General features: G+C 69.0%; 48 protein-coding genes and 2 pseudogenes (1 of these 50 only partly in view). 32 read left to right on the top strand and 18 right to left on the bottom strand.

Annotated features, from left to right (window positions below; all coding sequences use genetic code 11):
- The 3 genes from ACGWYJ_RS06590 to ACGWYJ_RS06580 form a co-directional block, all read right to left on the bottom strand.
- Nucleotides 1-814, bottom strand: partial view of an ABC transporter substrate-binding protein gene (locus tag ACGWYJ_RS06590; protein ID WP_395104672.1) — the 5' portion only. Its footprint begins 461 nt before the window's first position; 814 of the gene's 1,275 nt are visible here — the first part of the coding sequence; its start codon is at nt 812-814; its stop codon lies beyond the left edge, outside the window.
- Between the two features lie 34 nt (nt 815-848).
- Nucleotides 849-3,362: a substrate-binding domain-containing protein gene (locus ACGWYJ_RS06585; protein ID WP_395104671.1), complete on the bottom strand. Its 2,514-nt coding sequence runs from the start codon at nt 3,360-3,362 to the stop codon at nt 849-851.
- Between the two features lie 127 nt (nt 3,363-3,489).
- Nucleotides 3,490-4,683 carry an amidohydrolase family protein gene (locus ACGWYJ_RS06580; RefSeq protein WP_395104670.1) on the bottom strand — a complete coding sequence of 398 codons (1,194 nt, stop codon included), beginning with the start codon at nt 4,681-4,683 and terminating at the stop codon, nt 3,490-3,492.
- A 221-nt stretch (nt 4,684-4,904) separates the two neighbouring features.
- On the opposite strand from ACGWYJ_RS06580, the gene ACGWYJ_RS06575 reads away from it, so the two are divergent.
- From ACGWYJ_RS06575 to ACGWYJ_RS06545, 7 genes are all read left to right on the top strand, one after another.
- Complete coding sequence (locus ACGWYJ_RS06575; RefSeq protein ID WP_395104669.1) at nt 4,905-5,990, top strand: S-(hydroxymethyl)mycothiol dehydrogenase; 1,086 nt, start codon at nt 4,905-4,907, stop codon at nt 5,988-5,990.
- On the top strand, nt 5,990-6,673 hold the full coding sequence (locus ACGWYJ_RS06570) for an MBL fold metallo-hydrolase (protein ID WP_395104668.1): 684 nt from the start codon (nt 5,990-5,992) through the stop codon (nt 6,671-6,673). Before ACGWYJ_RS06575 ends, ACGWYJ_RS06570 begins: the two co-directional genes overlap by 1 nt.
- 139 nt (nt 6,674-6,812) lie before the next feature.
- On the top strand, nt 6,813-8,465 hold the full coding sequence (locus ACGWYJ_RS06565; protein WP_395104667.1) for a phenylacetate--CoA ligase family protein: 1,653 nt from the start codon (nt 6,813-6,815) through the stop codon (nt 8,463-8,465).
- Nucleotides 8,465-8,932, top strand: a complete 468-nt coding sequence (locus ACGWYJ_RS06560; RefSeq protein WP_395104666.1) for a DUF4188 domain-containing protein — start codon at nt 8,465-8,467, stop codon at nt 8,930-8,932. Before ACGWYJ_RS06565 ends, ACGWYJ_RS06560 begins: the two co-directional genes overlap by 1 nt.
- Complete coding sequence (locus tag ACGWYJ_RS06555; RefSeq protein ID WP_395104665.1) at nt 8,929-10,044, top strand: hypothetical protein; 1,116 nt, start codon at nt 8,929-8,931, stop codon at nt 10,042-10,044. Before ACGWYJ_RS06560 ends, ACGWYJ_RS06555 begins: the two co-directional genes overlap by 4 nt.
- A complete protein-coding gene (locus ACGWYJ_RS06550) occupies nt 10,041-11,027 on the top strand; it encodes a hypothetical protein (RefSeq protein WP_395104664.1) in 987 nt (328 codons plus the stop codon). The genes ACGWYJ_RS06555 and ACGWYJ_RS06550 overlap by 4 nt, the downstream gene beginning before the upstream one ends.
- A gap of 168 nt (nt 11,028-11,195) precedes the next feature.
- On the top strand, nt 11,196-12,086 hold the full coding sequence (locus tag ACGWYJ_RS06545) for a helix-turn-helix transcriptional regulator (RefSeq protein WP_395104663.1): 891 nt from the start codon (nt 11,196-11,198) through the stop codon (nt 12,084-12,086).
- Between the two features lie 17 nt (nt 12,087-12,103).
- On the opposite strand, the gene ACGWYJ_RS06540 is transcribed toward ACGWYJ_RS06545, so the two are convergent.
- Both ACGWYJ_RS06540 and ACGWYJ_RS06535 read right to left on the bottom strand, forming a co-directional pair.
- Nucleotides 12,104-12,556, bottom strand: a complete 453-nt coding sequence (locus tag ACGWYJ_RS06540) for a hypothetical protein (RefSeq protein WP_395104662.1) — start codon at nt 12,554-12,556, stop codon at nt 12,104-12,106.
- Nucleotides 12,553-13,716 carry a C2 family cysteine protease gene (locus ACGWYJ_RS06535; RefSeq protein WP_395104661.1) on the bottom strand — a complete coding sequence of 388 codons (1,164 nt, stop codon included), beginning with the start codon at nt 13,714-13,716 and terminating at the stop codon, nt 12,553-12,555. Before ACGWYJ_RS06535 ends, ACGWYJ_RS06540 begins: the two co-directional genes overlap by 4 nt.
- Before the next feature lie 136 nt (nt 13,717-13,852).
- Between ACGWYJ_RS06535 and ACGWYJ_RS06530 the strand changes: the two genes are divergently transcribed.
- Nucleotides 13,853-14,482: an alpha-ketoglutarate-dependent dioxygenase AlkB gene (locus ACGWYJ_RS06530; protein WP_395104660.1), complete on the top strand. Its 630-nt coding sequence runs from the start codon at nt 13,853-13,855 to the stop codon at nt 14,480-14,482.
- Between the two features lie 82 nt (nt 14,483-14,564).
- Entirely contained in the window at nt 14,565-15,230 is a 666-nt protein-coding gene (locus ACGWYJ_RS06525; RefSeq protein ID WP_395104659.1) for a siderophore-interacting protein, read from the top strand.
- Between the two features lie 51 nt (nt 15,231-15,281).
- Here the strand turns inward: ACGWYJ_RS06525 and ACGWYJ_RS06520 are convergent, their stop codons facing one another.
- Entirely contained in the window at nt 15,282-16,772 is a 1,491-nt protein-coding gene (locus tag ACGWYJ_RS06520) for an HNH endonuclease (RefSeq protein ID WP_395104658.1), read from the bottom strand.
- A 348-nt stretch (nt 16,773-17,120) separates the two neighbouring features.
- On the opposite strand from ACGWYJ_RS06520, the gene ACGWYJ_RS06515 reads away from it, so the two are divergent.
- The gene (locus ACGWYJ_RS06515) at nt 17,121-17,273 is read left to right on the top strand and encodes a DUF397 domain-containing protein (RefSeq protein ID WP_395104657.1); all 153 of its coding nucleotides are present in this window, start codon (nt 17,121-17,123) and stop codon (nt 17,271-17,273) included.
- Between the two features lie 196 nt (nt 17,274-17,469).
- Here ACGWYJ_RS06515 and ACGWYJ_RS06510 read toward each other — a convergent pair whose 3' ends face one another.
- Both ACGWYJ_RS06510 and ACGWYJ_RS06505 read right to left on the bottom strand, forming a co-directional pair.
- On the bottom strand, nt 17,470-17,823 hold the full coding sequence (locus ACGWYJ_RS06510; RefSeq protein WP_395104656.1) for a transposase: 354 nt from the start codon (nt 17,821-17,823) through the stop codon (nt 17,470-17,472).
- A 501-nt stretch (nt 17,824-18,324) separates the two neighbouring features.
- Nucleotides 18,325-19,056: an ATP-binding protein gene (locus tag ACGWYJ_RS06505; protein ID WP_395104655.1), complete on the bottom strand. Its 732-nt coding sequence runs from the start codon at nt 19,054-19,056 to the stop codon at nt 18,325-18,327.
- Nucleotides 19,057-19,535: 479 nt separating this feature from the next.
- Here ACGWYJ_RS06505 and ACGWYJ_RS06500 point away from each other — a divergent pair, with 479 nt between their 5' ends.
- The 15 genes from ACGWYJ_RS06500 to ACGWYJ_RS06430 all read left to right on the top strand — a co-directional run bounded on the left by ACGWYJ_RS06500 (nt 19,536) and on the right by ACGWYJ_RS06430 (nt 34,479).
- Nucleotides 19,536-20,405 (top strand): helix-turn-helix domain-containing protein, encoded by an 870-nt coding sequence (locus ACGWYJ_RS06500; RefSeq protein WP_395104654.1) that lies wholly within the window; start codon nt 19,536-19,538, stop codon nt 20,403-20,405.
- Complete coding sequence (locus tag ACGWYJ_RS06495; RefSeq protein ID WP_395104653.1) at nt 20,389-20,598, top strand: DUF397 domain-containing protein; 210 nt, start codon at nt 20,389-20,391, stop codon at nt 20,596-20,598. The genes ACGWYJ_RS06500 and ACGWYJ_RS06495 overlap by 17 nt, the downstream gene beginning before the upstream one ends.
- A 570-nt stretch (nt 20,599-21,168) precedes the next feature.
- Nucleotides 21,169-21,594 carry a hypothetical protein gene (locus ACGWYJ_RS06490; RefSeq protein ID WP_395104652.1) on the top strand — a complete coding sequence of 142 codons (426 nt, stop codon included), beginning with the start codon at nt 21,169-21,171 and terminating at the stop codon, nt 21,592-21,594.
- 10 nt (nt 21,595-21,604) lie between these two features.
- Nucleotides 21,605-22,105 (top strand): hypothetical protein, encoded by a 501-nt coding sequence (locus ACGWYJ_RS06485; RefSeq protein WP_395104651.1) that lies wholly within the window; start codon nt 21,605-21,607, stop codon nt 22,103-22,105.
- The gene (locus ACGWYJ_RS06480; protein WP_395104650.1) at nt 22,048-23,445 is read left to right on the top strand and encodes an IS1380 family transposase; all 1,398 of its coding nucleotides are present in this window, start codon (nt 22,048-22,050) and stop codon (nt 23,443-23,445) included. The genes ACGWYJ_RS06485 and ACGWYJ_RS06480 overlap by 58 nt, the downstream gene beginning before the upstream one ends.
- Before the next feature lie 686 nt (nt 23,446-24,131).
- A complete protein-coding gene (locus ACGWYJ_RS06475) occupies nt 24,132-24,728 on the top strand; it encodes a DUF6193 family natural product biosynthesis protein (protein WP_395104649.1) in 597 nt (198 codons plus the stop codon).
- Nucleotides 24,729-25,042: 314 nt separating this feature from the next.
- A complete protein-coding gene (locus ACGWYJ_RS06470) occupies nt 25,043-25,537 on the top strand; it encodes a DinB family protein (protein ID WP_395104648.1) in 495 nt (164 codons plus the stop codon).
- Nucleotides 25,538-25,766: 229 nt separating this feature from the next.
- On the top strand, nt 25,767-26,873 hold the full coding sequence (locus tag ACGWYJ_RS06465) for a DegT/DnrJ/EryC1/StrS family aminotransferase (protein ID WP_395104647.1): 1,107 nt from the start codon (nt 25,767-25,769) through the stop codon (nt 26,871-26,873).
- Nucleotides 26,870-27,904, top strand: coding sequence for a Gfo/Idh/MocA family protein (locus ACGWYJ_RS06460; RefSeq protein ID WP_395104646.1), 1,035 nt, complete (start codon nt 26,870-26,872; stop codon nt 27,902-27,904). Before ACGWYJ_RS06465 ends, ACGWYJ_RS06460 begins: the two co-directional genes overlap by 4 nt.
- On the top strand, nt 27,894-29,480 hold the full coding sequence (locus ACGWYJ_RS06455; protein WP_395104645.1) for a glycosyltransferase family 2 protein: 1,587 nt from the start codon (nt 27,894-27,896) through the stop codon (nt 29,478-29,480). Before ACGWYJ_RS06460 ends, ACGWYJ_RS06455 begins: the two co-directional genes overlap by 11 nt.
- Nucleotides 29,481-29,483: 3 nt before the next feature.
- Entirely contained in the window at nt 29,484-30,782 is a 1,299-nt protein-coding gene (locus ACGWYJ_RS06450) for a nucleotide sugar dehydrogenase (protein ID WP_395104644.1), read from the top strand.
- Nucleotides 30,783-30,790: 8 nt separating this feature from the next.
- Nucleotides 30,791-32,008: a glycosyltransferase family 4 protein gene (locus ACGWYJ_RS06445; protein ID WP_395104643.1), complete on the top strand. Its 1,218-nt coding sequence runs from the start codon at nt 30,791-30,793 to the stop codon at nt 32,006-32,008.
- On the top strand, nt 32,005-32,541 hold the full coding sequence (locus ACGWYJ_RS06440) for a hypothetical protein (RefSeq protein WP_395104642.1): 537 nt from the start codon (nt 32,005-32,007) through the stop codon (nt 32,539-32,541). Before ACGWYJ_RS06445 ends, ACGWYJ_RS06440 begins: the two co-directional genes overlap by 4 nt.
- A gap of 4 nt (nt 32,542-32,545) precedes the next feature.
- A complete protein-coding gene (locus ACGWYJ_RS06435) occupies nt 32,546-33,940 on the top strand; it encodes a glycosyltransferase (RefSeq protein WP_395104641.1) in 1,395 nt (464 codons plus the stop codon).
- The gene (locus ACGWYJ_RS06430; protein WP_395104640.1) at nt 33,937-34,479 is read left to right on the top strand and encodes a hypothetical protein; all 543 of its coding nucleotides are present in this window, start codon (nt 33,937-33,939) and stop codon (nt 34,477-34,479) included. Before ACGWYJ_RS06435 ends, ACGWYJ_RS06430 begins: the two co-directional genes overlap by 4 nt.
- Here the strand turns inward: ACGWYJ_RS06430 and wecB are convergent.
- The 7 genes and pseudogenes from wecB to ACGWYJ_RS06395 all read right to left on the bottom strand — a co-directional run bounded on the left by wecB (nt 34,476) and on the right by ACGWYJ_RS06395 (nt 43,552).
- Nucleotides 34,476-35,570 carry a non-hydrolyzing UDP-N-acetylglucosamine 2-epimerase gene (wecB, locus tag ACGWYJ_RS06425; protein ID WP_395104639.1) on the bottom strand — a complete coding sequence of 365 codons (1,095 nt, stop codon included), beginning with the start codon at nt 35,568-35,570 and terminating at the stop codon, nt 34,476-34,478. The two genes, ACGWYJ_RS06430 and wecB, sit on opposite strands and share 4 nt — an antisense overlap.
- Nucleotides 35,567-36,184 (bottom strand): DapH/DapD/GlmU-related protein, encoded by a 618-nt coding sequence (locus tag ACGWYJ_RS06420; RefSeq protein WP_395104638.1) that lies wholly within the window; start codon nt 36,182-36,184, stop codon nt 35,567-35,569. Before ACGWYJ_RS06420 ends, wecB begins: the two co-directional genes overlap by 4 nt.
- The gene (locus ACGWYJ_RS06415; protein WP_395104637.1) at nt 36,181-38,181 is read right to left on the bottom strand and encodes a glycosyltransferase family 2 protein; all 2,001 of its coding nucleotides are present in this window, start codon (nt 38,179-38,181) and stop codon (nt 36,181-36,183) included. Before ACGWYJ_RS06415 ends, ACGWYJ_RS06420 begins: the two co-directional genes overlap by 4 nt.
- 13 nt (nt 38,182-38,194) lie before the next feature.
- Nucleotides 38,195-39,997 (bottom strand): CDP-glycerol glycerophosphotransferase family protein, encoded by a 1,803-nt coding sequence (locus ACGWYJ_RS06410; protein WP_395104636.1) that lies wholly within the window; start codon nt 39,995-39,997, stop codon nt 38,195-38,197.
- Nucleotides 39,998-40,074: 77 nt separating this feature from the next.
- Nucleotides 40,075-41,496, bottom strand: coding sequence for an SDR family NAD(P)-dependent oxidoreductase (locus ACGWYJ_RS06405; RefSeq protein ID WP_395104635.1), 1,422 nt, complete (start codon nt 41,494-41,496; stop codon nt 40,075-40,077).
- A gap of 241 nt (nt 41,497-41,737) precedes the next feature.
- Complete coding sequence (locus ACGWYJ_RS06400) at nt 41,738-42,826, bottom strand: acyltransferase family protein (protein ID WP_395104634.1); 1,089 nt, start codon at nt 42,824-42,826, stop codon at nt 41,738-41,740.
- 295 nt (nt 42,827-43,121) lie between these two features.
- Nucleotides 43,122-43,552, bottom strand: a pseudogene (locus tag ACGWYJ_RS06395) (2-oxo acid dehydrogenase subunit E2).
- Between ACGWYJ_RS06395 and ACGWYJ_RS06390 the strand changes: the two are divergent.
- Nucleotides 43,481-43,978, top strand: coding sequence for a MarR family winged helix-turn-helix transcriptional regulator (locus ACGWYJ_RS06390; protein WP_395104633.1), 498 nt, complete (start codon nt 43,481-43,483; stop codon nt 43,976-43,978). The pseudogene ACGWYJ_RS06395 and the gene ACGWYJ_RS06390 overlap by 72 nt on opposite strands.
- A gap of 20 nt (nt 43,979-43,998) precedes the next feature.
- Here ACGWYJ_RS06390 and ACGWYJ_RS06385 read toward each other — a convergent pair whose 3' ends face one another.
- From ACGWYJ_RS06385 to ACGWYJ_RS06375, 3 genes are read right to left on the bottom strand one after another with little or no spacing between them, the layout of a single operon-like run.
- On the bottom strand, nt 43,999-44,436 hold the full coding sequence (locus tag ACGWYJ_RS06385; protein ID WP_395104632.1) for a nitroreductase/quinone reductase family protein: 438 nt from the start codon (nt 44,434-44,436) through the stop codon (nt 43,999-44,001).
- 59 nt (nt 44,437-44,495) lie between these two features.
- On the bottom strand, nt 44,496-45,260 hold the full coding sequence (locus tag ACGWYJ_RS06380) for an SDR family NAD(P)-dependent oxidoreductase (RefSeq protein WP_395104631.1): 765 nt from the start codon (nt 45,258-45,260) through the stop codon (nt 44,496-44,498).
- A gap of 29 nt (nt 45,261-45,289) precedes the next feature.
- Nucleotides 45,290-46,408 (bottom strand): alkene reductase, encoded by a 1,119-nt coding sequence (locus tag ACGWYJ_RS06375; RefSeq protein ID WP_395104630.1) that lies wholly within the window; start codon nt 46,406-46,408, stop codon nt 45,290-45,292.
- A 1,499-nt stretch (nt 46,409-47,907) separates the two neighbouring features.
- On the opposite strand from ACGWYJ_RS06375, the pseudogene ACGWYJ_RS06370 reads away from it, so the two are divergent.
- The 6 genes and pseudogenes from ACGWYJ_RS06370 to ACGWYJ_RS06345 form a co-directional block, all read left to right on the top strand.
- A pseudogene (locus tag ACGWYJ_RS06370) lies at nt 47,908-48,090 on the top strand (helix-turn-helix domain-containing protein); the annotation flags it as partial.
- A 252-nt stretch (nt 48,091-48,342) separates the two neighbouring features.
- On the top strand, nt 48,343-49,167 hold the full coding sequence (locus ACGWYJ_RS06365) for a hypothetical protein (protein WP_395104825.1): 825 nt from the start codon (nt 48,343-48,345) through the stop codon (nt 49,165-49,167).
- 58 nt (nt 49,168-49,225) lie between these two features.
- The gene (locus ACGWYJ_RS06360) at nt 49,226-50,470 is read left to right on the top strand and encodes a hypothetical protein (protein WP_395104629.1); all 1,245 of its coding nucleotides are present in this window, start codon (nt 49,226-49,228) and stop codon (nt 50,468-50,470) included.
- Complete coding sequence (locus ACGWYJ_RS06355; RefSeq protein WP_395104628.1) at nt 50,467-53,796, top strand: hypothetical protein; 3,330 nt, start codon at nt 50,467-50,469, stop codon at nt 53,794-53,796. Before ACGWYJ_RS06360 ends, ACGWYJ_RS06355 begins: the two co-directional genes overlap by 4 nt.
- 27 nt (nt 53,797-53,823) lie before the next feature.
- Nucleotides 53,824-56,646 (top strand): RNaseH domain-containing protein, encoded by a 2,823-nt coding sequence (locus ACGWYJ_RS06350; RefSeq protein WP_395104627.1) that lies wholly within the window; start codon nt 53,824-53,826, stop codon nt 56,644-56,646.
- 312 nt (nt 56,647-56,958) lie between these two features.
- The coding region (locus ACGWYJ_RS06345) for a type I restriction-modification system subunit M N-terminal domain-containing protein (RefSeq protein ID WP_395104626.1) at nt 56,959-57,207 on the top strand (249 nt) is incomplete at its 3' end.

Here is a 57,207-nt window from a genome sequence, read left to right as displayed (position 1 = left end):
CACGGCCGTCCTGGAACTCGCTGCGGGTGCCCTCCTCGTTGAAGTCGGTGGTCTTCGCGGGGATCCAGCCTTCCCGCACGCCCTGGACGAGCCGTCCGAAGCCGCGGGCGATGCCCTCACGGGATCCGGTGACCTCGCCGTCCGCACCCAGGATGGTGCCGCCCGTGTCCCAGATCGACTCCATGACGTTGACGGTGAAGCCTTCGTACCGGTCGAGCTGCGTGACGTACCCCTGCAGATTGTGGGCGGGCGCGATGGTGCGGGCCTGGTTTCTCAGCTGCTCCCAGGTCCTGGGGACGGGCGCGGTGCCGAGGGCGTCCTTGCGGTAGTAGAGGAGGCCCACGTCCGCGCGCAGCGGCACGGCGTACAGCCTGCCGCCGTAGCGGCCGCTGTCGATCGGCTTGCGCAGGAACGCGTCGTGGTCGACGTCGTCCTCGTCCAGGGGCAGGATGTGACCCCAGCGCGCGAACTCGGCCGTCCACACCACATCGACCGTGATGACGTCGTAGCAGACCGGGCCGAGGGCGGCGGAGGCGTCCACCGAGGCGGCGTCCTGCGCGTGCGTCATCATCTGCGCGCGCACGTCGGTGGTGGACTCGGCGAGCTCGACGTGCTCGACCCGTTCACCGGGATGGCGGCGGTTCCACTCCTCGACCAGGCGCCTGATCTGGGAGCCGCGGCTGGTGTCGTGGCCGTCGGCGAAGTAGATCGGGCCGGTGCCGTCCATCGGGACGTCCGCGCCGAGCGAGCACGCGGCGACCGGCGCCGCCACGAGCGCGGCGATCAGCGCGGCGAGCCAGGGTGGTCGGGGCATGTGCGGTCCTCGTGGTGCCGGGATGGGTCGGGGATCAGGGCGGGGTGCCCCAGAGGCCGGCGGCGATGCCGTCCAGGGCGCGGCGCATCGTGGTCATGCCGTCGATCTCGTAGCAGGCGCCGCCGGCGGCCTGGGTGACCTGGTCGAGCCCCGCCGCGCAGCTCTCGGGGTGGAACGCGATCACGTACAGCCGGACCGGGGTGCCGGTGGACAGGTCGTCGGCGAGCGCCGCGGCCTCGGAGGCGTCGCCGCCGGCGTCGGCGCCGTGGGCGAGGACGATGACGGCACGGGTGGTCTCGTCCGGGGCCGTGCCGCCGCGGGAACGCATCTCCCGTACGGCGGCGCGGATGGCCGCGTACAGGTCGGGCTCGCCCTCGGACGGGCGCAGGCCCTCCAGCCGCCTGGTCAGGTCGGCGATGCGCCCGGAGTCGGGAGGGCCGACCGGGACGAGGGAACGCCGGTCCACGTCCTCCGCGAACCGCCAGAGTCCGATCTGGTCGCGGGCGCCCATGAGCCGGCGCGCCAGCCCGATCGCGTCGGCGGCGGCCGCCACGCGGGTGCCCTTGATGTACGGGAACGGCGCGGCCATCCGCTCGGAGACGTCGACGGCGAACAGCACCTGCGCCGACTTGCGGGCCTTGTTCCAGGCGTCCAGCAGCGGCCCGTCATGGTACCGGCCGGCCAGGTTCACGGCGCCGACCACGGACGGGATGGCGTCCCAGCGGGTGGTCGTGTTGCCCGTGTCGTCCCGGTAGCCCTGCTCCTTGAAGCGCTCGCGCGCCTCGGGACGCAGCAGGTACGCCTGGAAGGCGTCGATGATCCGGCGGCGGGACGGGGCCGGCGGCGGGGTCCGCGTGATCACGACGAAGGGGTGGTCGAGTTCGGGCATGCCGTCCTCGGCGTAGAACGGGAGCAGCTCGGGCTGCCGGGACGGGTCACCGCAAGCGCCTCCGGCCTCGCCGCCGCCCAGCGGCGCGCCGAAGTGGTAGTCGATGAGCGACTTCTCCGACACGAATAACGCGGTGCGCCGCAGATCGCCCGCCGTTCGCGCGTCCTGCCGCGGGGCGGTGCCGATCTGCGGCACGCCGGTCTGCGGCGCGCCCGTCTCCGGCGCCCCGGTCTGTGGAGCTCCGGCCGGCGGCGGGATGGTGCCTTGGGCGTCGCTTTGGGACGATCCACGCATCGCGCACAGGAGTTTGCCCGGCTCGTCCTCCTCACGGGCGATCGACTGCTCCACCGCGTGCAGCCGCCCGGCCGCGTCCCCCCGCGTCAGCGCGGCCTCGTTCAGCACCTTCTGGCCGAGCGCGGCCTGGTAGAGCGCCACGGTCGCCGCGAGCCCGGTGCTGGACGAGCGCGGCGCCGCGCGGCCGAACGCGTACCCCCTGCCCGGCCAGGTGAGCGCGTCCTTCCAGGTGGTGGTGGAGCCGCTGAGCGACAGCTCGCGGGCCATCCGCGCGGGCACCGCCAGCACCAGCCGGGACGTGGTGATCGACCGTTCGGCCTCCAGCCGCACGGTGCCGATCCGGTTCTCCCGCAGCGCCTCGCGGACCTGCTCGACCTCCAGCGACGAGTCGGGCAGCCAGACGTCCGCCTCGTCCAGCATCTCGCGCGGGTCGCGGGTCAGCCAGCCCTGCCGCAGCGCCTCCCGCGCGCCGCCCGGGTACGAGCCGGCGACCACGTTCACGTCGGCCATGCGGCAGCCGTCCGCGTCGCGGGTGTCGTCCTCGAACCGCAGGGCGAGATCGCGGATCAGCGCCTCCTTCTCCGCGGACACTCGCACCCGGATCTGGACGGGTGGGTTGTCGCAGGTCGCGGGCGTGTTCTCGCCCGGGGCCACGGCCAGCGGGACGGCCACCGCCGCCAGCGCCGCCGCGGCCCGCACCGGCCGCGGCGGCGTGGCGGGCCACCACGGCAGGGACGGGACGGCCCGCCTGACGGCCGTCGCCTCGGCGTGCGTGAAGAACCGGACGAGCGCCTCGCCCTCCCCGGCGTCCCGCACCGACACGGCCAGCCGGCGGTACCTCTCCGGCTCGTAGCGCGGATCCTGCCGGATGACGCTGCGGTGGAACCATTCCGAGGTGATGACGCCGAGGCTGGAGTCCGACTCGTCGAAGAGGGCCTTGAACTCGGGCGCGTCCAGGAGCCGGGCGGTGTAGTCCATGGCGTTGCCGCTGACGCCGTGCGTGTCGAAGTGCACCTCGCCCGCGTGCAGCGCGACGCGCAGCTTGATGGTGGTGCCCTCGGTCGCGTTCTTGTTGTAGGCGTCGAGCGCGCTCGCCAGGTGGGGAAGGGCGTCCACCAGGCGGCTCTTCGGGAGGGACGGCCACAGCAGCCAGAACGCGCCGTCCCCGCGGTCCTCCTGGTGGCGGTGGAAGCGGTTGTTGAAATTATGGAACGGCAACCGGGCACGGCGGAACGCCCGGCGCACCGACCCGTACATGGCCGCGCGGACGTCCTGCCGGTCGATGTCGGAGCGGCGCGGGTCGCTCGAATGGGCGATGTCCACCCAGAAGATCGAGCGGTGTTGCGGTTCCGTGCTGGGGGGCATGGGTCTCGGCTTGGGTGGGCGCAGGGGACGACCCCATGGAGGGCGAGCGGGGTTCGCCGCGGCGGGTCGGCGGCACCGCGGCCATCGCCTTCTGCATCGTAGTGCGCACGGGCGAGTCGCGGTGGCGTCAGTCGAGGGGGACGCCGGACCGGACGACCAGGCGGGGCGCCGACTCGTCCCAGAGCACGTCCGGGCTCTCCAGCGGGTTGCGGGGAAGGATCAGCAGGTCGGCGGCGGCGCCGATCTCGACGCGGCCCAGGTCGGCGCGGTTGAGAAGGCTGGCGTTCACCGAGGTCGCCGAGCGCAGGCAGGCCAGCGTCCCGGATGCCTCGGCCTGGAGGCGCAGCCCCGCCAGTTGCTCGTCCTCCAGGTCGCCCATCAGGTCGGTGCCGAAGCCGACGGGGACGCCCGCCTTGTGGGCCAGCTCGACGGCGCGCTTGCCGGCGTGCAGCACCTCCTCGTTCTTGACGCGTCCCACCGGCGGCAGGCCCACCTCGTCGGCGCGGCGGCTCATCGCGTCGTAGGTGACCAGGGTCGGGACGAGGTAGGCGTTGTGCTGGGCCATCAGCCGGGCGGTGGCCTCGTCGAGCAGGTTGCCGTGCTCGATGGAACGGACGCCGTTGACCAGCGAGTGCCTGATCGCCTCGGGTGAGTAGGCGTGCGCGGCCACATAGCTGTCGCGGCGAGCGGCCTCGCCGGTCACGGCCTGGATCTCCTCGGGCGAGTACTGCGGTGACCGGATCGGATCGGTCGGCGACACCACCCCGCCCGAGGACATGATCTTGATGGCGTGGGCGCCGCGGCGGAACCGGTCCCGGACCGCGACGCGCAGCGCGTCCACCCCGTCCACGACCTCGTTCATGTGCCGGCCGTGCAGGCAGACGTCCAGGTCGGCGGGGCGGCCGTCGCCGTGCCCCCCGGTCTGGCTGAGCGCGGGCCCGGTGTAGAGGTAGCGGGGCGAGGCGATCAGCCCGGTCGTGACGGCCTTGGCGAGCCCGGGGTCGCCGCCCGCCACGTCCCGCACGGTCGTGAAGCCGCGGCGCAGCGCCCTGCCCAGCCGCCGGGCGCCCCGCAGCGCGACGTAGCTCAGCGGCGCGGCGTCGAACTCGAAGGCGTGCAGCGAGATCCCGTACGCGTGGAAGTGCGCGTCGATCAGTCCGGGCAGCACCGTCCGGCCGCGCGCCTCGATCACCCGTTCCGCCCTGGTCACCCGGTCGCCGATCTCGGTGACGACACCGTCGCGGACGTACAGCGACGCCTCGGTGAGCTCGGCCGACCAGCCGTCGAAGATCAGGGCGTCGGTGATGGTCAGCTCGCTCATACGGTGCCTCCTCGGCCGAACGGGTCCGTGCGCGGGAACGGCGCGGCGGAACCGCGATCGCCGCGCCGTCACGCCGACATCATGGCGCAGACCTGCGACAGGGTGCCCGAGGCTGCACCGGTGACCAGGGGCTTTCCGCAGGGTGGAGGTTGATGAGCGGGCGTGGTACGACGCTCTCTATGGTGGTCCCCGGCGACGACCGACGACGAGGAGAGGCGTCCATGACTCACGAAGTGCGCGGAGTGGTGGCCAGGGCCGAGAACGAGCCGGTGTCGGTGGAGACCGTGCTGGTCCCCGACCCGGGGCCCGGCGAGGCGCTGGTGAAGGTGCAGGCGTGCGGCGTGTGCCACACCGACCTCCACTATCGTCAGGGCGGCATCAGCGACGACTTCCCGTTCCTGCTGGGGCATGAGGCCGCCGGAGTGGTCGAGGCCGTGGGGGACGGCGTCACCGACGTGGCGCCCGGCGACTTCGTGATCCTCAACTGGCGGGCGGTGTGCGGGCAGTGCCGGGCCTGCCTGCGCGGGCGCCCGTGGTACTGCTTCGACACCCACAACGCGACGCAGAAGATGACCCTCGCGGACGGCACGGAACTGTCGCCCGCGCTGGGCATCGGCGCGTTCGTGGAGAAGACGCTGGTCGCGGCCGGGCAGTGCACCAAGGTGGACCCGGAGGCCAGCCCCGCGGCGGCCGGGCTGCTGGGCTGCGGGGTGATGGCGGGACTGGGCGCCGCGATCAACACCGGCGGGGTGACCAGGGGCGACAGCGTCGCGGTGATCGGCTGCGGCGGGGTCGGCGACGCGGCGATCGCCGGTGCCCGGCTGGCCGGCGCGGCGAAGATCATCGCGGTGGACGTGGACGACCGCAAGCTGGAGTGGGCCAAGGGCTTCGGCGCCACCCACACGATCAACTCCTCGGGCACCGACCCGGTCGCCGCGATCCAGGAGCTGACCGGCGGCAACGGCGCGGACGTCGTGATCGAGGCGGTGGGCCGCCCGGAGACCTACAAGCAGGCGTTCTACGCCCGCGACCTGGCCGGGACCGTGGTGCTGGTCGGCGTCCCGACCCCGGAGATGACGCTGGAGCTGCCGCTGCTGGACGTGTTCGGCCGCGGCGGGGCGCTCAAGTCGTCCTGGTACGGGGACTGCCTGCCGTCCCGGGACTTCCCGATGCTGATCGACCTGTATCGGCAGGGCCGGCTCGACCTGGACGCCTTCGTGTCCGAGCGGATCGCGCTGGACGAGGTCGAGTCCGCGTTCACCAAGATGCACCACGGCGACGTGCTGCGTTCGGTGGTGATCTTCTAGTGGCTCCGGCTCGGATCGACCACACCGTCACCTCCGGCACGTTCTCCCTGGACGGCCAGACGTTCGACGTCGACAACAACGTGTGGGTGCTGGGCGACGACGCCGAGTGCGTGGTGTTCGACGCCCCGCACGACGTCGCCGCGATCCGCCGGGTGGTGGGCGACCGCCGCCTGGTGGCGATCCTGGCCACGCACGGCCACGACGACCATGTCAGGGTGGCGCCCGACCTGGCCGACGCCACCGGCGCGAAGATCTACCTGCATCCGGCCGACCTGCCGCTGTGGCGGCTCACCCACGCCGAGCGGCGGCCCAGCGAGGAACTGGCGGACGGCCAGGTCATCGAGGTCGCGGGCACCCGGATCGAGGTGATCCACACGCCCGGTCACGCGCCGGGGGCGTGCTGCTTCTATGTCGCTCCTGAGGGCGGTCCCCCAGACCCCCCGAACGCTTCGCGTGGCGGCATGCGCGACCAGGCGGTGCTGTTCAGCGGGGACACCCTGTTCCAGGGCGGCCCCGGGGCGACGGGGCGCTCGTTCTCCGACTTCAACCTGATCATCGCCTCGATCCGGGACAGGCTGCTGACGCTGCCGCCCGAGACGGTCGTGCACACCGGGCACGGGCCGTCCACCACGATCGGCGCCGAGGCGCCGCACCTCCAGGAATGGATCGACCGCGGTCACTGAGCCCGTCTGAGTACTCCGCCGGTCGCGTCTGAGTAGGACGGCGGATGCCCCCTGCCCGCCCGTCTCGGTTCAATCACCACTAATGGTGACGAGACGGGCACCGCCCGAGCGTGTGCCGGGCGGGCGGCAGGGAGCACTGATGGTCGCGATCACTGAGCGGAGAACAGAGCCAGGAGCGGAGCCGGGCGCGTCGGCGCCTGAGCCATGGCAGCGGACGGCGCCGCGCCTGGGGCCTCTCACGCTGCGCGAGCGGTGGCGGCGCGCGCGGCTTCAGGCGTACTCGTGGCTGCTGACCGGCGTCTACCGCGGCGCGTCGCTCCACCCCGCGGTGTGGCGGTTCGTGGCGCGCTGCTACCACCCGGCGTTCGACCGGCTCGCGGCCGGGCATGCCCGCGTGGCCTGCGAGTTCGCCGCCGTGGACGTGCCCGCGTACCGCGACTTCCTGCGGCGCCGGCTGGGCGGGACGCGGCCACGGCGCCTGGCCGACTTCCCGGAGATGACCAAGCGCGGTTACGTCGGCGTGTACGACGAGGCCAGCCGGTGCCAGGAGGGCAGGCTGCACCGGGCCGGGGTCGTGGTGGACGAGTCGTCCGGCTCGACCGGCCGGCCGTACAACTGGGTGCGCGGCCCGCGCGAGCTCAAGGGCATCTACCGGAACGCGGCCGGCTACATCCGGCTCGTCTTCCCCGGCGACCGGCTCTTCGTGATCAACGGCTACTCGATGGGCGCGTGGGCGACCGGCACCACCACCGGCACCGCGATGGCGCGGATCGCGATGGTGAAGAACACCGGCCCCGACCTGGAGAAGATCGTCGACACGCTGCGGCACTTCGGGCCGGGCCACGACTACGTGATCACCGCGTACCCGCCGTTCCTCAAGCACCTCCAGGACCGCCTGGACGCGATCGGCTTCCCCTGGGAGCGGTACCGGATCCGGGGAATGGCCGGCGGCGAGGCCATGACCGAGGCGCTGCGCGCGTACCTGGAACGGCGGTTCGAGGAGGTCAGGTCGGCGTACGGGGCGAGCGACCTCACGATCGGGATGGGCGCGGAGACCGGCTTCACCGTGTGGCTGCGACGGCGGCTGGCCACCGACGCCGAGCTGCGGCGCGAGCTGCTCGGCGAGGACGAGCAACGGCTGCCGATGATCTTCCACTACAACCCCCTGGAGACCTACCTGGAGGTCAACGAGCGCGGCGAGCTGCTGTGCACCATCAACAGCAAGACCTGCCTGCAACCCAAGCTGCGCTACAACGTGGGCGACGAGGCGCTGCTGCACTCGTACGCGAAGGTCAAGGAGCTCGTCCGGCGGGACCCGGAGCGCTGGGCGGAGTGCCGCCGGGCCATGGCGGGCGAGCGGATGTCGCTCCCGCTGCTGTTCCTGTTCGGGCGGGCCGACAGCACGGTCTCGTACATGGGCGCCAACCTCTACCCGCAGGACGTCGAGTACGGCCTGTACGAGGGCAACCCCTACGCCGCCCACATCGCGCGGTTCTGCATGTCGCTGGAGGAACAGCCCGACCTGGAGGCCCGGCCGGTCGTCAACATCGAGCTGCGGGACGGCGCCCGTCTCGACGAAGCGGCCGTGCGGCTGCTGGCGGACACCTGCCGGCGCGGCGTGCTCGACCACCTCGCCTCGGTGTCGCGCGACTTCGCCGCCGCGCTCAAGGAGGACCCGTCCGCCGGCGACCTGCGCGTACGCGTGTACGCCGCGGGCGAGGGCCCGTTCGCCGCGCTCGCGGGCGGCAGCCGGATCAAGAACACCTACCTGGTGAAGGGGCGGGCCGCCTGATGCGGACGACCGATTTCAGCAAGGCGCCCCCGCAGGGGCAGGCCACCGCGATGTTCGTGGGCGCGACGCGCTACAGCGGCCCCCTCGCGCTGGTCAGGCTCAGCGTGAACTACCTGCGCATGGTGCGCGACATGAAGCGCATGAAGGGCTACCTCTGGCACAAGGTGTACTGGCAGTTCCCGTTGACGCTGGGCGCGGTGGCCTTCTTCACCGACCGGGACGCCCTTCTCCGGTTCGCCCGCAGCCGCCACCACCGCAAGCTGATGCTGTGGCTCACGGACGGCAGAAGGAACGCGAAAGGCGGGTTCATCCGTCTTTATGACGCGAACCCGTATGGGTACAGCAACGGCATCTGGCGGGCCGAGGGCGATGAGATGGCGCCCATCTCCGAGTTCACGCCTCTGAGCTCCGAGGAACACGGGCCACCGGTCGTCCGCCGACGCCCGCTCCGGAAGGCGCGCACATGATGCGGTACTCGTTCACGCCGGTGGAAAGCCGCCGGGACCTCCGGGAATTCATCGCCTTCCCGCGATGGGTGTACCGGAAAGGGCATGGCGAGCGGCATCACGTGCCGGCACTCGTCCAGCAGATCCGGGACTGGCACCGCGGCCAAGTCCCCGGCGTGCGGCTCTACCTTCTCCGGGACGCCGAGGGGCGCGTGGCCGGGCGCACGACCCTGCACACCGACCCCGATTTCGACACCAAGCAGGGCAGACCGCTCCAGCTCTTCGGCCTCACCGAATTCGTGGACGATCCCGCCGCGTCCGCGGCGCTCTTCGACGGCATCTGCTCGGCCGGGCGGTCGTCCGGCAAGGCGGCGGCGTTCGGCCCGGTGGCGTTGCTGCCCAACCAGTCCGGAGGGGTCATCACCAGCGGATTCGAGGAACGGGGGTTCATCGACAGCGCCTGGAACCACCCCTACTACCCGCGAGCGTACGAGGCGTACGGCTTCGCGCGGCGGTTCGAGTCCGACACCTGGATCTGCCCCACGACCGGCGATCCCGAGGAGGTCTTCCCGTTCGACGAGGCGCGGGCCGAGGCCGAGGACCTGGTGGTGCATCGCGGCGACCGCAGGCGCCTCCGTGAGCAGCTTCCGATCCTGCGCGGAATGCTGAACGCGAGCTTCGCCCAGCTCGGCTACTACACCGAGATCTCCGCACCCCAACTCGACCGGCAGACCGACGGCCTCGCCCATCTCATCGACGAGTCGCTGCTGCTTCATCTCACGAGAAAGGGGGAGCCGGTCGCGTTCGTCCTCTGCGTACCGGACATTTCCGAGTACGTCATGAAGGCCGGTGGTGACCTGACTCTTTTCCGGCAGATCCTGCTTCTCCTCACCCGGAAGCGTTACCGCCGGGACGCCGTGCTCATCATCAAGGGCACGGTTCCCGAGGCCCAAGGGCAGGGCTATATGCGGCTGTTGTCCCGGGAACTGCTCCGCAATCTGCGATCAGGAGGTTACGACTTCCTCCGGAGTACGTATGTCGAGCACGCCAACGCGGCGTCGGCGGCACAATACGTGGCCATGGGCGGCCGCCCCCTGCACGGATACACCTTCTACGAGAAAGAGCTGCGGTGAACCCAGACGCCCTGGATGCCCTGCGCGCGCTCGAACCGGACTTCTGGCGAGCGCCGAGCGCCCACAACACCCAGCCCTGGGAGCTGCGCTACCGCGAACACGACGTGGAGATCGGCTGGGATCCGTCCCGTACGCTCCCGGCGGGCGACCCGACCGGGCGGGACCTGCGGCTCGCGCTGGGCGCCTTCGCCGAGACCTGCCTGATCGTCTGCGCGGACGCCGGGCTGGACGTCGCCTTCCGCCCGGATTACGACGAGACCGCCCACCGCGTCGGTCACCTGGTCGCCGCGGACGGCCCGTACACCACGCCGTTCACCACGCAGGACGTCCGCGACCGCCGCACCGCCCGCGGCGCCTACCAGCCGGGACGGCTGGACGGGCATCTGGCCGCGCGGCTTGAGGACCTGGCCGCGGAGGAGAAGGCGGAGCTCCGGCGGATGCGCGCCCGCGAGCTGATCGGGCTGCTGCACGAGGCCGACCACCACCTGTTCTCCACCCCGCCCGCCGCCCGCGAACTGCGCGCATGGCTCCGGCTCGACCCGGAGGACCCCCGGTACCGCCAGGACGGCCTCACCGACCGCGCGCTCGGGCTGTCCCGCTGGCAGGCACGGGGCCTGCGGTTCGCCCTGTCGCCGCGCGCCTACCCGCTGCTGCGCCGCGCCGGGGTCGCCAGGCTGCTGTCGAAGGCGTCCCTCAGCGCCGTGGACTACGACGGCGAGGTGCTCGTCCTGGTGGCGCGTCCCGGATGCAGCGAGAGCGAGCAGGTCGCGCTGGGACGGGTGCTGATGCGGCAGTGGCTCACGCTCTCCACGTTCGGCTACGCGACGCACCCGTTCAGCCAGATCGTCGACGCCGAGGTCACCAAGCAGCGGCTCGCCCGGCTCCTCGACGTCGACGACCCGTCCCGGCTGGTCGGCGTGGTCCGGGTGGGCCGTCCCCTGGCGTCTCCGCCGTCGTCGGCCCGGCTGCGCAGCTACATCTGACCGTCCGGGTCCGGGCGCCTCAGCGCCACCATCGCGAACAAAGGGAACGGCTCCGTTCGGCCGCGTTCGGCGCTGAGTTCATCACCGTCACGCACATAGTGGCGCCAAAACCTGCCGCTATAGTGGAAATCCACGGTGCACTGATCGTCGTTCCTCCAAGGAGCCGTTGTGGTCTCCGATACGACAACGAAGAGTGCGCCCGGTGGCAGGGGTTCCACGCGCGTCCAAGGCGATCCTCTGGTCCCGCGGCTGCTGCTGGGCAGGCGCCTGCGCGACCTGCGCGAGGCCCGCGGCATGACCCGAGCGGACGCGGCCGGGGCCGCCCACGTCTCGATATCGAAGCTCACACGCATCGAGCACGGCCGCACGGGAGTGCGGCAACGCGACCTGGCCGGGCTCCTCGCCGCGTACGGCATCGGCGACGAAGCGGAGCGCTCCACCCTCGCCGCCCTGGCCGAACAGACCAACGCCCGGCCCTGGTGGCACCCGCGCCGCGACGCCGTCCCGCCGGGGATGGGCGGCTACCTCAGCGCCGAGACGGCGGCCAGGCTGGTGCGGCGGTTCGAGGACCGGTACGTACCGGAACTGCTGCGCACGGACGCTTACGCGCGAGCGGTCCTGCGCGACGAGGCCCCTGAAGCGGTGGAGGCGCGGCTCGACCTTCTCTCGCGCCGGCGACGCCTGCTCCGCCGCCGTCCGCGTCCGTTGAACCTGTGGGCCGTGCTGGACGAGGCGGTGCTGCGGAACCGGGTGGGCGACGCGGTCACCATGCGCGGGCAGCTCCGGCACCTCATCGAGATGTGCTGGCGGCCGAACGTCACCGTCCAGATCCTCCCGAGCGCCCTGCGGCACGATGCGGACGGCCCGCTGACGCTGGTGCGCTTCCCGCAGGCGAGCCTGCCCGACCTGGTGTACCTCGACCCTCCGCGCGGCCCGTCCTACCCGAGCGGGCAGGGCGACATCGAGCAGTACTGGCACGTGTTCAACACGCTCGTCACCAGGGCGGCCCCGCCCGAACGGACCCCGCGGATCATCGAGAGCGTCCTGTCCGGAGCCTGAACGCCGTCGCCGTGGCGTCATGCGGGCGGTGTCACCGTGACCGTCACCGACCCGCCGCCGGACCCGGCCCCTTCCTGCCCGGTGCTCCGCGCGTCCTCGACCGCGTCGATCGCGAGGGTGTAGCCGTTCCCCAGCCGCTGGCTGTGGCCGGCCTGCCCCCGTACCGTCCAAAGAGCGCCCTCCGGTGGGACGCCTTCGCCTTGCAGCACGACGACCGTCCCGACGCCGCCCTTGGCGCCACCGACGCCGAGGCGCAGCCCGGCGACCCATCCGGTGGTTCCGACCTGGATGCTCCGTGTCTCCCGGCCGGTGGCGAACGGGCTCACCCGCGCCGTCGGAACGCCCTGGGGGGACTCCCGCCCCGGCACCCCGCTCTGGTCCATCCCCCCGCAGCCACCGGCGCCCACCAGGGCGAACACCCCGACGAGCAGCATCGGCGCAAGGCGGACCATCGCTCGATTCTCCCTCATCGGACGGGGCTCATATCGACGTCCTCGACATGACGGCGGAACTCCTCGAAGGTGACGGTCGCGTGGTCCCGACCCCACGGGTTGTAGAGCCTCAACCGGCCACGCCCGTCGATCCGTTCGACCACATAGACGTGGTCGGTGCGCAGGCGCGCGGTCCGGCCCTCGAAGATCGCCTCGCCTCGTCCGTCGTCGGGGGTGAGCACCGTGACGGCACCCTGCCGCACGGCCGCCGCCAGCTCCTCTTCGCCGACCAGGCGCGGCGGCTTCGACCTCCCGGTGCGCCCCGTCAGCAGTTCCATGGCGTCCCCGCCGTCACCCTGGGCCAGGCGCCCGTAGCCGCCCCACCTCTCCGCGAGCGCCTTCTCCAGCACCAGCGGCCAGATCGCCGGCGCCCGTCCCTCCGGGGAGGCGAACGCCAGCCTTCCCTCCTCGTCGATCGGGAAGTACGGCGTCACGGTGACCTTCTCCCCGTCCGGGAACGCGACCGTGTACGTCCCATTCGGGTTGGGCCTGACCATCTCCTTCAGGACGGTCCGTCCCTCCTGCGAGTTGGCCAGTGCGCCCATACCGGCGAGCCACCAGCAATCCGCGATGCCACCCTGCCTGACGTGCTGGAGGGACGGTTCTCCGTCCGCTCCGAACAACCGTCCACCGCGGACGGCACCCCACGCGGTGGCCGGATCGGACGGCTTCTTCGTGTAGCTCGGCACGTTCGTGAAATCCGGCTCGATGGACCGGGGCGCCAACCGTTCGAGGTGGTGCAGCAGCGACACATCGGCGCGCACCTTGAGAACGTCCACCACCCCATCGCGCCGCAGCAGCCGCCGCACCTCATCACGGCCGAACTCGCCGAACAACGCGTTGATCTCGCCGGGTGAGAGCCGTCCGACGATCTCCCGCACACTGCGCCGCCGGTCGCACAGGATCTCGTACCAGGCGCAGTCACCCTCAAGCGCGTCGCGGACCTCCCCGGCGGCCACCACCCCGACCGCCTTCTCCTCCCCGCTGGGAGGCGGCGGCGCCTGCGTAGGATCGGCGGCCCTGCGACCCCACTCCACCTCGCTGACCGGCGCGGTGCTCACGGATGCGCGCACGCCGCACCCGGACAACGCCAGCGCCCCCAGGACTCCGGCGATGATCACAGCGGTACGCGCGTTCACGCCCCCACGCCTCCTGCAACGAGCGATAGGCACCACTCAAACAGCCGCCGATGACGGCAAGGCAGGCATCCGGCCTCAATCAGGACTCGATCCGGGCGCTCGAACACATGTTTGACTCGCGGGGTAGCATGAGGCCATGACCAGTGCTCTTCAAGGGTCGCTGCTCGACTCCTGGGACGAGGCGGGCCCGCGTGAACTCGGCCACTCCGTCCAGCGCACCCAGCTCACCGACGGAGCCTGGATCGACCTCCGCCCCAACTGGATCGCCGGCGCCGACGCCCTCTTCGAGCGCCTCCTGGACGTCGTCCCCTGGCGTGCCGAAAGCCGCCGCATGTACGACCGGGTCGTGGACGTCCCCCGCCTCCTGGCCTTCTACGACGAGGAGGCGACTCTCCCCGACCCCCTCTTGGACCAGGCCAAACAAGCCCTCAACGCCCACTACTCCGCCGAGCTGGGCGAGCCCTTCCGCACCGTCGGCCTCTGCCTCTACCGCGACGGCCGCGACAGCGTCGCCTGGCACGGCGACACCCTCGGCCGCGGCGCCAAGGAGGACACGATGGTCGCCATCATCTCGGTCGGCGCACCCCGTCCCCTCCTCCTACGCCCCCGTTCCGGCGGCCCCACCCTCCGCTACGACCTGGGCCACGGCGACCTCATCGTCATGGGCGGCAGCTGCCAGCGAACCTGGGAACACAGCATCCCCAAATCCACCAAGGCCACCGGCCCCAGAATCAGCATCCAGTACCGCCCCCTCAACGTCCGCTAACCCCGCACGGGCCTTCCTCGCACCAAAGACGCGATGTATCGTGTTTGGGCCAACGCGACATATCTCGTCTTGGAGGTCGCCCATGCGCCTGCGTGACCTGCTCTTCGTCACGGGCACCATCGAGTCCACGGACCAGCTCACCAAGCGCATGCGCCGTATCCGCATCTCCTGCCCACCCCAGCAGTGGGCACCGGGCCAGCACATCCGCCTGAGCGTCGACGGCCTTCTGACCCGCCGCACCTACTCGATCTGGGACGGGGATGACGACGGCCTGCAACTGTGCGTCCTCGACCACGGCGAAGGCCCCGGCTCCCGCTGGGCCCGCAACGCCACCCCAGGTCAGCACGTCGTCTTCACCAAGCCCGAAGGCAAACTCACCCCACGCGAAGCCCCGTACCACCTCTTCGCAGGCGAAGAAACCGCCGCCGTAGCCTTCGCCCCCATGCTCCGCTTCCTGAACGGAGCCGCCGTCCACGCGATCCTGGAAGTGGACACCCCAGAAGACCGCCTCCCCATAGAAGGCGTCACCTGGCAATACCGCGAAGGCAGACCGGCGGCCTCCTCCAAGACCCTCCTCAACGCCGTCCAGTCCCTGGACCTCCCCGCCGAGCCAGGCATCGCCTACCTGGCCGGCGAAGCCCAAACCATCCAATCCCTCAAACGCCACCTGCTGACCGACCGCTCCTGGCCCCGCCGCAACATCCTGACCAAACCCTTCTGGACCCCCACCAAAAAGGGCCTGGAGTAGGCGTCCGTAATAGGTCTTACAACAGGACTGCTAGCCGGATCCGCCGTCCACCTACTCCTCCAGCAGCTTTCTCAGTTCCTCAGGTGAGGGCCACGTGCCGGTTCCCTCAAGACGCCGATGGCTCATCCGATGACAATTGGCGCAGAGGAGTGCCAAGTCATCGAGCCTTGTCTCGGTAATGCCGGTCTCGTGTAGAGGCGTGGTGTGATGTACTTCGATGTAGCCCTCTCCATGTTTGCCGAAGCGCTCGGAGAAATCGAACCCGCACACCTCGCATCTGAGAGCCCCACCATTGCGTACAACCATTGCGATCTTTCGTTGCCTTAGGCTCGGGTTACGTTCTCGAAAGCGATGTATGCGTTCAAGTAGACGTCCTTCCATCGCGGTTTCCTCCATCTCGTCTGGATCTGGAGTCGCGATACGATGCTTGAGGCTCGGGTCTGTGGACGCGAGGGCGGCGGCGATGCCTTCGGCCGCGGCCAGCATGCGCGCAGGATCCCTGATGAAGGCGTTGACCACGTCCCTGGTCAGCTTGCCGCCCTTGGTCTGCTTCTTTGGGTAGCTCGGATGTGCGGTAGCGATGTCGGCGGTCTTTCGCTGGACGCTGTTCGCGCTGCGGAAGTTTGCGCCACGCATTTCCGGCGGATGGATGGGCATGATTTGCAGGAGCTCCGAAAGCTCGATCGCTCGCGCGTCGTACTGCTTTATCTCGCGCCAGTCATTCTTGTAGACCGCCGCGCATACGAGTACGAGTTCATCCCAGACCCAGTCGGGCGGTCTGATGGCGCTGGTTTGCTGGCGTTGTGGATTATCGGTAGGTGAGGCTTCCTTGGGTGCGGGGTCGGTGTAACGACCAATATTCAGCCACGTCCGCCAGGCTGTTGGCGCGAAGCGGTTGGCCTGCTCGCTGGTGAGCGTGGGATCCCGTCGTGCGTCAATCCATTGCCAATCCAGCTGGCCGCCATCGGATGACAGGTCGAGAAGTTGAATATGGAAAAGGAAGTTGGGAAATTCCGCGTTCGTCTGCGGATCTCTCTGCCTGACCTCTTCGAAGCGGGCCACAACACCCAGTCCGCAAAATTCCAAATATCCTTTTGGTGAGTTGTTTCGCTCGACGGACTTGAAAATCAGGAGTGGCGTCGCCGTGGCGCGGACGTGTGCGTCCGAAGCCCCATGCGCTTTCGCGGCCGCCAGCAGTTCGGCGTTGCCCCGGGTCCTCGCGGGCTCGCCAGGGCTGTCACTTCGGTGGTCGCCGTAGTACTGCAAGCGGCCCTTCTCGAGGTCGAGGACGTCATGCCATGGCGTCTTCGCTGTGCCAGCTTGCAGGGGGTTGCTGCGGATCAGTATGGCGGCACGGCGCTCACCGTCAGGGGCTGACGTCCATGCTGGATGGCTGATGCCACGGTTCATGGTGAGCCGCCGAGCACCTGGGACCGCTGTCAGATTGAAGAAGTTCCGGTACCCGTTGAGCTCCTCGGGTTCGAGTACAGGCGGGTCGGGGTAGCGGACAACCTGACCGACTTTCAGGATCTTGGACGCCATAGGGATATTTTGCACTCAAGGGTGATATTCGGTGCCTTGTTGCTAATGTCGGGCGGCGAGCCGCGCGTTCCAGCGCGGTGAGGCGCGACAGTACCGCGGGTGTCGATGTCCGCCGTGAGGCTCAGAGACACTGGCGCAGAGCCGCACCACTATCAGCTGAAGCCACCATGCTGGACTGGTGCCGGCGCGCTGTGGCACCTGGCCCTTGGAACGGACGTCGGTCTACCTGGAGGGACGGGTGCTGAAGTCTATTCTGAAGACGTCGGCCGGGGCGGCGGCGACAGATTCTTCTTGACCGATCGCTGATGTCGCCAGGGAGTACCCGCAAGCCCATGAACAGCCCTCGACTTGTCGCGTCCACGTTGGCGCAAGGCCGCGCGGAGTAGCGGTTCAGGTACTGACTGCGTTGAGGTTGCCAGTGTTGGCGACATGATCGCCGTGCGTGATCCCAAGGACCCTGCCGGGCCCAGGCCTCTTGGTGGAGCGCAGGGCTTGGCGTGAGTTGGCTCGCGCGGCGGCGGGGGCACTCGACCTTTGAGTGCGGCCCAGCGGATCATGGCTTCGCTGGTGGCGGGGTGGCGTTCGTAGTCGCGGGCCAGCCGCCGGTGCGCGGTCGGCCAGGCCAGCGTCCGCTCGACCAGCCACCTGCGGGGCAGCACAGCGAACCCCTTCTGGTCTGCGGGTTTACCGACGATGCTCACCGTGGTGCGCATCGTGTCGGCGGCCCGGCCCAGCAGCCGCCCGGTGAACCCGGCGTCGGCGAACACGAACCGGCATGTGGGCGAGGTGAGATACAAGCCCGGCAGGGCGTCCTTGGCGCCGTCGCGGTCGGGACGCTGGCCGCGCACACCGTCACGGTGATGAGCAGGCCGAGGGTATCGGTGATGATGAAGCGCTTGCGCCCGGACACCTTCCTGCCCGCGTCGTAGCCTCGCGTGTCACGGCCAGCGGTGTCGGCTGCCTCGACGTTCTGGGAGTCGATGACACTCGCGCTGGACTCGCCATCGCGGCCTTCGCTTTGGCGGGCCTGCTGCCGCAGCGCGTCCAGCATCCGCAGAGTGACCCGTTGCTGCTCCCACCGCACGAAGTATCAGTAGACCGTCTGCCAGGGCGGGAAGTCGGCGGGCAGAGGGCTGGCGAGGCCCAGCAGGATGCTCATGGGATGCTCGTCTGACCCAGAGGGTGGTGCGCCCCTCCCCGCTTCACGGACGACGGTAGCAGGTCAGCTTGCCCCGCTCGACCCAGCGAATCGCTCGTGTCTGTGAGCACGGTCTTCTGGGTCGGCATTGCCTCACACCAGCCCTGCGATCAGTCTCACTATGCCTGACCGGGTCAGGCCCGTCCGTGGTGGTTTTGGATCGCCGTCGCGTGCTGCCGCTTACCCCGAGGCCGCAGCAGTGACGACCGTAATCGGACAACGAGCCAGGACGGCTCATGTCATGTTCACGGTGCCCGCCGCTTGTTGTGTGGCTTCCTCCGTGTCGCTCGGCCCGGGAGTCTTGACCGTGTACGCGGTGCATGTACATGCGGGCGGCACGTCCCTGATGCCTGCCTACCTAAGGCTGGGGCTTGCGTCGACTCGGCTGATGATGGCTTCGACGGTTTCGTGGAGGTCGACCAGTGGACGGTGGGTGAAGTCGTGCCCTTCTCGCCAGAAGTACGACTTGGCATCCACCCAGACGGTGAGCTTGCCCGCGGTGATGGCGATGAGGCCAGTGTGGTCTCGGTGGCGGTCCGAGTTGATCCCACGAGTACGGAGTGCGACCAGGAGGCGGGTCGCGGCGATGGCTTCAGGTATGGGGTGCTCGGCCGCTGGCCAAGAGGCCGGGAGGGCTTGTGTGAACCAGACGGACTTGCCCGGGACGGGCGTCCCGGACAGGCGGGATCGGGTGAAGTGTGAGTTGGTGTCGGACGCCAACGCCGTGACGATGCCTAGGCCATTGCCGTGCTCGGCCAGCATGCTCGGGTGTTGTATCGAGGGGTTAGGGAGACGGGTACGGGAGGCGTCGAAGACGGAGAAGGCGAGCTCTGGAGCGGGGTGGGTGCGGGCCCAGATCCAGATTTCTGGCGGAACGGCGGGTCTGTCGCCGACGTGGAGGTACGCATTCGTCCCCAGCTCTGAGACGGAGAGCTCGGCAGCGTCGATGTGGTCGGTTGGCAAGTTGAGCGTACGCATCGTCCTGGTCACGAAGGCGCGTGCTGCCTTTGGGCCAAGGGGACCAAGCGGCAGTTGGATAGCGCAGGCTCCGCCGGAGGGGATGTCCTGGGGGTCGCCGGTTCTCATCGGGGTCCTCCCGTCCGACCGTCAGGGCCACGGTGAACGAGGGCGCGCCTGGCGCGGTTGGAGAGGTCGGCGTGCGGTTCAGGGTGATGACCGCTGCGCGTCTGGGATGGGCGGTCGTGATAAGTGGGGATCGAGGCTGGGCGCGGCTGGATGACTTCGCGGCAGGCGATGGAACTCGTCGCCGGTCGGGCCGCCGTTGCTCGCAAGAAGTTCGTACGATCGTGCATGGTCGGACCTCCAGCGTCCGATCAAAGGTCCCGGCCGGTGCGCTACCACCGGCCGGGACCGCCTGACCCTCACACGCGATGACCTGCGAAGTGACGGTCTCCGCCCTACAGGCGATCACTGTTCGTGAGGCTACTGTCACAATGCATCATGGCCCGAGCGGGCGAACATGTCCATGAACTTGTTCGATTTTGCCCAGGAGATTTTCGTGATTCTCCGTGATGTGATCATTGCCGAGTGTCACAATGCCCGCTATGGCACCCGAACAGAGTCCGACCGCGCGGCATCGCCGTCTCGCGCGCCAGCTGCGGGAGGCTCGCAAGCGTTCCGGGATGACGATGGAGGCCGCGGCCGCCGCGCTCGGCTGGAGCCGTCCCAAACTGGTCCGGTTCGAGACCGCGAAGACTCGGCCGAAGGCGACCGACGTCGAGGCGATGCTGGATCTCTATGGTGGCGGCGAGGCGATCAAGCTGGCACTCGTCCAACTCGCCAAGGACATCCGCAAGCGGGGTTGGTGGTCGGCGTTCGACGACGTTCTCACCGGTTCCTTCGCCGAGTTGGAGGACGACGCCGTAAAGATCCGCACCTGGCAGGTCCAGTTCATCCCAGGATTGCTGCAGATCAGCGACTATGCGTCGGCGCTCATCCGTGTGAACCGTCCAGAAGACAGCGAGGAGGCACGCCTGCGCCGTATCCAGGCACGCATGGCACGGCGAACGGTCCTGGAGCGGAAGGAACAATTCTCGCTGGCCGTCGTACTCGATGAGGCGGTTCTTCGGCGTCCGGTGGGAGGTCCGGAGGTGATGTCGCGACAACTGGAAGCGCTCCTGAACGAGAGCAACAAGCCCAACGTCAGCCTGCGGGTTCTTCCGTGCGCTTCGGGAGAGCATGCGGGAATGGACGGCCCCTTCGTCATCCTTAGTTTTGAGGGCGCCCTGGAGCCCGACGTCATCTACCTCGAGGGCATGGGTGGCGAGATCTACCTTGAAGATGTGGAGCAGATCAACCGCTGTACTCTGAGGTTTGACCGGATATCTGATCAGGCGTTGTCCGAGGAGGACTCGACTCGGCTGATCGCTGACATCGCTAAGGAGTACCAGCAATCCCATGCACCTCCCCATTGACCTCGCGCGCGCACGTTGGCGCAAGGCCGCGCGTAGCAGCGCCTCTGGCAGTGACTGTGTAGAGATCGCCGGCCTGGAAGCCTGGATCGCCGTACGTGACTCCAAGGATCCGGATGGTCCGTTCCTGCTGCTCGAACGTACAGCTTGGCAGAAGGTCGCTCGTGCTATCGCTGAGGGTAGGGCTGATCTCTGAGAGGTAAGTGTCGGCGTTAGGTGTCCGACGCAGGCACGGTCGGACGGGTTGATCGCCGTTCGTCATCCCAAGGATCCTTCCAAGCCTAAGCTCCTGGTGGAGCGGGGCTTGGCGTGAGTTGGCTCGCGCGGTGGCGGCGGGGGCACTTGACCTCTGAGGGGGGTGGGCTACCTCAGGGCTCATTGGTCACGTTGAGCTCTCCACCTCAGGTGGGTGCGGAGCGACAATCGGCTGGGCCCTGTAGGGCGTGCTGATCGCTCCGGTGGCATCGATGTAGCTCTTGCCGGTGTAGGAGACCGACCGCCCTGGTTGGTGGGTGATGCAGCGGGCGGCGGTCAGGCGATCTGTGGGGCTGTGGGGATTTTTTGGTTTTTGGGTGGCGGGTTCTGTTGATGCTGTGACACTGGACTCCGAAGAGCGATCGAGGGGAGACCGTGCGTGTCCGGTGTTGGGAAGGCGTCCTGGGTCAGGGTTCCTAGGTGGAGTGTGCTCGTCGCGGTGTCTCTTGCTTCGCTGGTTACGGCGTGTGGTTCGTCCGGGACGCAGACCAGCTGTGAGGCGACTGGGAAGGTGTACGCGCAGAAGGTCCTTGTCAATCGCGGGGGGAAGAAGGACTTCGACTGGATCACGTTGTTCCTCGTGTGCAGGCCCAACCACCGGGTGGCGATCGTGGACTCGGATGGCAAGTCGTACGAGAGCCTGGACGACTTCCGTGCCAACAACGAGCTGCTCGATGACGACGACAAGATCAGCATTCCGCGGGATTTCCCCTCGGTCGAACAAGGGCGAAAGCTTGAGCTCATGACCGTCTCCGGCCACACCAGTACTCCTTGGGGGTGGTACGTGGGCGGCGGGGTGGCTCTCGTGGTCCTGGCCGGGGGCGGGGTCTGGTTTTACAGGCGCTGGCGGGTCGGTCGCGAGTGGCCCGATGAGGCTCCTCCGGTTGAGCAGGCCCCGGATGGCCCAGTTCAGGAAGATCTGGGCGGCGCTGGCTAGCATCGCGCCCATGACCACCATGGCGCAGTTGCGTAAGGCTGCTCTCGCCCTCCCTGAGGTCGAGGAGGGGACTCACTTCGGTATGGCGGCGTTCTCGGTGCGCGGCAAGGGATTTGTGTCGGTCACGAAAGACGGGGACGTGCAGCTTCAACTCCCGGAGGCTGAGATCGAGGCTGCGGAGTCCGCGCATCCGACCGGGGAGCGGATACTGCGGGGTGATAAGGCCATCGGTTTCCGGGTTCCGCTGGCCGATGTGAACGGCAAGGACCTCAGCGCCTTGGTACGGGCAGCGTGGTTCTGCCGTGCTCCCAAGAAGTTGGCGGCAGAGCTTAGCCTCGATCCACCGGGTGATTGCTGTTCAGGTTGCGGAAACGACAAAAGGGATGCCCCGTGGCCTGCGATGATGGGCTTGTCTAGGGTCCAACAGCGCAGAAACAACGAGGCATCCGGTAAGTGCAATCCTCTCATGTCTGTTCGGCGGTGGCTGCCGCGTTCGACGAGCCGAACCTGATCGCCGATGCCGGGCTGGTGCCGGTGGTCCGGCTGGCCGAGCGGGCGGGGTTGCCCGAGCTGGCGGCCGGGGCGCTGCGCATCGACGGTGCGCGCAACAGCGCCGGCGCCGCCCCGGCCGCGAAGGTGATGTCGCTGGTGGCGGCGATGTGCGCCGGAGCCGACAGCATCGATGACACCGACCGGTTGCGGCACGGGGCGATGCCGACCGCGTTCGACGGGGTCCGGGCGCCCTCAACGCTGGGCACGTTCCTGCGGTCGTTCACCCACGGCCACGCCCTGCAACTGCACGCGGTGCACCGCCGGCTGCTGGCCGAGCTGGCCCGGCGGGCGCCGCTGCTGCCCGGCGCCGACCAGGTCGCCTTCATCGACGTCGACTCCACCCACCGGCGGGTGTTCGGCCGCGCCGAACAGGGCGCGCAGATCGGACGGTTCAAAGGGGTGCGGACCCTGCATCCGCTGCTGGCCACGATCTGCACCCCGATCGCCCGCCCGGTCATCGCCGGGGTGCGGCTGCGCCGGGGCAAGGCCGCCGACGCCCGCGGCGCGCAGCGGTTCGTCGCCGAAGCCTTGGCCACCGCACCGCAGGCCGGCGCCACCGGCCTGCGGGTGCTGCGCGCCGATTCGCAGTTCTACAACGCCGATGTGGTGACCGCCTGCCGCCGCGCCGACACCCGCTTTTCGATCACGACCGGATCCAACCCGTCCATCAAGCGGGCCATCGCCGCCATCGATGAGAATGCGTGGCGGCAGATCCGCTATCCCACCGGCGTCCTGGACCCCGACACCGGCGAGCTGATCTATGACGCCCAGGTCGCCGAGATCAGCGCCTACACCGCCTTCACCGGACGGCCCAAGGCCGAGCAGGTCACCGCCCGGCTGATCGTCCGGCGTGTCCGCGACCTGGCCAAACCCGCCACCGAAGGTGAGCAGGGCGAACTGTTCCCCGCCTGGCGTTACCACCCGTTCTTCACCGACAGTCCGTTCGAGACCCTGCAGGCCGAGCGGCAGCACCGCCACCACGCCGTCATCGAGCAGGTCATCGCCGACGGCAAGGCCGGACCGCTGGCCCACCTGCCCTCCGGAAACTTCAACGCCAACGCCGCCTGGCTGACCCTGTGGGCGATGTCGTTCAACCTGCTACGCGCCGCAGGCGCGCTGGCCTCGGCCTTCCACGCCCGCGCGACCACCGCCACCATCCGCACCCACCTGGTCAACGTCCCGGCCCGGCTGGCCCGCTCAGCCCGCCGCCTGCTGCTGCACTTGCCCCGTCACTGGCCCTGGGCTGATGCGTGGATGCACCTGTTCACCACCGTCCACGCCCCACCCGACAGCGTTTGACCTGCCATTATCCACCCGCCCAAGCGGGCAAACCGGAGCCGAACACGTGGAAAAGCTGGGCAGACCAGCCGATCAGCCCTGCCCGCAAGGCGCCGCCAACTCGACAAACCTCACCGAAACGGCCGAGAGATCAACCTCGAACCACCATCGGTGGATCGAGGCTTAGCGCTGCCGGGACGAAGCGGGTGGATTCAGACCTGCCTGCCTCCATTGGCAGGCCGGCCACGAGGGCCCTTCTTGGCGCTGGGTTGGCCACGCTCGAACAGGTCGCGACCCGTTCAGAGGCCGATTTGCTGGCCCTTCACGGGGTCGGCCCGAAGGCTGTGCGCATCCTCGCCGAGGCCCTGGCCGAGAAGGGGATGTCTTTGCGCTAGTCTCAGGCTCCGAGGTGTCATGGCGACCTTTCGATGTCGGCTTCGCTTCTGACAAGGACGGCTTTGAGAGGTGGTCAGGGAACCTGGCGGGCAGGTAACTGGTATTGGGCTCCATACAATTTCGGAAGCCGGGTCCGGGTGGATCCTAGGCCATTCTTGTTTGAGGACGTTCCCTAGTGCTCATGCGGTTGACGGAAAGGAGTGATGGGGTCAATGAATCCGGATGGAGTCGGGCGAAAAGCGTACGGAAGAGTGGATGTGAGTCACTATCGGGATCTCGTCGCACACGGTGGTCTCGTAAACGCGCTCCGGGTGACGGCAGAAGAGGATCGCGTCGACGGTATGTCGATCGATGCCCCTTACCGCGGAGACGACGTTGGTTACACTGCTGCCAAAATCGACACGTGCCGAGGTAGAATCTTGGTGCATCTCGGAGCAGAGGAACGCTGCTTTCTCCTCAACGTTCACGACGAGAACCTCTGGATCGCGGGAGGCGGGACGGCTGACCTATCCAGCGTTCTGGCTGTTGCTGTGGCCTGGCGGGACGGAATCTCGCTTGAATCGTTGGAATCCCGGTTCCCTTTCATGCGGGTCAGCGATCTCGCCAGGGTGCTGGCGAGCCCGGACCCAATTTCCGCGCAGTGGAATTATTTGCGTGAAGCCCCCGTTTTTCATGGCGACTGGTACCTGGTCAACGCTGCCTTTGAGAATCCCGTACTCCGCTCCTTCTTTCCGGATCTCAGTCATGGAGCGCTTTTTTTGTCCCGTTCATGGGGTGATCGACGTGACGCGGTAAAGATTACTCCTCGTTCGGACGGAGGATATTCCGTGAGCCGACCTAGCCGGTTCGAGTCGCTTGACGAGGCCATCATCGCTGCGGCCACCCTTGTGGTGCAGATTCCTGAATAGTGTCTCCTGGGGTGCTTTGTGGGCTAAGGCACTCGGGCCCCATGGAAGATCTCGGCATGAAATAAATGCCCGGGCGAGAAGGTTTGTGCGAGCAGCTTCGTCTTCTTGATTGTGGGCCTTTTCTTGCTGACGGTGCCGGCCGTGCAAACGATCCGGGACGGCTTTTCTAGTTCGGCCATGGCGGCGTTCATTATCCGCGCGGTGCGAGATGCCAGTCGTTTGATCTACGCGACGGCGATGGTTGAGCGACTCTGAAGGTTGGGGGGCGGGACGTTGGGGTGGTGCCGGCTGGAGGAGTCGCTATCGTCGCGGGTATGAGTGGTCAGCCGTCGATGGTGGCCGGGGTCTTCCACGCGGGGCTTCGGGAACAGTTCGAGGTGTTTCTCGATGAGCATCGGGCCGCGTTGAACGGCTGTCTGGACGGGTTGACCGAGGAGCAGGCGCGCAGGTCGCTGGTCGCGTCCAAGACGACGCTGCTGGGTCTGGTCAAGCATGGCGCGTTCGTGGAGAGGGTCTGGTTCGACGAGGCGGTCACGGGGCGGTCGCGGGATGAGATCGGCATTCCCGGTACGCCCGATGAGTCGTTTGTGCTGGGGGAGGGTGACACGATCGCCTCCGTGCGGCGGGACCATCTGGAGGCTTGCGAGGCGTCCCGCCGGGCTACCGCGGGGCTGACGTTGGACGATGTGGTACGGGGCAACCGCCGGGGGCCGCTGCCGCTGCGCTGGGTCTACCTTCACGTGCTGCGGGAGCTGGCCCAGCACTGCGGTCACGCGGACATCCTGCGGGAGCAGATCCTCGCCTCCTGACCTGCGCAGACTATGTGCTCTATTGCTCCCTGGCGTGAGGAGTGATGGGGACGTTCCGGGAAGCTTCGGGGATGGGCCTTCTCTGAGGGTCGTCCTCGCCATCGTTGGGTTTGGCTAGAATCCGACCGTTAGGTGTGACCTTCCGCGTATTGTGCGCTGATCATTGCGCTCCGTTTCCCCCGTTGAGGAAGTCGCCCGCTTACGCAGTCTTGCCATGAGGAGCGTGTGCATGCCCGAGGAAGAGGAGCGGCCGATCCCCGCGGCGCGTCCCGTGATAGGGGATGCGGAGATCGAGGCCGCGGTACGGGTACTTCGCACCGGACGGGTCGTCCAGGGCCCCGAGGTCGCCGCCTTCGAGGAGGAGTTCTCCGCCCTGGTGGCGGGACGGCATTGCGTCGCGGTCAACTCCGGTACGTCGGCGCTCCACCTGGCCCTGATGGCGCTCGGCATCGGGCAAGGGGACGAGGTGATCGTGCCCTCGTTCACGTTCGCCGCCACTGCCAACGCGGTGAGGTTGGTGGGGGCCGAGCCCGTGTTCGTCGACATCGAGCCGGGGTCGTTCTGCGTGGACGTCGACGCGGTCGCGGCGGCCGTCGGGCCGCGGACGGCGGCGGTCATGCCCGTCCATCTGTACGGGCATCCGGCGGCGATGGATCGGATCGGGGAACTGGCGGAGCGGCATTCGCTGGCTGTGGTGGAGGACGCGGCGCAGGCGCATGCCGCGGAGTTGAACGGCTCGCCTGCGGGCGCCATGGGGACGGCCGGGTGCTTCTCCTTCTACCCGACCAAGAACATGCACACCCTTGAGGGCGGCATGATCACCACGGCGGACGCGGAGACGGCGCGCATGCTGCGGTTGCTGCGTAACCAGGGCATGGAGCAGCGCTACGCCAACGAGGTCGTGGGCGCGAACGTGCGGCTCACCGATGTCGCGGCGGCCGTGGGGCGTGAGCAGCTCAAGCGGCTTCCGGAGTGGACGGAACGGCGAAGGGCCAACGCCGCGTTCCTGGACGCGAAGATCACCCGGGCCGTCACCCCGCCCGTGGCGCCGGGTGCGCGGCACGTCTACCACCAGTACACCGTTCGCGTGCCGGACGGCCGCCGGGACGCGGTGCAGAAGCACCTGGAGTCGCGGCGGATCGGGAGTGCCGTCTACTACCCGACGCCCGTCCACCGGCTTCTGCCGTTCCTGAAGGACGGGAAGCCGGATCCGCGCTGGGACCTGCCGGAGACCGAGCGGGCGGCCGCGGAGGTGCTGTCCCTGCCGGTGCATCCGTCGCTCACCGAGGACGAGCTGGCGCGCGTCGCCGACGCCGTGAACGAGGCGGTCGAGTGAGCGCCCCGCTGCGCGCCGGCCTGGTCGGGCTCGGCGTGATGGGACGTAACCACGCGCGGGTCCTGTCGCAGATGGACGGCGTCGAGCTGGTCGGTGTCGTCGACCCGGCGGGCAAGCCGGAGGGCACGCCGCACGGGGTGCCGTTGCTGGACGAGCTGGACGAGCTGATGAAGCTCGGCATCGACTACGCGGTGGTGGCGTGCCCGACCGCGCTGCACGAGAAGATCGGGCTCGCGCTGGCCGAGGCCGGTGTGGGGGCGCTGATCGAGAAGCCGCTGGCGGAGTCGGTGGAGGCGGCCGAGCGGCTGGTGAAGGCGTTCGAGTCGCGTGGCCTGGTCGCGGGCGTCGGGCACATCGAGCGCTACAACCCGGCGTTGCAGAGCATGCGGAAGCGGTTGGAGGCCGGTGAGCTGGGCGAGGTGTTCCAGGTGGTCACCCGCCGCCAGGGGCCGTTCCCGCACCGGATCTCGGACGTCGGCGTCGTCAAGGACCTCGCCACCCACGACATCGACCTGACCGCGTGGGTGACCGGCCAGGACTACGTGTCGGTCTGCGCGCACACCGTGGCGCGCAGTGGACGCCCGCACGAGGACATGGTGTCCGCGGTGGGGCGCCTGTCCGACGGCTCCATGGTCAACCACCTGGTGAACTGGCTGAGCCCTCTCAAGGAGCGGACGACGGTGGTCACCGGGGAGCGCGGGTGCTTCGTCGCCGACACGCTCACCGCCGACCTGACCTTCTACGCCAACGGGGAGCTGAGCACGGAATGGGAGGCGCTGCGGACGTTCCGCGGCGTGTCCGAGGGCGACATGATCCGGTACGCGATCCCCAAGCGGGAGCCGCTGCTGGTCGAGCATGAGCGGTTCCGGGACGCGGTGCTCACGGGCGCCGCCGGCGGCGAGCCTCCCGCCGACATCGTGACCCTGCGGCAGGCGCTGCGGACGGTCGAGGTGTCGGCGGCCCTTCTGGAGTCGGCGAGGCTCGGCCAGACGGTCGCGCTTCCGGCCTCGGGGGTGACCGGTGCCGTCTGACCGGGCCGACGTCAGCGTCGTCGTCGCCGTCTACAACACCATGCCGTACCTGACGGCGTGCCTGAGCTCGCTGGTGGAGCAGAGCATCGGGCATGACCGGATGGAGGTCATCGCGGTCGACGACGGCTCCACCGACGGCAGCGGCGAGGAACTCGACCGGTTCGCCGAGAAGCACCCGGACCTGTTCACGGTGCTGCGGCAGCCGAACTCCGGTGGCCCCGCCCGTCCCAGCAACCGCGCCCTGGACGTGGCGTCCGGCCGTTACGTGTACTTCGTGGGCGCCGACGACTACCTCGGGCCCGAGGCGCTGGAACGGATGGTGGCGGCGGCCGACGAGTGGGGGTCGGACGTCCTGGTCGGGAAGATGGAGGGCGTCAACGGGCGCTCCATCCACCAGGGGTTGTTCGACGGGAACCGGCCCGACCTCGACCTGTACGACTCGCCCCTGAAGTGGCTGCTGTCGAACTGCAAGCTGTTCCGCCGCGACCTGGTGGAGACGCACAAGCTGCGGTTCCCCGAGGACATGCGGATCGGCAGCGACCAGCCGTTCACCATCGAGGCGCTCGTCCGCGCCAAGAGGATCTCGGTCCTGGCGGACTACACCTGCTACTACGCGGTGACGCGCGAGGACGGCGGCAACATCACCCAGGGCGAGGTCGAAATCTACACCCGGCTGGAATGCGCCGAACGCCTGTTCCCGTTCATCGCCGGATTACTCGAACCCGGCCCGCGACGGGACGCGATCCTGCACCGGCACACCATGTGGGAGCTGACCAAGCCGCTGCGGGAGAACCTCCTCGAACTCGACGAGGACGGCCGCAAGGACGTGTGCGCGCGGGTCGCGAGCATCGTCGACCGTTACGTGACCGATGACGTGATGGCCCTGCTGCCCATCTGGCGCCGCGTCCGGTTGCGCATGGCGCAGCGCGGCGACCTGGAACGCCTGTACGAGGCGATCCGGGCCGACGCCGCCAAGACCGCGTACCCGATCACGCTCAAGAAGGGCCGCGTGTACCTGCGCTACGTGGGCTTCGAGGATCCCGCCGCGGGCCTGCCCGACGACCTGTTCGAGATCACCAAGGGGCTGCGCAGGCGCCTGAAGGAGCAGGTCAGGACGGTTGAGGCGAAGCGCGTCGGAAACGACGTCGAAGTGACCGTGCGCACCCCGTTGACCGGACCCGACGCGGACGACCCCGCGACGGTCGGCCTCGCTCTCGCCCCGCGGGGCGTCAAGGGACGGACGCCCGTGGAGGGCACGACCCTCACCCCCGACCCTGGCGGGCAGGGCGTGACGCTGACCGCGCGGATCCCCCTGGCCCCATTGATCGCGTCGGGCAGGGGCAAGCACACGCTGAGACTGATCGTCCGGACGTCCGCGGAGGACTACGATGTGGCGGTCCCGGCCGGTATGACCGCCGTCAAGGGGATCATGTGGCACCGGGCCATGCCGTACCTGCTGACGGTGCACGGGGACGCGCGTGGCACCACCGCGATCCTCACGCACAGGATCGGTCCCCGTACCGTCGCCGGACGGGTCCGGCGCGCGACGTCCAAGCTCCGAGGCGGAGGTAACTAGCACATGCGGATCTGCGTGGTCGCGCTCGGCAAGATCGGTCTCCCGCTGGCGGTGCAGTTCGCCCGCAAGGGACACCGGGTGATCGGCGCCGACGTGGACGAACGGGTCGTCGCCGAGGTGAACGCCGCCCGCGAGCCCTTCCCCGGCGAGGCCGATCTCGGCAGGTACCTCGCCGAGACGGTCGGGGCCGGGCTGCTGACGGCGACCACCGACACGACCGCGGCCGTCGCCGAGTCCGAGGCGGTCGTCGTGGTCGTGCCGCTGTTCGTGGACGAGACGGGCACGCCCGACTTCGGCTGGATGGACGCGGCGACCCGTTCGATCGCGGCGGGCCTCAAGCCCGGCACGCTGGTCAGCTACGAGACGACGCTGCCGGTGGGCACCACCAGGAACCGCTGGGCGCCGATGCTCGAAGAGGGCTCGGGGCTGACCGCGGGAACCGGCTTCCACCTGGTGTTCAGCCCGGAGCGGGTGCTCACCGGACGGGTGTTCGCCGACCTGCGCCGCTACCCGAAGCTGGTCGGCGGGATCGACGCGGCCTCGGCGCGGCACGGCGTCGAGTTCTACGAGCGAGTGCTCGACTTCGACGAGCGCCCCGACCTGCCGCGTCCCAACGGCGTGTGGGACCTGGGCTCCGCCGAGGCGTCCGAGCTGGCCAAGCTCGCCGAGACCACGTACCGGGACGTCAACATCGGTCTCGCCAACCAGTTCGCGCGCTACGCCGACACCGTCGGGGTGGACGTCACCAAGGTGATCGAGGCGTGCAACACCCAGCCGTACAGCCACATCCACCAGCCGGGCATCGCCGTCGGCGGCCACTGCATCCCCGTCTACCCGCGGATGTACCTGTGGAACGACCCGTCCGCGACCGTGGTGCGGGCCGCCCGTGAGGCCAACGCCGCGATGCCCGAGTACGCCGTGGGCCTCCTCGCCGACGCCTACGGCGACCTCACCGGAGCCGGGGTCCTGGTGCTGGGCGCGTCGTACCGGGGCGGGGTGAAGGAGACCGCGTTCTCCGGCGTCTTCCCGACGGTCGCCGCGCTGAGGGAACGCGGGGCCGTCCCGTACGTGTCCGACCCGATGTACACCGACGCCGAGCTTGAGGCGCTGGGCCTGCCGCCGCACCGGGGCGAGCCGGTGTCCGCCGCGATCGTCCAGGCCGACCACGCCGCCTACCGCGACCTGGGCCCGGACGACCTGCCGGGCGTCAAGGCCCTGGTGGACGGCCGCCGCGTCACCGACCCCGCGAAGTGGGCCGGCGTGGAACGCATCGTCATCGGCGGCCCGGCCGAGGCCAGGTGAGCGAGGGCATGGCCGGCGACAGGGACGTGGCGATCGTCAGCCCCTGGTATCCCCTCCCCCAGACGCCGTTCGCCGGTGCCTTCGTCCAGGCGATGGTCGAGGCGACGGCACCCGGGGTCGGCGAGGTCACCGTCTACCACACCGATGCGTGGCCCGCGAAGCTCAAACCGGAGGAAGCAGCCGCAGCGGCCGAGGCACACCGCCGTCTGCTGCCGGTCGCGCTGCGCCGCACGCCGACCGTCGCGGGCGCCGAGCTGCTCCGCGTCCCGGTCCTGATCCCGCCGAAGTGCAGCTACGCCGAGCTGGCCCGGCACCACGCCTCGTGGCTGCGGGAGGCGCTGGGCGGCGAGCCGATCCCGGCACCGGTCGTCCACGCGCATGTGGGCCTGCGGGGCGGCTGGCCGGCACTGGAGAACGCCCGGCCGGACGCGCGGGTGTTCGTCACCGAGCACGCCTCCTACATCGACCGTGTGCTCGACCAGCCCGACTCGCTCGAGATGTACGGGGAGATCCTGGAGCGCTGCACCGGCTTCTTCGCGGTGACCGAGGCTCTGCGGGACAAGCTGGTCGCGGCGTTCCCGTCGCTCGCCCACAAGATCGAGCTGATCTCCAACCCGATCTCCTTCGAGGAGCGCCGTCCCGAGCCCGTCACCGAGCTGCGCCGCTGGCTGTACGTGGGCACCCTGATCGAGCGCAAGGGCGTCGGCTGGCTGCTGGAGGCGTTCGCCAAATGCCACGCCGAGGACCCGAAGCTGACGCTGACGATCGCCGGGTCCGGGACGCTGGCCGACGAGCTGGCGCGGCGGGCCGGTGAGCTCCAGGTCGACCAGGCCGTGACCATGCTCGGCGCGGTCCCGCCGGACGAGGCGACCCGGCTGATGCGCGAGCACGACCTGCTCGTGCATCCAGCGCGCTGGGAGACGTTCGGGGTGTCCATCATCGAGGCGGTCGCCGCGGGAATGCCGGTGCTGGTGACCCGGTGCGGCGGCCCGGAACACACCCTCGCGGGGATCGAGGACGCGGCCGGGCAGATGGTCGACGTCGAGGAGAGCGCCGACTCCCTCGTCGAGGGGTACCACCGGCTGCGCGAGCGCTTCCCGCAGGACTTGGACCTGGAACGGGCGCGCCGCACGCTGGACGACCGGTTCGGCTACCGGACGGTCGCCGAGGCGCACTACGAGCACTGGTTCCCCAAGGACACGGCCGGGGGAGGTGACGAGGGATGAATGTTCTGTTCCTGGCCCTGGGCGGCACCCGCAGGCCCGCGGTCGCCGCCGAGGCGAGACGGGTCGTCGCCGACGGCGGCACCGCGACCGTGCTGGTCCGCAAGGCCGCCTCATGGGAGAAGGACCCGCTGCCCAGCGGTGTCAAGCTGGTCGAACTGGGCACGTACCAGCGCGATCGTCCCTGGTGGGTGCGGTTGCCGCTGTACCGGTTGCCCCGGCTGCTTCTGCGCGTCTGCCTGCCCGGTCCGCTGGGCGGGACGCGTGAGCGGGTGGACAACGCCTACCGGCGCCGTGTCGCCCGTCCCATCGACCGCCGGCTGGCCCGCTTCTACCGCCGCGACCCCGGCATGATCCGCCGCCGGGCCCTCGACCGCGCGTTGCTGAGCGCCGGGCCGGTCGATCTCATTGTCGTCGGGGACGCGCAGTCGCTCGTGGGCGCCTCCGAACTGGCGGAGAAGGTCAACGACGCGAGCGTGCGACTCGTCTACACCCTTGCACAGGAAATGCTGCCGACCGGCCAGGCAAGAGGATGACTACATGCCCCAACGTCGACCCAGACTCCTCTACCTTGCCTTCTACTTCCCGCCGTCCCGAGCCAGCGGTGTCTACCGCGCCCGCGCGACCGCGAACCGCCTCACCGAGGAGGGATGGGATGTCACGGTCTTCGCGGCGCCGCTGCCGTTCCTGTACGAGACGGTCGGGTCGGTGGACGAGAAACTGTCGGAAACCGTCGACCCACGGATCAGCGTCGTCCGGCCCAAGCTGAACCGCTACACGTGGCAGACCGAGCTCCGAGACTTCAGCCGCTTCCGGCGCACGTTCCCGCACCTGGCCCACTCGATGTACGAGTGGGGGCAGCGGCACGTCTTCCCTGAACGCTACGTGTCCTGGGCGCGCGCCTCGGTCATCCGGGCGCTGCGGATGCACGCGCGGCGCAGGTTCGACGTGGTGCTGGCCACCGGGAACCCGTTCGCCTCGTTCGGCGCCGCCTGGGCGTTCCACCGACTGACCCGCACCCCCTACATCATCGACTACCGGGACTCCTGGACGCTCGACCTGTTCAGCGAGGAACCCGCGTTCGATGAGGGGCACCCGGCCTGGACCTGGGAACGGCGAATAATCAAGTCGGCGGCCGCCACCGTGTTCGTCAACGACGCGCTGCGGACCTGGCACGCCGGACGCTACCCCGACCAGGCCGAACGGATGCTGGTGGTGCCGAACGGCTGGGACGCCGATACCCTCCCGGCCACCGTCAAGCCGCCTCCGGTCGCCAGGTCCAGGGAGAAGACGGCGCCCCGCTTCTCCTACCTCGGCACGCTCACCGGCAAGCAGCCGATCGAGCCGATGCTGGAGGCGTTCGGCCAGGCCCGCGAACACCCCGACATGGCGGGCGCCGAACTCGGTCTGCACGGCTACCTCGGGTTCTTCAAGGGCTCGGGCAGGGGACTCAACCGGCGGCTCGCCGAGGCGTTCGCCGATGCGGAAGGGGACGGGCAGGGCCCGACGTCGTGGTTGCGGTACCACGGGCCCGTCTCCAAGATCGAGGTCGCCGAGGTGTACCGGACGTCCGACGTGCTGGTGTTCCTGGCGGGCGGCGCCCGCTACGTCACCTCCGGGAAGATCTTCGAGTACATGGCGGCGGGACGTCCGATCGTGTCCGTCCACGCGCCCGGCTCGGCGGCCGAGGAGGTCCTGCGGGGCTATCCGCTGTGGTTCAACCCCGGCGGGCTCGACCCGGCCGACATCGCCGCCTCCCTGATCGAGGCGGCCAAGACCGCGGCGGGACTCGACGACCGGCAGGTGGCCGAGGCCCGCGCGTACGCCGAGCGGTACGAACGGAACGTCTCGCTGGAGCCGCTCGTGCGGCGGCTGGCCGAACTGGCCACCGCCCGCGGCCACGCCCCGGCTGGAGACGGGAGGGCGACCGAATGAACGACGCACGGCCGCCGCGCGTCCTGCTTCTGGCCATGGCCCCCGGCAGCAAGCGCAAGCAGGTCATCCGCCTGGCCGCCTTCTACCTGGACGAGGGCGCGCAGGTGGACCTGGTGACCGCCGAACGGCGCGAGTGGGCCAACCTGGACGAGCGGACGCGGGTGCACCGATTGGACGCGGCCGAGGCACGGCACCCGCTGCCCTGGCTGGAGAACACGCTGGTCACGCGGGCGCCCCGGTTGCTGCTGCGTCCCGTCGCGCGGCTCGGCCGTCCCGGCGCGGCACTGGAACGGGCACGGGGCCGCGTCAGCAACGCCATCCACCGCAGGTTGTTCCTGCCGTTCTACAAGCACGTCCGGCCGTGGCTGCTGGTGCGGCTCGCCCGGCGGTGTGCCCTCCGCGACCTCGACATGACGCAGGTGGTCCGGATCGTCGTGGCCGATCGGGCCGCGGTGCCGCTCGGCTGGAAGCTCGCCCGCGCGAACCCGGGCCTCACCGTGACGACCGCGCTGGAAGAATCCCTGGAGCCCCGCCCCTAGCGGGAGTGCTCCACCAGGGCCCGTACGGCGGCCTCGGCGGCGCGGCCGTCCCCGTACGGGGTGCCACGGGGAGTGTCAGGCGCCGACCGGGTAGCGATGGCCGTCCAGCGGGCCTGGCCCAGCGCGGCCGGGTTGGGGACCAGCTCGTTCCAGCCGCCCTCAAGGGTCTCGGGCCACTCGGTCTCGGTCCGCAACGTCGTGCAGGGGCGGCCGAGCAGGAACGCCTCCTTCTGCAAGCCACCGGAGTCGGTGACCACGCCCCGCGAGCCGAGCACGGCCGCGACCAACCCGGCATAGGGCAACGGCCGGCCCACGCAGACCGCGCCGCGCCCCAGCTTGATGCCGTGCTGGTCGGCACGGGCCAACAGGCGTGGGTGAGCGAGCAGGGCCACCTGCGTGGGCAGGTTGGCGAGCGCCTCGCCAAGAAGCGCCAGACGTTCGGGCTCGTCGGTGTTCTCCGCGCGGTGCAACGTGGCCACAAGGTAGGGCTGGGCCGGGTCGATCCCCTCGGGCAGGGCGGGCTCGGCGGCTCCGCCGCCGAGGACCGCGTCCCGCACGCGCAGGCACACGTCGACCATCACGTCACCGGTGAGGACGGCCCGCCCCCCCAGGCCCTCGGCGGCCAGGTGCCGGATGGCCTCCTTGGTGGGAGCCAGCAGCAGGTCGGCGGCGTGGTCGGTGAGGACCCGGTTATGCTCCTCAGGCATGCGCCGGTTGAATGAGCGCAGGCCCGCCTCCAGATGCGCCACGGGGAGGTGCTGCTTGACCGCCGACACGGCCCCGGCCAAAGTCGAGTTCGTGTCCCCGTAGACCAGTACCCAGTCGGGACGCTCGGCCTCCAGGACCGGATCCAGCGCGGCCATCACGGCGCCCGTCTGAACGCCGTGGCTGCCCGACCCCACCCCGAGATGCACGTCGGGGTCGGGGATGCCGAGCCCGGTGAAGAAGACGTCGGACAGGTCGGCGTCGTAGTGCTGGCCCGTGTGCACGATCACGTGGCGGTGGCCTTCCGCCGCCAGCGCCGAGGCGATCGGCGCAAGCTTCACCAGTTGCGGGCGCGCCCCGACGACGCTGAGGACCGTGAGACTCATCGTGTCTTCTCCACCAGCACCACCGTTTCCTGATCGTCCCCTGCGGGGGCCTCCACGTAGAGCTCGCCGGTACGCGGGCATTCCCACGTACCGTCCGGGCGCTGGGTGAGGCGAGCCCCGGCCCTGCCGACCCAGCCGATGCTGCGCGCCGGAACCCCGGCGACCAGCGCGAAGTCGGGGACATCACGGGTCACGACCGCGCCGGCCGCGACCATCGCCCAGCGGCCGACGCGCACCGGCGCGACGCACACGCTGCGGGCGCCGAGCGACGCCCCCTCGGCGACGTGCACGCCGACAGCCTCCCAGTCGCCGCCGCGCTTGAGCTTCCCGTCCGGGTCCACCGACCGCGGCTCCCGGTCGTTGGTGAGGACGACCGCCGGGCCGACGAAGACGCCGTCCTCCAGGACGGCGGGCTCGTACACCAGCGCGTGGTTCTGCAGCTTGACGTTGTCGCCGATGCGCACACCGGCGCCGACGTACGCGCCGCGTCCCACGATGCAGTTCGCGCCCAGCCGGGCGTTCTCGCGAACCTGCGCGAGATCCCAGATCGTGGTGCCGTCACCGAGCTCGGCGCTCGGGTCGACCTGCGCGCTCGGCGTGATCCGATAGGTCATGCCCTGTCTTCCTTGGCGTGCCGAGAAGGGGTCTTCGCCGCGTCGAAGGCGTGGGTCAGGCATCGCACGGCCCGCCGCAGCCGCGCCTCCGCCAAGAACGTGACGTCCACGGTCATCGGATTGAGCCGGACCCGTGCGCGGCGCGGCGGCATCACGGACGCCGTCACCGGCCCGAAGTCCTCGCCGTCCGGGACGCGGAGCCTGACCGGGTGCCCCACCCCGTCGACCTGGAACGACAGCGTCCACCGGCCGCGACGCAGACCGGCTGGCGGGACCTCGGCGATGCTCTGCTCCGGGCGGTCCGGGTCGGGCGACAGCGGCGCCCGGACCGCGGTGCCGCTGTCCCCCGGGCGTTCCAGTAACAGGCGGAAAGCGGGCGGCGGGCCGAACGGCAGCACGGGCGGCGGCTCGCCCGCCACGCGCAGGCGACCCGATGCCCAGGTGACCTTGATGTTCTTCAGGTCGTAGGAGGTCAGGGCGCCGCCCACTTCGATCGCGAGGGGGCCCCGGGATCGCCCCGACACCGGCCGCGGCCGGACGAGACGGTAGCCGCCGTCCGCCGGGACGAGCACGGCACGCGGAACCTTCAGGCCACGCGGCTTGGTCAGCGGCAGGGTGAGGACGTGCCCTTTGAGGGCTGCCTCGACGTTCAGCGTCCAGACGCCGTCCGCCCAAGACGGGGACGGGGGCTGGAGCGTCGCCGTGAACGGCGTCACCAGCCCGGCGTGGGACGGTTCGCCCGGCCTGGTCGTGCAGGCCACCCGGTGGCGGGCGCCGTCGGCGTGCTCCACGACCAGGTGGACCTCCGGGCTCGCCTCGTGCACGCCGCGGATGACGACCGTCCCGCCGACCACGAGGGCGGAACGTTCCCAGGCGACCTTGGTCAGGGTCGACCGCAGCTCGAGAGAGGTCGCGAAGCACGCGTCGGGGATGCCGAGGGCCGCGCCCCGGAAGTACGGGTACCGGACGAAGGCGCGCCCCTCCTCCACGAGGACGCCGGGATGGGTCTCGCTCCGGTGAAAGCGCAGGATCTCCTCGACCTCGGCGTCCAAACCGTGCAGCAGGCAGTGGGCGATCACCCGGCGCATCGCGTTGTAGCGGGTCAGCAGCCGCGGGGTGGACCAGGCGCTCAGCAGGTCCCGGCAGCCGGTCAGCATGGTCTTCTGCTCGTGCGGCGCGGAGGTCAGGTAGAGCTGTTCGAGCCGGCCGAAGACCTCCAGCAGCAGGTACCGGTAGTGCAGCCGCTCCCGCAGCTCGCCCGGCCCGACACGCTCGGCGATCATGTCCATGGCCTGGCGGGCGATGGCGTGGACCTCGGCGCTGCGCGCGCCGCCGAGCTGGGTGCTGCTCGTCCCGTCCATCCTGGCGGCCCAGTAGTAGCACTCGTAGTCGGCCAGGACGGACACGCCGCTCGCGTTCAGGTAGGCCCCGGCGGTGAAGAGCTGGTCCTCGTGGGACAGCACCCCCTCGGTGAAGCGCAGCCCGGCGTCCTCGATCAGCGAGCGGCGGAACAGCTGCAGCGCCGCCATCGAGATCTTGGGGAACAGGTCGCAGTCCGGGTCGAGCACGTGGGTGCGCTCGATGGTGCGTTCGAACACCCGCGGCACCTTGCGCCCGCCCGTCCCCACCTGCTTGCCGAGGACGATGTCGGTGCCGTTGCGCTCGGCCATCGCCGTCATCCGCGCCAGCGCCTCGGGGCCCAGCCGGTCGTCGGCGTCCAGGAAGAACACGAAGGTCCCGGACGCCAGGTCCAGACCCTTGTTGCGCGGCGCGCCGGCGCCCCCGGAGTTCGGCTGGTGAACGACGGTCAACCGGTCGTGGGCGCGGGCCATCTCGTCCAGGAGCTCGGCGCTGCCGTCGGTCGAGCCGTCGTCCACGGCGATCACCTCGACCCGGTCGGGCGGCAGGGTCTGCGTGAGCGCCGACTCCAGCGCCGACTCCACCGTGTCCCGGCAGTTGTAGACCGGGACGATCACGCTGACCAGGGGTTCCGTCATGGTGACTGACACTCTAGGCGGGTTCCAGCGTGCCGGAGGGGGCGGGGAGACCGTACAGGGTGGAACGAGGGCCCGCCTCGGCCAGGGCGTCGACGGCGGCGGCGAACCGGGTCATGGCGTCCGGGCTCTCGGGGCCCAGGAGGTAGTCCCTGAGCTCGCGCCGCTTCCCGGCCAGGGCGTCCTGGTCGGGGGCCGCCAGCACGCCGGGGATGACGCCCAGCTCTGCGCAGTCCGGGTTCAGCAGGTACGCGGCCGACGCGGACGGGAACGCGGTGCGGAACTCGGCCTCGTCCAGGCCGTTGGGGTTGGACACCATGTACGGCTTCAGGCTCGGCATGTAGTCGGAGATCACGCTGGAGATGTCGGTGATCAGCATGTCCGACCGGTTGAAGCAGTCGTGCAGCGACGCCTCGGCGCCGGTGACCACGCTGTGCGCGCCGCCCGCCCGGTTCGCCCGCTCGATCAGCTCGATGACGCGCTCGTGCGCGGCGCGGGCGGCGGCCATCCGCGTCCCCGTGTACGGGTGCGGCCGGTAGATGACCCGCAGCGACGGGCCCTGCGCCAGCAGCGTCGTGATGATCTTCTCGCCCATGGTGAGCAGGGAGCAGTAGCTGTGCTCGCTGTCCCAGCCCTCCCAGGTCGGCGCGTACAGGACGGTGGGCACCTCGTTGCCGGACGGGCCGGTCTCGATGCCCGTGAGCTGCGGGCGGCCCACCTCGACGATGGCCTCGTCCCGCACCCCGGCGTCGGAGTTGCGGTAGCGGTCGCGCCCGGCCGGGCCCGCCACCCAGACCTGGTCGAAGACCTTGCTCACCGGGTTGGAGCTGGAGTCCTTGTCGCTGTCGCCGTGGCCGACGAACACGTGCTTGATGTGGGGCTCGCGCAGCAGGTGGAGGTTCTTGCCGGTGTTGCCGGTGTAGAGCGCGACCCGGACGCTGGACCAGTCGAAGTTCATGACGTCCTCGGCGCGCGTGACGCACACGATCGGCAGCGGCGTGGGGGCCAGCGCCCTCGCCAGCGCCGGCGTGCGGACCAGCACCATCGCCTTGCGGTCCAGCCGCTCCAGCGTCTCCAGCCACATGTTGGCCTGGTAGGCGTTCGAGGTCAGGCCGGTGAAGTACAGCACGACCTCCGGCTGGTAGGCGGTGACGCGGCGCTGCACGTCCTTGCCCACGCGGGCGCCGTTCAGCAGGTAGCGGAGCCGGCGCAGGCGCGGGAGCTGCCCGACGCAGACGGCCAGCGCGGCGGTCGTCGTCACCCCCAGCCCGGCGAGCAGCGTCGGCAGCGGGGCGCCAGCCAGCAGGCCGGTGGCGCCGAACACGAGGGGAAGGGCGTCGCCGTGCCGTTCGAGCAGGCCGACCAGCCGCGGCTGCCAGGCGGGCGCCGGTGCGGGGAACGTCGGCTCGCCCTTGCCCAGGTTTCGGGTGGCGTACGGGATCCTGGTCACCCGTTCGAGCGAGGCCGAGCCGGCCAGCGCCATCGCCCGCGTCCAGTCCAGGACGAACAGGCCCGCCACCGCCGTCACGACCGTCGCGTCCGACACGTCACCGGCGCGGACGAGCAGCAGCACGAGCGCGGCCTGCCGGGCCATCAGCCGCGCGCCCGCGGCCATCCCGCCCCAGCGCAGCGGCCGGTCCGCCTCCGGAGCCAGCCGCTCGACGAGCAGCTCGGCCATGTGGCACAGGACCGCCGCGCCCAGGAACCAGCCGGGTGACCCGACCACGGCGGCCACGAGCAGCAGCGCCAGCGTTCCGGGCAGGGTCAGCACGGGTGAACCCCGCAGAAGGATCCTGTACAGGGAGACGAGTCGCCGCACGGCGTACCTCCGACTATCAGCGCGGCCTCTGGGGGGGAGGCGGAGGATGGGGGAAGGGGGTTGGTCGGGTATCGGCGTCAGCCGGAACGGCCGCCGTTGAGCAACGGGTCCTCGCGGCGCACGTCGATGACCTGACCGGTGAGGTCGGACAGCAGGACGTTCAGCGACGTCCGGGCCACCTGGTCGGCGCTGAGCAGGGTGTGGGGCGGCTCCTGCCCGAACGCCGCCGTCCGCATCGGGGTGCTGGTCCGTTCCGGGTTGATGCAGTTGATCCGGACCCCGTCGGCCGACCACTCGTCCGCCAGCGCCTGCGTCAGGTTCACCGTGGCCGCCTTCGCGGACGAGTACAGGCTGTAGTCGGCGCGCCCGCGGGTGTACGAGCTGGAGGTGTAGAGGAGCAACTGCCCCTTGGTCTTGGCCAGGTACGGGAAGGACGCGCGGGCGATGTGGATCGGCGCCAGGTAGTTCACCCGCAGCGCCTCCTCGATCGCCTCCGGCGAGATCGTGTCGAGCCGCCCGATGCGCAGCACGCCCGCCGTGTTGACGACGAAGTCGACGCGCCCGGTCGCCGAGTACGCCTGGGCGAGGGCGGCGGCCACGTCGTCGGGCCGTTCCACGTGGGTGCGGGTGGCGCCCCTGCTGTACCCGAACACGCGGGCGCCGGACCGCTGGGCGAGCTCGCGGACGGCGGCGCCGATGCCCTGGCTCGCCCCGAACACGATCATGGTCTTGCCGGCCAGCGCCTCGGCGTACTGCTCCTCGGTCAGGTCCGGGGCGTCCGACGAGGCGAGCTGGAACAGCTTGTCCGCGACGAACATGTCCACCGGCTCGGTGACCTTCATGTTGTGCTCGTCGCCCCGGACCACGTAGATCGGCGTGCCGGGCAGGTAGCGCAGCACCACCGTGCAGTCGTCGGTCGCCTCGAAGTCCTCGTCCCGCCACGCCTTCTCGTACGCGGCGCGGATGGTGGCGAGCCGGAAACCCTGCGGGGTCTGCCCGCGCCGCAGGCTCGCCCGGCGCGGCACGTCGACGATCACGTCCTCGTCGACCTGGATGATCGTGTCGGCCGAGGGGATGGCCACGTCCACGGCCAGGTGCTCGCGCAGGGCGGCGACGCAGTCGCGGATGATGCGCTGCGACAGCAGGGGACGCACCGCGTCGTGGAAGAGCACGTTGGTCGACTCGGCGGGATGGTCCGCCAAGGCGTCGAGCGCGAGCTGGGTCGTGGCGTTGCGGGACGTCCCACCGGGCAGGACCGCCGTGACCTTGGTGCAGCCGGCCTTCTTCACGCACTCCGCCGCGTCCTGGAGGAACCCGGGGTTCATCAGGACGAGGATCTCGTCGATGTCCGGGGCGTCCTCGAAGACGCGCAGCGTGTGCTCCAGGATCGTCCTGCCCGCGATCTTGAGGAGCTGTTTGGGGGTGCTGAGCCCCATCCGCTGCCCGCTGCCACCCGCCAGGATGACGGCAACGGTACGACGCTCACCCTGCGGTGCCATGACCAATACGTCCGTCCCTTTCCTCGAAGGCAGCGCTGACCGACCGCCGGCGTCGCTGTTGACCGGGTGGGGATCCCGAAGGGGGGCGGGCGGGCGCCGTGGTATCGCGGGGCCTGCGGATCCGCACATGGAAACTAAGGGTTAACTTTACCTGGCCAGCGGAGGTGTGTGGGGATTTCGGGCATTCCGAAGGGGTTCGTGATCTCCGTGTGACTGGCCGGGATCACCGTGACGTGGGCGGTCACTTCCGGGTGAACAACGCCCGCAGATCGGGTTCGACCGCCCACCGGGTCACCTTGCGGACGGGGGCGGTGCACAGCACGGTCACGAGCACGAAGCACACCGCCACCACGAGCAGGACCCCCGGGACGCTCTCGATCCAGGACAGCTTGTTCCAGCCCTGGAACGCGAAGAACCGGGTGAAGAACCCGTGCAGCAGGTAGCCGTACAGGGTCGCGGTGCCGAGGTCGGTGTACCAGGTGCGGCGAGACGGCGTGACGGCGAGGAAGGCCATGAGCAGCACGGTCGCCGTCAGCAGCAGCCCGATCCGCATCATCGTGCCGGTCAGCTCGTCCACGCCCATGTCGGCGTTGGAGGTGTTCCAGAACAGCCAGCGGTTGTTCATCCGGTCGTAGGTCAGGTAGGCGACGCCGAACCCGGCGACCAGCGTCACGGCCCCCGCGATCCGTACCGGCGGCCGCCGGAGGAACTGCAGCACCTCCGGCCCGAGGCGCAGGCCCAGTACGTAGAACGGCAGCAGCCCCAGGATCCGGTAGATGTCCAGCGTGCTGCCCATGTCGCCCATGTACGCGAGCAGGCAGACCAGCACCGCCGTCGCCAGCGGGTACTTGAGCCGCCGCCACATCGGGGTGAGCAGCCGCCACACGAACAGCGCCAGCAGGAACCAGGTCACGTAGTACGGGTCGAGCAGGTCGAACTGGAACTTCCGCCCGCCCGCCGCCCAGGCGAACAGCGCGTAGCCGCTCTGGAAGATCAGGTACGGGGCCAGGGTGGACCCGACCAGCCCGATCACCCGCTCGTCGGTGAAGCTGAACCGCTTCGACAGATAGCCGCTGATCACCAGGAACACCGGCATATGGAACATGTAGCAGAAGGTCCAGATCACCGCGCCGAGCCGGACGTCCTTCATCCCCGCCAGGCCGTGCGCGGCGGCGACGAGCAGGATCGCCAGGAACTTGACGTTGTCCAGATGCGGGTCGCGCGGCTTGCGCGCGGCACCGCCCGGCGCCCGCCGCGCCTCCTGCGTACGTTCCGCGGAAAGCTCAGCGGTCCCCCGGCCCACGACGGACGCCTCAGATGTCTGTGTCATAGAGAACCCTGAATCCTGAGAGGGCTCGGAGAGCATACCGGAAACACCCGCCCCAGCCTCCCCTGACAACGCGCCGACCAGCTACATCAAGCCTCAAGGACCGGCTCGGACCACCCACCACTCGCGGATGCCGGCAACCCGAACGCGCCGGGCGAGACCGGCCAACCGGAGAGATCGCCTGACGCTCCGACCCTGCTTCATATCCCCGTCCGCTCAGCGGAGCAGCGTGACCGCAGGGCCAGAGGCCACTGGTCATGGTGCGGTGCCATCCACCGTAAGGCAGGGCACCGCGCTGTCAGGCGTAAAGAAGCGCTTCCGCGGGACATTGGACGATCCGAGCCACGCCCGCGAGGAAACGCGACCCCAGCTCGCCGTCGATGATGCGGTGGTCGATGGACAGGGACAGGGACAGGACCGAGACCGGGCGGATCCGGCCACCCGCGGCATCCTCCGGACGGCGCCGGGCGCGACGATGGCGGCCTCTCCGGGGTTCAGGATCGGGGTGGCGCCTTCCACCCCGAAGACACCGACGTCTGCGATGGTGAGCGTCCCCAGGGCCATGTCCGCCGCCGTGCTCCGCCCGTTGCGGGCGGTGGTGACCAGGTCGTCCAGCGCCACGGCGAGTTCCTTGAGGGGCTCGGTATCCTCGGTGCCGTGGCGGAAACACCGGGTGGGGAGGACACGCCGTCGGAGCGTTCGGTCGCCGACCTGGGCCCGATCAGCCACGCGATCTTCCGCGTCGCCCGGCTGCACAAGGCGTTCGCGGGCCAGTTGCTCCGCGACGTCGGCCTGTACCCCGGTCAGGAACTGCTGATGATCCAGTTGTGGGACCGCGGGCCGCAGCGCCAGGTCGATCTCGTCCGGACGCTGGAGACCGACGCGCCGTCGGTGGCCCGCTCCGTCCGCCGCCTGGAGGCGGCGGGCTTCGTCCGGCGCACCCCCAGCCCCACCGACAAGCGGGCCACGATCGTCGAGGCCACCCGTGCCAGCCTCGCGCTGAAGCGGAGCGTCGAGCGGATCTGGGCCGAGTTGGAAGCGCTCACCGTCGGCGACATGGACGCCGCCGAGAAGGAGCGAGCGCTGCAGGTGCTGCACGTCCTGGAGGAAAACCTGCTCGCCGCCGAAGCGCGGGAGCCGGACCCGCCGGTCTGACGGCGGGCCCGGCTCCCGATTCAGCGGACGTCCGCGCCTTGTTCCGGCGCGCGACGGGTGAAGCGGATCACGGGCAGCGGGCGCGGCGCCTTGGCCTGGTAGGCCGCGAAGGCGGGCGCCATGTCGACGAAGCGCGCGAACGCGGCCTCGCGCTCCCGGCCGGTCAGCTCGACGGCGCGCACCGGAACGGTGGCGACGTCGCCGCCGATCACGGCCTCGATCTCGGTGTCGGGGTGAGCCCGCAGGTTGACCGTCCAGGCCGGGTCGCGCGGCGCGCCCTTCGCCGAACCCACGACCAGCCAGTCGTCGCCGTCGCGCAGGGACATCGCGGGGTTCACCCGCTCGGTCCCGGTGCGCACCCCATAGTGATGGATCAGGACCAGGTTGGACCCCCAGGCGCCGACGCTGCCGCGGTTGGCCCGGAACTCCGCGATGACGCGGTCGTTGAACTCGGTCATAGTCGGTTCGCTCCTTCCGCCGGGCCGCGCACCGGTTCCCCGGGCGCGGCCCGGTGCCGTCAGTTCATGAACATGCCGCCGTCGACGTTCAGGGTCTGGCCGGTGACGAAGTCGGCGTCCGGGGACGCCAGGAAGAAGATCGGCCCGACGAGGTCGTCGGCGTGCTGGTCGCGCTTGAGCGCGCGGCCCTCGCGCTGGGCGGCGATCAGTTCGGGCGGGAAGTTCTCCAGGACGGGCCCGGTGAGGGTCAGGCCGGGCGTCAGCAGGTTGACGGTGATGCCCTCCGTGCCGACCTCCCGTGCCAGGCTGCGGGTGAAGCCGACCAGCCCGGCCTTCGCGGTGACGTAGTGCACCTGCCCGGGGACGCCCGGGTACATCGACGCCGACCCGACGTTGACGATGCGGCCCCAGCCGCGGCCCTTCATCAGGGGCAGCAGGGCGCGGGTCACCAGGAAGTAGCCGGTCAGGTTGACGTCGATCACCGTCCGCCAGCGGTCGGGACTGGTGTCCTCGAACATGTCGAACGGGAAGAACCCGGCGGCATTGAGGAGCACGTCGGCCCCTCCCAGCCGGCGAGCGGCGTCGGCGATCGCCTGCACGTCGTCCTCGTCGGCGATGCTGCCGGCGACGGTCACCAGCGACTCGGCCGCGTCCGCGTCCAGGTTCGCGCGGAGCTTGCCGAGGGCGTCCGCGGACAGGTCGGTCGCGATCACCCGATCGCCGTTGCGCAGGAATCGGCCGACGAGCGCGGCCCCGACTCCCCCGGCCGCGCCGGTGATGACGACGACCCGCGCGGTGCTGTGGTCAGTGGGCGTGGTGGTCATGGCGATGTCTCCTTCGTTGGAAGCGGGCGTCAGGCAGAGGTCCCGCCCGCCGACGCCGGCCGCAGGGCCGGGTAGTCGGTGTAGCCCGCCGCGTCGCCGCCGTAGGCCTTGGACAGGTCCGGCTCGCTGAGCGGCTCGCCCGCCGCCAGCCGGTGCGGCAGGTCGGGGTTGGCGATGAAGAGGCGGCCGAAGGACAGCAGATCGGTGGCGCCCTCCTGGATGAGCGAGAGGTGCTCCGGGCCGGTCTTCGACTCGGGGGTGGCCGGATTCAGCATGAACACGCCGGACCACCGCGCCCGCAGGTCGGGGGTGAGCCCGGGGTCCGTGGTCTCCAGCACGTGCAGGTAGGCCAGGCCGAGCCGGTCCAGCTCGTCGACGAGCAGCCGGTACGTCTCGGCGTGGTCCCGCTCCTCGATGTCGTTCACCGGGTTGGCCGGGGAGATCCGCAGCGCGGTGCGCTCGGCGCCGATAACCCGCGCGACCGCGCGGACGGCCTCCAGCGTCAGGCGGATCCGGTTGCGCGCCGGCCCGCCCCACTCGTCCTCGCGCCGGTTGGCATTGGTGGAGAGGAACTGGTGGAGCAGGTAGCCGTTGGCGCCGTGCAGCTCGACGCCGTCGAAACCGGCCGCGACCGCGTTGCGGGCGGCCGCCGCGAAGTCCGCGATCGTCTCCTCGATCTGCTCGCCCGTGAGCGGCACCGGCTCGACGAAGTCCTGCGGCCCGCGAGCGGTGAAGATCTGGCCCTCGGCGCGGACCGCCGACGGACCGACCGGGGTGGTGGGCTCGGAATAGTTGTCCGGATGACTGATCCGGCCTGTGTGCATCAGCTGCGCGACGATCTTCCCGCCGTTGTCGTGCACGGCGCCGGTGACCTCACGCCACGCCCGGACCTGCGCCTCACTGTGGAGCCCGGGCGTGTCGGGGTAGCCCTGGCCGATCCGGCTGGGCTGGATGCCCTCGGTGACGATGAATCCGGCACTCGCGCGCTGCGCGTAGTACTCGGCCATCAGCGGAGTGGGGCTCGCGTCCGGCCCGTACGCGCGGCTGCGCGTCATCGGTGCCATCACGACCCGGTTCCGGAGCGCCCCGAACCCGACCTCGAACGGCTCGAACGGGCTCACCCGAGCCTGGTCGACGGAAGCTGTCATACCACTGTCCTTGTCCCGCTAGACGACTGAACAGTTAGCCGAACAACTATCCATCGGGCCCCATTCCCGCCCGCCGACGAAAAATCTCGCCGTGCCACAGGCGGGGCGCGTGAGCCGGAGCCGCCCTCCAGGATCGGCTTCGGTTGTGTCAGTGGGACGTGGACAGTGCTGGTCTTGTTCTCCGTCCGGATCTGGAGGGGGCGCAGGCGGGCTGGTCGAGGGAGTACCCGCCTGGGAAAACCAGCCACGTGCCGGAGTCCGCACTCAGGTGCGGGGCAGGCCGGGATGTGCAGTTCGGTCGCCCAGTCGGGGGCGTGATGTCCCCACGTTATGGAGACGCGGTTCGCCCAGGATGGCGGTACGGTCAGGGTCGCCTCCCGTCCCGCGTGGACGCGTCGCCGCCTGCTACACCGACCGCACCGTGTTCCGAGCTACTGGACTACTGTCCGGTCGGAACTGTCGATCTCGGGTGCTGCCTGAGCCGACCCTGCGGCGGCTGCTGGACGCCTTCGCTGTCCGGGTGCGTCACGACATGGAGCACAACCGGGTCGAGGTCACCATCGCGCCCGAAATGACAGATACGCAGCTCAAAGCCGCAAATGCGGCGATCGTAGGGGGTGCAAATGGTGATCGTGCAGCCGTGCGTCTGGTACCCCCTAGGGGGTACACAGCAGAAGGGTGCGGGCCCCGTCACCCCGGTGGCGGGCCAACAGCTGGTGATCAGCTGCTCGTTCGAACTGAGGGCCTAGTGATTGTCGCCGTCCGGAGCATGGCCCGCTTTGCTGATCAAATCCCGCCCCTCCCCCGGCCGGGCCATATCTCGTGGCGCAGGTTTGAACCTCTGGCGGGGCGCACGCTGCATCTACGTCGTCACGACCAGGACGCCCACAGGAGCGACTGGTCGTGGAGACGCGGACCCGCTTGCAATGATGAGCTGAGAGAACCGAAGGACATGCGCGTGACCTCTACCGTGTCAAGGTAGTCCGCGATCACAACTGACCAGCGGTCTTTCGGGATACCGCAGGTCAGCGGCGTTCGTTGACGCTCGTTGATGTCCGTTCAGGACGGTTCGGGAACCCTGCGTGCTCCCGGTCGCTGTCGGCCCGGGGCGGGAGCAACGGGAGCACGCATGGGGGGAGTGGTCGTGCGCGGGCTCTCGAGCGAACATGGCCGCCCCTGGCGCCTGCCCCATGTGGTGATCACGGTTGCTATGCGTGTCGTGTCCAGTGCTGCGGCAGGTAGCGGCCACGTCCGAAACGATCCTTATCCGCAGTACCGTGGCGGCGATCTATGGTCGAGTTGGTCAGCCGGGCGCACGTAAAGACCCGCGGAACGGATGAACAGGGCGACGCCATTGTCGCGGTCCGGTGGCTGATGGGCGCGGAGCGTAGTGGGGTATGGGGCCCTGTGTGACCTATGACCGCTCGATCAGCCTGCCGAAGCCTCCACAGGTGGCAGCGTGACTTGAACTGAAGTCTTCATTCACTTTGTATGAGGTTATGCCTCTTCCACTGCGCAGGATCGAGCCATCGCGTTTGGTGGCCCGGCGCGTGGAGAGGGGGCTCACCCGCGAGGCGTTGGCTGCCACAGTCGGCGTTTCACCCAGAATGATCTTTTTCTACGAGGAAGGCAGACACACACCCACACCGCCGCGTCTGGAGCAACTGGCCGCAGCCCTCGGTTGCGATGTGGCGGGACTGACGGGGGTTCCTCGGGGGCAGGAGACGTTGGTTGATCTGAGATACGCAGCGGGGCTGACCTTGGAACGGGTCGTTGAGCTTCTGCGAGCTTCGCCGATAGGTCGGGAACTGGCTGTCTCAGCGCCCAAGCTCTCAGCGTTGGAGAACGGCCGACTGGTCCGTGGACGTGGCTGGCAGAAGCCCGAAGCGATGGGGCGGCTTCTCACCCCTCTCGCTAAGGCATACAGGGTTCCGGTGCGCATGGTGATGGACGCGTGGATGCGTACGCGGCCAGACGATCCCTCCCCAGTGTTGGCCAGCAAGCGGAGCCACGCGCCCTCCAAGACGGCGATGGCGACGTGGAACTCTTTGAACGAGCGGCAACAAGTCTATCTAGGCGAGATCATGCGGGACGATCGCATGACGGAGACCGAGATGTGGATGCGCCGGGTCCAGAGGCTGCCCGTTCCTCGGGCCGTGGAGTGGCGCAGGCTGCCGTTGGCTCTGAAGGCAGCACCCGCGGTGGTGGGATACACCCGGTTGCAAGAGCGGCTCCGTCGAAGAGGCGTCCATGACCCTGGTGCCGGACAAACGGTGCACGCGTTGCAACGACGGGGCCTGCTGATCATCACCGAGGACTCCGTCGAACATCCCGCGGTCGGGGAGGTCGGGCGGGTTCTCGTTCAGCTCAGCCGACGTGGCCGTGCGGCCGCCCATGCAGGGCTGGACGAGCCGCGTGAGCCGGACCCGCCGACCCATTTGTTGTCCGAGTGGCTCTGGGGGGTCTTGGCGCGTGTCGCTGCTGCTGAGCCCGCCGGACTGAAAGACGATCAGCTGGCGGGCCGCTCACTGTTCTTCATCGGCGTGGGTTACCGGAACAAGGCCGGGGGCCAGCCGAGCCGTGGTTTGGTCGACTCGGTGCCCGTGATGGCGTCGGAAGGAACCCACGTTGCTGAGTACCGTTGGCGGTTGACTCAGCTGGGGCGGCGCCACGTGGTCGAATATCTTGACATCTACCGAGAGGTCTATCCAAGCGTCCCTACCACGGGAATCGATGCTCTCGCAGCCGACTCGACATAGTTCTTATATCTTCCTTACAGGCGTAGTTTGTCGGTGGCGCCCTCTACTCTCGTTGGCTGTGACGAGTTCTTCGGACGAAGGCGCGGAGACGCTTGATGACGTCCGGGTTCGCTACCTGGTGACCCGGGCTGCGCTGCGTGCGGCCAAGGCGATGACCACACCGGGGTTGAACCCTCAGCGGCGCCTGGAAACGCTGATGGAATGCCACGGCACGATGATCGCGGCACGTGGCCCGGCTAACCCCCTGCCGTTCGGCGAGTTCCGGCGGGCGCTCAAAGGGGATGTGGCCGCGCTGCTTCCTGAGGGTGTGACCCCGCTCGATCTGGACGGGATGCTGGTCGTCGACCAGGACGGACAGATCACCGAGGACGCCTTTGATTTTGATCTTGAGCAGCGGATGCTGCTGCACACACTGCACAAACTCGACACGTTCGCGGGTGCCCTCAACGATCAGGAACTCCAGTCGGAGATCGACCAGGAGACGGCGTTCACCTTGCTGCGCAAGCAGGGCGACCAGCGCGCGTATGAGGCAGGGCGCCAGGACCTGATCCGCCGCCCCGCAGGGCCGGTGGAGGAGTTGTGCGAGCTTCGGCTGCCTCCGCTGGTTGCGGACTTCTACCGGGAGATCTCCTATGACTCGCTGTACCAGGGCTGGTGGTACCCGTGCCCGATCTGCCGGTGGCCTATGCGGATCGCCGTACGGAAGAACGCGGGAACCGCTGTAGGTGCCGCACGTTGTTGGCACGCACCTCATGCCGACATGGGAGCCTCCTACCTGTTCCGACTGCCGACGGACGCCAGCGCACCGAATCTGCTGCCCGAACCTTCGCCGCCGCGCCCACGTGGCCGCGAGGCCGTCCTCGCTCCGGACCTCGGAGAGGTTCCGCAGGCTGCCCCTGCTAAGGGCCACAAGGCCCTCAGCAGGGGAATCTGGCGTTATACAACCGTTCCTGGCCTACCGGAGCTGGACCTGCGCGATCGGCTGGTCGAGCGGGGGTTGAAGGTTTCGCTGTGGCCAGGGCTGGACGCCTACGACCTTCTTGTAGAAGTCGACTCGAAGCGGGGCAAAAATATACGTTTCAAGGTCGATGTTAAGGACTACACCTCGGCGCCGACACTGGCGAACCTCATCCATGCTCAGGAAGGCGACCGCGGCGGAGCCGACTGGCTTGTGGTGCCGGACTACCGGGCCGGCCAGATACCCCTGCTTTCCGGAGTCTGCGCGAAGTACGACATGCGAGTGGCCACAGCGTCCGCGTTCGGCGAGATGGTATGCGAGAGAGCCGGGGTGAACTGGACATGAGCGAAATGCGGATTCAGGAGACCGCGGTCTATACCGCGCTAGCCCTCGCCGCCTACTACTTCCCTCTGGCTGTCGAGGGCGACTCCCGCGCCGCCGCGCCGTTCACCCAGGCGGCGTTCCTCCTGTCGGGGAAGTTTCGGGCCTGGGACAAATGGGAGAAACTGTCCCACGAGGAGAAGCAGCGGATCGCGATGGTCTGTTCCATCGCTCCCGACGAACTCGTTGACGTGCGGAAGTTCTCGGTGGCGGCGCGCTCACTGCTGGCTCGGCTGGACGCGGCCGAATCAGATGCCGCATCGGTCATGGCGGCCTTCGAACTCGTTGGGGACAATCCCTTCACGGCCGATGCCGCGTTCCCCAGGTTGGGGGGCGATCTGCTCGGCTACGTCGATCGAATGACTGCCCGCTTCCGTCGTCCCAGCGCTCGGCCCAAGCCACCTGCATTCGCTGGTCCAGGCACGTGGCGTACCGGGGAGATCTTCGTCCAGGATGTGGGGCAGGTCCACGGACGGCTGACCATCCCCACCTACCCCCATTTCACCGAGGCGCTCGGCCACGAGAGCCTCCCACACGTCTCGACAGCCCCGTACCTGGCTGACCTGCGCATCCCCACGGCAGACCTGCTCGCCCTCGCACAGCACATCGACGAGCGTTTTCCGGAGGACGAGCGCTATCTGCGCCGCACCCTCGGGCAACTTTTCGACGCGCTACAGACCACGGACACCGTGTCCCCGGCAGAGGCGCTGACACTGACCGCCGGCGGCTTGGAGATTCTCAACGCACCGACCGGCACTGGCAAGAGCGTCCTCGTTCGAGTCATGGCCCTGTGGTTCGCCGACCGCAATCTGCGTGTCGCGATCGTCCTGCCCGACATCAAGGCGTGCCTGGCGATGACCTGGAACGTGCGAGGGGACCTGGTCTACCTGCGCCACGCCGGGCACATTAAGCACGAGACTGCCTGCGCACACCTGATGTCGTCCTCGGGGATGCATGATCGCGCACTCAAACTCGTCTCGCTGATCAACGAGTCTCCGGACGCGCCCGGCGAATGGGGTGAACGCGCCGAACGGGACATCGATCCCCTGGCGTATGGATGCGCACAGAAGACATTCCTTGAAAGCACCGGTGAGTACCCTCCGGGCCGGGAGCCCTGCCTCTCGCTGCATGGACAGAGCGTGGGAGCAGCCGCCTGTCCCTGGATTCCGACCTGCGGGAAGTACGCTCCGGTCTACGAGGCGGCCAACGCCAACGTCGTCATCATGAACCACTACGCGTTCATGCAGGGCAACCTACGAATCGGCGTCAACCTCGACGGTCGACCTGTGCGCGGCATGACCGCGGCCGAATTCGCGCTGCGGACCTGCCACGCCGTCATCGTCGACGAGGTCGACCAGTTTCAATCCCGGGCCGTTGACAAATGCGCCGCCGAGATCGTCCTACACTCTCGTCGGCATTGGTCGGCCGCGCCTCAGGAGGTGGACACCGACTCCAAGCGGCTGCGCATCGACGACGAGCACAACCTGTTGCCCGCAGTCAACCATGTCCGGCTCATGGCCGAATTCCTCCTTCTGAGCATCTGCAAGAACACCCTCAGCCTGCACGCGTCGGAGGACGCCCGAGCCCAGGAGCGTATCCCGGACCAGACGAGCACCCGCTGGCACCTGGCGCGTGGACGGGACCGCACCCTCCTTCGGTTGTTGCGGCCGGATGCCGATGCAGGGGATGGGACCGACATCCCTACTGAGATCTTCCAGCAACTCAACGCCCTCATGCCCGCCCGCTATCAGCGCCACGATCCGCTCACCGGTCATGCGAGCCTGCCCGAACCCGATTGGCGCCACGTCAGGGACGCGCTCAGCGCGCTGGTCGCACCCCGCGGCGAACATCTACTGGACGCGGTCAAGATCGAACTGCACCGGCTCCTCGAAGACCGGATCAAAGACCCGCATCAGCGTGCACAGGCCATCAACCTGCTCGTCACCCGCACCGTCATGGTGGAGTTGGATGAGGCGCTGGCCGCCCTCCAGGCAAAGGCCCACGACTACCGTTCCTCCGGGTTGCGCTCGGCCCACAAGATCGCAGAGAGCTTGCAGGCCACCGCTATTTCCTCCGTGCTCCCGCTCGGCATGCTGGGTCGCCCCATCACCGGGTACCGCGTCATCGGACTCGACGACAAGGAGAAGAACGCGGCCCTGGTCTCCCAGACCATCGCCGGCGACCCGCACACCTTCACCGCCGAGCTGGGCGGGATCGTCTCGCTTGTGCTGGCGGGAGTCGAGCGGCCGGTGATGGGCTTGTCGGCTACCGCCTACTTCCCCCAGGCGGTCCGCGAGCACCTCCACGCTCCCGTGCGCTGGTGGATGACCGACGCCCAGGCCAAGTCCATTCGAGCCAGGAAGCACCGCATCGACTACGGTGAGGGGCACCCCCTGTTCGGTCAGCCCATCGTGGTTTCCGGCACCCACGCGAGCCGCAAGAAGGACGCTCTCATCGAGCTCGGCGGCAACCTGTACGACGAGCACATCCACCGCGAACTCGAACGCACCGCCGCCAAGGACCCCGATCGGGCGCACGTCCTGGTCGTCGCCAACTCCTACGAGCAGTGTTCGTGGATCGCCCACGGCGTCACCAGGGCCGGGAAATACGACGGCGGGCTGTGCCTAGCAGTTCGGGCCGAGGACAGGCACAGCGGCAACCCTGAATTGCCCAGGGAGAACGTGGCCGCACGCCTGACCGCCGAGGAATTCGAGGACTTCCCCCGCCACGGGAAGATCCTCGTCGTTCCACTACCGCTCATTGCTCGAGGGCTCAACATCGTCAAGGGCACCCGCTCAGCGGTCCGATCCGTCTACTTGTGCGTGCGCCCTCTCGCGCTGCTCAACGAACCCGCCGAGATGTACGGCAGCATCAACGCCGCTGGCTTGCGAGCTTTGCCCGTGGGCGGCGCATCGGACCCATCGCAGGCACTGGCTGAAGCGGGCGAAGCAGCTTGGGACCGCCTGGCGCTCCTCCTGCGCACTGCCCCTCAGTTCACGGCCATGCACAAGTCCCTGCAGGACGAGGTGGTCGCAGGCATGATCGTTGACCTTATCCAGCTCGCTGGCCGAGCCCGCCGCGGCGGCACTGAGGCCGTGCTCCACATGGTCGACTACGCCTTCCATGAGGACACCTGGAGCGCCGACCTGGAGACGGTCCTGCGGCGAATCCACTCTCTGTGGACTCCCGAAATCCGGCAACGCATGAACGACCTGTACGGGGAGGCACTCAACGCCTTCCTGTCCTACGCCGGAATCGAACCCCATGCGCCCGAGCACACGGGCAACTGACGAGACTCAGAAGGAAGAAGGCGGCACGTGACCAAGCAGGATCGCGTACCCGGCAAGTACCTCAACACCCTCGCCTTCCGCTGCACCCCCGAGTTGGTCGGCGATGCTGCTGTCTACGTGCGGCATTTCGACGAGACGACCTGGAAACTCTGGGACGACTTCGACCTCCTGTGCAAGAAAAAGTTCAAGAACGACTCCGCCCAGGCTCCTTACTCCATTGCCACCACGGTTCTGAGCATGATGGGCGGAGGCTACGTCCACTTCGACCCGAACCGTCAGGCACCGTTCCTCGCATCGCTCCACCCGATCGACGGAAATCTGCTCCGCCGCGTGTTCACCCTTACCTACCACCTGGCCCTCGGGCAGGACATCGGCACGATCGACCTCAGCGCACCACCCGAACTGGCCAAGCGGATCGCCGACATCCCCGAACGCAGGCACCAACTGGCCACGTACCTCCAGCCCGCCAGCGACACCCAGCCCACTGCACCCGGCTGGCTCTACAAGACGGTCGCCTGGGATCTGTCGCAGCGCTTCGCCTCCGAGCCCTGGGCGATCTCCGACAACAGGACCATCACCCTGCGACCGGACACCACAGGCGGTGTCGTCGCGTTCGACGATCCGTGGCAGAACGAACAAGGGGGTCGCTATGCCCTCTCCCGAACCGCGTTGAAGCTGAAGACGCTGCCCAACATCACCAGCCCCGTCCTGCTCCTGAGCTCGCGGGTAACCCGCATCTCCTCCTCGCTTGTCTTCTCCTCCACAGTCATCGCTGAGCAGCCAGGACCGGACCGTCCCCTGCTGGAGGTCGCTCTCAACGGACGCGGTGGTGCCCGCACCATCAACCGCCTCGCGCTGCAGGCTCTCGGTCGTCTGGAGATGGATTACTCCATCCTGCGCACCATCGACGAGCGATCGAAACGCGAACAGCAACTGCTCGCCGACGCGAGGGCGAACAAGAAACCTGTCCGCTTCCCTCGCGAGGACCCCGGGCAGGTCTGGCCCGTCCTACCCAAGAGTTACTCCTTCCCCATCGGTGTCGGAACCGGCATGCAGCACCTGCGGCTGCTGCACCAGCACTTCACCAACGTCTTCGCCGACAGGGCAGAGCCCTTGGAGATGCGCGAAGTGCCCATGAACCTGCCGCACCGGCCCACTGACCCAGAGAACATCTCCAGGCAGGAGTACAACCGCCGAAAGGAGGAGCGCGCTCTTCATCCGGATCCGAAGACACTCGGCCCGATCCGGCCGCGGGGCAGCCTCTTCCCCACTTCAGAATCCATCCTGGCGTCCGTCAAGGCGGCTGGCTTCCAGAAGCTGCGCTTCGTCTGCCTGTGGTATGAGGACGAGACCCGGCTGCGGATGCTCGACACATTCTGCAAGACCTTCGGTCTCCCGCCCGATGGCCTCGACCCGGAGGACGGCGAGGAACTCAACCTGCACAGCGACCAGATCACCGCAGTGTTTCACCAGGCCGGCGATTTCCTCATGCCTGGACCCGCCGGCAGCCGCAAGGAGGCGCTCAAAGCCTTCGAGACGCCCCTCCGGTCCCAGAACGGAGTACTCGTCGGAGCCTGGTGCGAGACCGAGATCCCCACCACTGCTGGCACCGATGACGGCGAGATGAGCCTCGACGACATCGACGCCAAGCCACAGACCAGAAAGATCTTCGCGGATCTCGGTGTGCCTACCCAGTACCTCAAGGGCAAGGACGAGAAGGGCACCATCCGACCCAAGCAGAAAGATCACCCGGCCGAGATGGCCCTCCTCGACCTCTATCGTTCTCTCGGCGTGATCGACGACCGCATCGCCAATGCCCTCAGCCCCGAAAAGGAAGGCTATCCGGTCGACCAGATCGCGCATGTCGGCATCCATGTGAGACAGCAGAACAGGCGCAAAGGCGAGTTCGGCCAGCCAAAAGTGGTCATCACCGCGTCAGCCCTCGTACCCCCGAAGGTCACCGATGGGACCTGGACCATGCTCGGCTGGAGCTCCACCCAGCCGACGTGGCAGCCCTACCGCCTTGCGCAACCGGCCTTCCACGCCAGCGCGTACCCACAGAACACTGGCGACAGGAAGAACTATCGGCAGCGCTGGGACGAGGCGGCCGAGACCGTCGAACGTGCCCTCGCGGACCTCGCCGAGGAGCTGGACGGTATCCCGTACGTCGTCACAGTGGACGAGCAGGCGTCTCGTCGGATGTGGGATGGGTTGCAGAACGCGCACCAGGGCGGATCGCCCCAGAACGGCAAGAGCCGCTACTGGCTCCCCGGCCTCACCCTGAACCACGACGAGCGGCCTCAAGCCGTCATCCGCATCAACATCGACGACGAGGAAGTTCCGCAACCCGTCAGTACCAGCCGGGTCTACAAGGCTGTGGACCGCGAACCCGCCGAGCAGGAAACCGCAACGACTCTCTACCAGGTCACCACGGATCTCGGCTCCCCGGTGTGGATCTTCTGCAACGTACCGCGCGCGTACGACGGGGGCGATTCCCGCAGACTGGGCGCGAAATACACCCGGTGGGACGCCAAGCGATCCGTCTTCTCCGAGAACAAAGATGAACGCCGCAAGGGCGAGATGTCCGAGAACTGGTACTCCATGACGGCCAGCGAGATCTACCCGGTCGCTTGCGCCGAGGGCGTCTCCGAGGAGGCGCTCGCCATCGTGACAGCGAAGCTTTGCCACCAGGCCCAGTTCTGGGACGGGCGCTCGCGCTACCCCGTACCTCTCCATGCCGCGAAGCAGATGGACCTCGACCACCCTCAATACCGGCGCACCGTCACACCAGAGGAGAAGCCAACAGCAGAGCCAGGGGCGGACAACCCCCACAGCACCCTCACGGAGTAAAGACGGGCTAGCCACATGCAGATCGATCTCCTGGTGGGCGATGGAGTCCGCCCGTAACAGACCCCATCTGGTCTTCACCCACCATCGATCATGGCACGACCGCACCAACACACCGGGGCCCGCCAGTGGCATGCTGACCCTTCTTCGGCGAACCACGAGTGCAAGGGGGCGCCCAGCCGCACCCGGCCGCGCGGGAGGGGATTATGTCGTCGCACGACCGCAAATCGTCCACCGCCGGTTCGGAACCATCCGCATAATTGGGTGGCCTGCAGGAACGGAACCGGTTGTGGGACGCCGCCGCCGGTGAGCTGCGTGGCGATGCCCGAAGCGCAGTACGCCTCCGTCGTCTTCCCGCTGATGTTCTGGAAGTACCTGTCGGACACCTGGGAACACCGGCGCGAGGAGTTTCAGGCCGAGAACGAGGGCTTGGACACCCTGTTCACCGACGAGGCCCATGAGATCGAATACCGCGACTACCAGTCGTTAGAGATCCCGTTCATCTACCCCCAGGACCGTTCGGCAGCGTCGCGCCTCTTGGTCGTCCACCCTCGCCACCATCAC

This window comes from Actinomadura sp. SCN-SB (assembly GCF_043906805.1).
Taxonomy (GTDB): domain Bacteria; phylum Actinomycetota; class Actinomycetes; order Streptosporangiales; family Streptosporangiaceae; genus Spirillospora.
Note: the sequence above shows the minus strand (reverse complement) of the source record. Positions and strands in the feature narration are given on the sequence as shown.

Excerpts from the sequence above, each read along its gene's own strand:
- ACGWYJ_RS06520 (WP_395104658.1), bottom strand. The coding sequence starts at position 16,772 with ATGGCGTCCAAGATCCTGAAAGTCGGTCAGGTTGTCCGCTACCCCGAC.
- ACGWYJ_RS06565 (WP_395104667.1), top strand. The coding sequence starts at position 6,813 with ATGGTCGCGATCACTGAGCGGAGAACAGAGCCAGGAGCGGAGCCGGGC.
- ACGWYJ_RS06400 (WP_395104634.1), bottom strand. The coding sequence starts at position 42,826 with ATGACACAGACATCTGAGGCGTCCGTCGTGGGCCGGGGGACCGCTGAG.
- ACGWYJ_RS06485 (WP_395104651.1), top strand. The coding sequence starts at position 21,605 with ATGACCACCATGGCGCAGTTGCGTAAGGCTGCTCTCGCCCTCCCTGAG.
- ACGWYJ_RS06510 (WP_395104656.1), bottom strand. The coding sequence starts at position 17,823 with ATGCTGGACGCGCTGCGGCAGCAGGCCCGCCAAAGCGAAGGCCGCGAT.
- ACGWYJ_RS06495 (WP_395104653.1), top strand. The coding sequence starts at position 20,389 with ATGCACCTCCCCATTGACCTCGCGCGCGCACGTTGGCGCAAGGCCGCG.
- ACGWYJ_RS06530 (WP_395104660.1), top strand. The coding sequence starts at position 13,853 with ATGACCAGTGCTCTTCAAGGGTCGCTGCTCGACTCCTGGGACGAGGCG.
- ACGWYJ_RS06440 (WP_395104642.1), top strand. The coding sequence starts at position 32,005 with ATGAATGTTCTGTTCCTGGCCCTGGGCGGCACCCGCAGGCCCGCGGTC.
- ACGWYJ_RS06385 (WP_395104632.1), bottom strand. The coding sequence starts at position 44,436 with ATGACCGAGTTCAACGACCGCGTCATCGCGGAGTTCCGGGCCAACCGC.
- ACGWYJ_RS06415 (WP_395104637.1), bottom strand. The coding sequence starts at position 38,181 with ATGACGGAACCCCTGGTCAGCGTGATCGTCCCGGTCTACAACTGCCGG.
- ACGWYJ_RS06470 (WP_395104648.1), top strand. The coding sequence starts at position 25,043 with ATGAGTGGTCAGCCGTCGATGGTGGCCGGGGTCTTCCACGCGGGGCTT.
- ACGWYJ_RS06500 (WP_395104654.1), top strand. The coding sequence starts at position 19,536 with ATGGCACCCGAACAGAGTCCGACCGCGCGGCATCGCCGTCTCGCGCGC.
- ACGWYJ_RS06580 (WP_395104670.1), bottom strand. The coding sequence starts at position 4,683 with ATGAGCGAGCTGACCATCACCGACGCCCTGATCTTCGACGGCTGGTCG.
- ACGWYJ_RS06465 (WP_395104647.1), top strand. The coding sequence starts at position 25,767 with ATGCCCGAGGAAGAGGAGCGGCCGATCCCCGCGGCGCGTCCCGTGATA.
- ACGWYJ_RS06355 (WP_395104628.1), top strand. The coding sequence starts at position 50,467 with ATGAGCGAAATGCGGATTCAGGAGACCGCGGTCTATACCGCGCTAGCC.
- ACGWYJ_RS06585 (WP_395104671.1), bottom strand. The coding sequence starts at position 3,362 with ATGCCCCCCAGCACGGAACCGCAACACCGCTCGATCTTCTGGGTGGAC.
- wecB (WP_395104639.1), bottom strand. The coding sequence starts at position 35,570 with ATGAGTCTCACGGTCCTCAGCGTCGTCGGGGCGCGCCCGCAACTGGTG.
- ACGWYJ_RS06420 (WP_395104638.1), bottom strand. The coding sequence starts at position 36,184 with ATGACCTATCGGATCACGCCGAGCGCGCAGGTCGACCCGAGCGCCGAG.
- ACGWYJ_RS06380 (WP_395104631.1), bottom strand. The coding sequence starts at position 45,260 with ATGACCACCACGCCCACTGACCACAGCACCGCGCGGGTCGTCGTCATC.
- ACGWYJ_RS06445 (WP_395104643.1), top strand. The coding sequence starts at position 30,791 with ATGGCCGGCGACAGGGACGTGGCGATCGTCAGCCCCTGGTATCCCCTC.
- ACGWYJ_RS06525 (WP_395104659.1), top strand. The coding sequence starts at position 14,565 with ATGCGCCTGCGTGACCTGCTCTTCGTCACGGGCACCATCGAGTCCACG.
- ACGWYJ_RS06560 (WP_395104666.1), top strand. The coding sequence starts at position 8,465 with ATGCGGACGACCGATTTCAGCAAGGCGCCCCCGCAGGGGCAGGCCACC.
- ACGWYJ_RS06505 (WP_395104655.1), bottom strand. The coding sequence starts at position 19,056 with ATGAGAACCGGCGACCCCCAGGACATCCCCTCCGGCGGAGCCTGCGCT.
- ACGWYJ_RS06430 (WP_395104640.1), top strand. The coding sequence starts at position 33,937 with ATGAACGACGCACGGCCGCCGCGCGTCCTGCTTCTGGCCATGGCCCCC.
- ACGWYJ_RS06375 (WP_395104630.1), bottom strand. The coding sequence starts at position 46,408 with ATGACAGCTTCCGTCGACCAGGCTCGGGTGAGCCCGTTCGAGCCGTTC.
- ACGWYJ_RS06450 (WP_395104644.1), top strand. The coding sequence starts at position 29,484 with ATGCGGATCTGCGTGGTCGCGCTCGGCAAGATCGGTCTCCCGCTGGCG.
- ACGWYJ_RS06555 (WP_395104665.1), top strand. The coding sequence starts at position 8,929 with ATGATGCGGTACTCGTTCACGCCGGTGGAAAGCCGCCGGGACCTCCGG.
- ACGWYJ_RS06435 (WP_395104641.1), top strand. The coding sequence starts at position 32,546 with ATGCCCCAACGTCGACCCAGACTCCTCTACCTTGCCTTCTACTTCCCG.
- ACGWYJ_RS06540 (WP_395104662.1), bottom strand. The coding sequence starts at position 12,556 with ATGAGGGAGAATCGAGCGATGGTCCGCCTTGCGCCGATGCTGCTCGTC.
- ACGWYJ_RS06405 (WP_395104635.1), bottom strand. The coding sequence starts at position 41,496 with ATGGCACCGCAGGGTGAGCGTCGTACCGTTGCCGTCATCCTGGCGGGT.
- ACGWYJ_RS06575 (WP_395104669.1), top strand. The coding sequence starts at position 4,905 with ATGACTCACGAAGTGCGCGGAGTGGTGGCCAGGGCCGAGAACGAGCCG.